Source organism: Streptomyces sp. NPDC107454 (assembly GCF_055582885.1).
This window is the reverse complement of sequence record NZ_JBVJPA010000007.1, coordinates 344,353-402,023: the sequence shown is the minus strand read 5'-3', so window position 1 is coordinate 402,023 and position 57,671 is coordinate 344,353. Positions and strand designations below refer to the sequence as shown.

The window sequence follows — 57,671 nt, the reverse complement described above, 5'->3', positions numbered from 1 at the left end:
GCGTGTGGGTGGCCGCCCAGCCGCGCAGTCCGAGACCGCGCGCGGCGTGCAGCAGTGCCGCCACCTCGGCCTGGGACGCGTGCCCGCCGGTGTGCAGGACCAGGCCGTGGCCCGCGACCGCCCGGATCAGCTCCGCGGCGGAGCGGGTGGCCGAGGCGGCGGCCTGCTCCCACCTGTCGGCGGAGCCGTCCGTCTTCGGTACGGAGTTCATGACCCGGGCCAGTCCGTCGGCGAGGCTCTCCTCGGCCAGCGCGTACCGCTCCAGGCCGATGAGGACGCGGACCGGGCGTTCCTCGGACTCCTCGGCGCCCTCCTCCCGGGCCGGGGGCGCGGTGTCGAGGGCGTCCTGGAAGACCAGCGCGTCGCCCTCCGCGAGGGCGCTCTGCACGGCCGCGTCCGGATCCGGCACCGCGCGCTGGTCGAGCGCGGCGGTGAGCGCAGGGGCGTCGAGAGCGGTGTGCCCGGCGAGGGCCGCCTGCTCGAGGAGCCATACGGTGACCGCACGCCCGCGCCGCTCGTCGTCCGGGCGGCACTCCGCGCCGAGCAGCGCGCGGGCGAACCCGTCGGCCTGCTCGGGCCGCACCCCGGCGACCCGCAGCAACTGCCAGGGGTCCTCGCGCAGCTGGTCGTCCGCGCCCTCGCCGAGTGCCGCGAGGGCCCCCGGCGCGAGGGTGTCCGGTGCGCCGCCTTCGCCCAGTACGGCGCGTACGGCGGCGACGGCTTCCGGTGCGAGGGCCGCCGAGGTCTCGGCCGGGGCGGCCACCGGCTGCGGGCGCTGCACGGGCTCCGGGGCGACCGCCCTGCGCGGCGTCGGCTCGGGCTCACGGAAGGCGGTGGCCACGGGCTTCTCGCCGCTTTCCACGGCCCGCACCGCCGCGAGCAGATCGGCGGCCGTCCCGCTGAGCTTGGTCCCGGCCGCGATCGGCCCCTGCTTCTCGGCCTTCCGCCGCTCGATCCGCTCCCGCTCCAGCCGCTGCGCCGCCAACTCGGCCTCTGCCTCGGACAGCTTCTTGGCGTCCGCCGCGCCTTCGGTCTCCGCGCCGCCCTCGACGGCGTCCGCGGCCGTCTCCGTAGCCGCGTCTGTATCCGTGTCTGTATCCGTGTCCACGTCCTGCGGGTCGGCGGTCGCTCCCGCGCCCGGCATCCCCGGCTCCACTTCCTCCGTGGTCTCGGGCTCCGTGCTCACAGCGTGCTCCAGTCGTGATCGGGATAGTGGTGCACCGGTGCCGACACATCGTCGAGCGCCCGGCAGATCTCGTCAGGAAGACTAAGGGTCTCCACTGACAACGCGGCCGTGAGCTGCTGCGCGTTGCGCGCGCCGACGATCGGGGCGGCGACACCGGGCCGGTCGCGGACCCAGGCGAGGGCGACCTGCAACGGCGTGACCGCGAGGCCGTCCGCCGCCGTCGTCACCGCGTCCACGATGCCGCTCGCCGTGTCGTCCAGGTACGGCGCGACGAACGGCGCGAGGTGCTCCGAGCCGCCCCGGGAGTCCGACGGTGTGCCGCCCCGGTACTTCCCGGTGAGCACACCCCGCCCGAGCGGGGAGGACGGCAGCAGGCCCACGCCCAGGTCGAGCGCCGCGGGCAGCACCTCCCGCTCCACACCGCGCTGGAGCAGGGAGTACTCCATCTGCGTACTCGCGATCCGCGTCCGTGTCCCGGGCGCCGCCAGCTGCCAGGTCGCCGCCTTGGCGAGCTGCCAGCCGCAGAAGTTGGACACCCCCGCGTACCGCGCGCGACCGCTGCTGACCGCGAGGTCGAGCGCCTGGAGGGTCTCGTCCAGCGGGGTGTCCGGGTCGAAGGCGTGGACGTGCCACAGATCCACGTAGTCCGTGCCGAGACGCTGAAGCGAGGCGTCGAGTGCCGACAGGAGATGCCCGCGCGAGCCGTCGAACCGCCGGTCCGGGTCGGGCACACTGCCCGCCTTCGTGGAAATGACCAGGTCGCGACGCGGCACGAGCCCTTCTATGAGTTGTCCGAGCAGGTACTCCGACTCCCCGTCCCCGTACACATCCGCGGTGTCGACGAGGTTCCCGCCCGCTTCCCAGAACACCTTCAACAGCTCCGCGGCGTCGTGCTCGTCGGTATCCCGCCCCCATGTGAGGGTGCCGAGTCCGATCCGGGACACACGCAGGCCGGTACGGCCGAGATGCCTCTGCTCCATGGACGCCGAGATTACTGGCCAAAACTGGCCTCGTGGGGGCCCTGTGGACAACCTGGATGATCAGACCTGAACCCGTTCCCGCCGCCGCGCCCACCAGCGCGCTAGGGTCTGCGGCACAAGGGACGTTACTGATCGGTAAGGGGATCGGCCATGCAGCTCGGGATCAACCTCGGCTACTGGGGCGGCGGAATGGACGCGGACAATCTCGCCGTCGCCCAGGAGGCCGACCGACTGGGATACGCGGTGTGCTGGGCCGCCGAGGCCTACGGCTCGGACGCGGCCACCGTGCTCACCTGGGTCGCCGCCAAGACCGAGCGCATCGACGTCGGCTCGGCGATCTTCCAGATCCCGGCCCGTCAGCCCGCGATGACCGCGATGACCGCCGCGACGCTCGACTCGCTCTCCGGCGGGCGCTTCCGCCTCGGCCTCGGCGTTTCCGGGCCGCAGGTCTCCGAGGGCTGGTACGGCGTCAAGTTCGACAAGCCGCTGGCCCGCACCCGCGAGTACGTCGAGATCGTACGCAAGGCGATGACCCGCGAGCGGCTGTCGTACGAGGGTGAGCACTGGACGCTGCCGCTGCCGGACGGTCCGGGCAAGCCGATCAAGCTGACGGTGCACCCGCAGCGCGAGCACATCCCGCTGTACATCGCCGCGATCGGCCCGAAGAACCTGGAGCAGACCGGCGAGATCGCCGACGGCGCCCTGCTGATCTTCCCCTCGGCCGAGCACCTCGAGGACACCGCGCTGCGCCATCTGCGCGCGGGTCGCGAGAAGGCCGGCAAGACCATGGAGGGCTTCGACGTCTGTCCGACGCTGCCGCTCGCCGTCGGCGCCGACAAGGACGTGACGGCGCTCGCCGACATGTTCCGCCCCTACACCGCGCTGTACGTCGGCGGCATGGGCAGCCGCAAGCAGAACTTCTACAACCAGCTCGCCCAGCGCATGGGATATGAGAAGGAGGCCGCCGAGATCCAGGACAAGTACCTGTCCGGCGACAAGGAGGGCGCGGCCGCCGCCGTTCCGCACGCGCTGATCGACCAGACCACCCTGCTCGGCTCCGTGGACCGCATCGCCGAGCGGATGAAGGCCTACGCGGCGGCGGGCGTCACCACGCTCACGCTGTCGCCGGCCGGCTTCACGCTGGAGGACCGGATCGCCTCGCTCCGCGCGGGTTCGGACGCGCTGGAGCGGGCCGGTCTGGCGTAACACGTCGCAACCCGTCCCCTGGAGAGACGGAAGAAGTTCTGCGGCCGTGGTGGGGGCTCGGGGGGTCTTCCCCGCCACGGCCGTCACGGGGAACAACGCGCGGGCGTGCCCTGGGTTACGCGCTCGGGCCCGCCCCGTCATCGTTCGTTCGGCGCATTTGTCCGACACATCGGTTGCCGGGCCCCCGGCATCCCATTTGACTCGTTTTCTGCGGACCCTGCAGAAAGGGTGTCATCGATGCTTTCGGCCAAGAGCCTGTTCCAGGAGATCCTCGACAACGACGAGTCGTTCCGGCTCTTCTGCTCCATCGCCGCCAGCGGGGAGTCGCAGGGTGGCTGGGAGAACGCGCGCATCGCCGCCCTCGTTCCGCCGAGCGCACGCGAACTCGCCCCGAAGATCACCCGGCACGGCGCCGACGAGGACAAGCACGGACGGATCTTCAACGCCCTGATGAACAAGCGCGGCCTCACGCCGGTCGAGGTCCCGGCCGACACCGACTACACGATGCTCCTGGAACGGCACGGGATCGGCCTCGCCCACGACAAGCTGAAGGGCCGGCAGCCACTCACCGTAGGGGACATCGTCACCTACCTCGCCCACAGCAGGGTCACCGAGCAGCGTGCCTCCGAGCAGATGGAGCTGCTGCTCAGGCACTTCGCCGACCATCCCGACATCGGTCGCGCGGTCCGGATGATCTCCGAGGACGAGGACCGGCACCTCGCCTACTGCCACGAGGAGCTGCTCCGCTTCGCGTCCGCCGGACACGGCCACGCCATCCGGCGGACGCTCCGCACGTGCGCGCTCGCCGAGATCCGCGTCTACCGGGACGTCAGTCTCGCCGTGATGGCCCACATGGGAGGCATTCTCGGCTGGTCGAGGGCCAGGGCGGCGATGCTCGCCGCGGCCATCCACACCGTCTACGCCTACGAGCGCGCCGCGGGCTGGCACCGCATGGTCTCCCTGAGGATGCCGGAACACCGCGATCCTCTGGGCGGTCCCGCGCCCCCCGCACCGGAGGTGGCGTGACCCGCGGTCGCGCACCCTCCGTACGTCGTACGCAGCCCACCCGGTCGCACGCCGGTCACAGCCAGCCTCGCCGCTTGAAGAGGTGGTACAGCAGGAATTCGAGCGCCACCATCGTCAGGATCACCACCGGGTAGGACCAGAGCCAGTGCAACTCGGGCATGTGGTCGAAGTTCATGCCGTAGATGCCGGCGATCATCGTGGGGACCGCGGCCATGGCCGCCCACGCCGAGATCTTCCGCATGTCGTCGTTCTGGCGCACGCTCATCTGCGCGAGATGCGCCGCGAGGATGTCCGAGACCAGCCGGTCCAGGCCCTCCACCGACTCGTTCACACGGGCCAGATGGTCGTTGACGTCGCGGAAGAAGGGCTGCGCCTTCTCGTTCACGAACGGCACCGGGGTGCCGGCGGTGCCCGAGCCCGAGAGGCGGGTCAGCGGAACGGTCAGGGGGACCGTGGCCCGCCGGAACTCCAGGATCTGCCGCTTGAACGTGTAGATCCTGGACGCGGTGTTCCGTGAACCGCCGCCGTTCGGCGAGAAGACCTCCGACTCCAGCTCCTCCAGGTCCGTCTGGAGCTCGGTCGCCACTTCCAGGTAGTGGTCGACCGTGGCGTCGGCGATCGAGTAGAGCACCGCCGTCGGCCCATGCCGCAGCATCTCGGGGTCCTTCTCCAGCCGGCGGCGCACCTGCGCGAGAGGCGAGCACTCGCCGTGCCGGACGGTCACCACGAAGGCGTCCCCCATGAACACCATCACCTCACCGGTGGTGACGACATCGCTCTCCGCCTCGTACGCGACCGGCTTCAGGACCACGAACAGTGAATCGTCGAACATCTCCAGCTTGGGCCGCTGATGCGCCTTGAGTGCGTCCTCGACCGCCAACGGGTGCAGCCCGAACTCCTCGGTGACGAGGTCGAACTCCTGCTCCGTCGGCTCGTAGAGCCCGATCCAGATGAACGCGTCGCCTTCGGCGCGTGCCAGATCCAGGGCGTCGGAGAGGTCCTCGGGGCCCTCCGTCCGGCGCCCGTGATGGTAAATGGCGCAGTCGACGATCACGGAGCGTATTCTCCCGTCGTCCGGCCGCCACCGCACTCCGGCCGCCGTTGTCCACAGGCCCCTCCGGGTCCCCGAGCCACCCGTTTACGCTGGGCGGCATGCCCACCCTGATTCTCGTACGGCACGGACGCTCGACCGCCAACACCGCTGGGCTGCTCGCCGGCTGGACGCCCGGCGTCGCCCTCGACGAGCGCGGTGCACAGCAGGCCGCGGCGCTGCCCGGGCGGCTCGCCGCGCTGCCGATCTCCGAAGTCGTCACCAGCCCCCTGCAGCGCTGCCAGGAGACCGTGCAGCCGCTGCTCGACGCCCGCCCCGAGCTGCGTGCGCACACCGACGAGCGGATCGGGGAGGCGCACTACGGCGACTGGTCCGGCCGCAAGCTCGCCGAGCTGAAGGACGAGCCGCTGATGGAGGTCGTACAGGCGCACCCGTCCGCGGCCGCGTTCCCCGGCGGGGAATCGATGCGGGCCATGCAGACACGGGCGGCCGAAGCGGTGCGCGAGTGGAACGCGCGCGTGGAGCGCGACCACGGCGGCGACGCCGTCTACGTCATGTGCTCGCACGGCGACATCATCAAATCCCTTGTCGCGGACGCACTCGGACTTCATCTCGACCTCTTCCAGCGGATCTCTGTAGAACCGTGTTCCATCACCGCGATCCGTTACACACGACTGCGTCCCTTCCTCGTGCGCCTCGGGGACACCGGCGACCTCGCCTCCCTGGCGCCGCGCGAGGAGCCCCCCAGCGGGGACGCCCCGGTCGGTGGCGGTGCGGGCGCACCGTGATCGTCGGCCGCAGTAGGGTGAAGCGGTCGAAGCAGCGCAGTAGTTGTCAGCAAGTTGTCAGCAGCCGATGAGGGCCGAGGCAGTCAGCCGGTCCACATGCCGATTCCAATGGAGACAGGACGTGTCCCGTCAGGTGTTCCTCTACGACCCCCCGGACCGTTTCGTGGCCGGTACGGTCGGGTTGCCCGGGCGCCGTACCTTCTTCCTGCAGGCCTCCTCAGGCCCCAGGGTGACGAGCGTCGCCCTGGAGAAGACCCAGGTCGCCGCGCTCGCCGAACGAATGGACGAGCTCCTCGACGAGGTCGTACGGCGCACCGGCGGCAGCGCACCCGTCCCGGCCATGGCCCCCGCCGAGGTGTCCGACACCGCCCCTCTCGACACCCCGGTGGAGGAGGAGTTCCGGGTCGGCACGATGGCGCTGGCCTGGGACGGTGACGAACAGCGCATGATCGTCGAGGCGCAGGCGCTCGTGGAGCTCGACGCCGACACCGACGAGGACCTCGCCGAGGCCGAGGAAAGGTTGCTCCAGGACGAGGAGAACGGCCCGCCGATGCTCCGCGTCCGGCTCACCGGCGCGCAGGCCAGGGCCTTCGCCAAGCGCGCTCTCGATGTCGTCAACGCGGGCCGGCCGCCCTGCCCGCTGTGCAGCCTCCCGCTCGACCCGGAAGGACACGTATGTCCGCGCCAGAACGGATACCGCCGCGGAGCGTGACCACGGCCGAGCTGCTCGCCCTGGGCGAGCTGAAGGTGCGCGGACGGATCCGTGAGGCCTCGAACGCGGTGCTGTACTGCTCCGTTTCGTACGAGGGCAGGGACGCGTTCTGCGTCTACAAACCGATCGCCGGGGAGCGGCCCCTGTGGGACTTTCCCGACGGGACCCTCGCCCAGCGTGAGGTGGCCGCGTACGAGGTCTCCGAGGCCACGGGCTGGGGGCTGGTCCCCACCACCGTGCTGCGTGACGGGCCCTACGGCGAGGGCATGTGCCAGCTGTGGATCGAGGCCCTGCCGGAGGCCGACGGGGACGGACTGCTGGCCCTGGTGGAGGCCGAGGAGCCCGCGGCGGGCTGGAAGGCGATCGGCTTCGCCGAGGTCGGCGAGGGAGAGACGGCGCTGCTCGTGCACGCCGACGACGTGCGGCTGCGGCGGCTCGCCGTGCTCGACGCCGTGATCAACAACGCCGACCGCAAGGGAGGGCATCTGCTGCCCGCCGGTGAGGGGCGGTTGTACGGCATCGACCACGGGGTCACCTTCAACGCCGAGAACAAGCTGCGCACGCTGCTGTGGGGGTGGGCGGGGGAGTCTCTGACGCCGGAGGCGGTCGGGGTCCTCACCTCCCTGCGGGACGGTCTGGCGCCGGGCGCGTCGCTTGCCACCCGGTTGGCCGAACTCATCACCACCAGCGAAATCGACGCCACGCGCGCGCGTGTCGAGGCGATGCTCGCCTCGGGGAAACACCCGGAGCCGAGCGGGGAGTGGCCGGCGATCCCCTGGCCACCGGTGTAAACCCCCTCGACCGTCCGGGGGCCGGGCCCGCCCACCGAGTACGCCCACGGGGTCTCACGAAATCCGACTCCCGGAACGGATTCCGCCGCCCCAGCAGCAGACGGCCCCTCCCAGGACGACCTGCTCCCGGACGGGGGGGCCACGCCCGGGCGGGCCGGCTCCCGTGCGAGGGTACTTGCGTGCGGGGCTAGCTTCCGTGCGGGCCCACTGCCGTGCGTGCCCGCTCCCGTGCGTGCCCGCTGCCGGGCGTGCCCGCTCCCGTGCGGGGCTACTTGCGTGCGGGCTAGCTTCCGTGCGGGCCGACTCCCGTGCGGGGCTACTCCCGGGCAGGCTGACTTCCGTGCGGGCCCACTGCCGTGCGGGGCTCGCTCCCGGGCGGGGCTACTCCCGTGCGCGCTGAATCCCGTGCGGGCCCGCTCCTGTGCGGGGCTACGCCCAGGCGGGCCCACTTCCGGGCGGCAGAGCCATATCCGTGCGGCGCTACATCCGGACGGGGCCACGCCCGGGCCGGCAGCCGCCCGTGGCGGTGCCTTGTCCGGCGGTGCCTTGTCCAGGGGTGCCTTGTCCGGGGGTGCCTGGCCTGGCGGTGTCGTCATCCCGCCGGTTCGGAGGTCTGCGGGGCCGAGCCCCGCGGTGTTCGTGTCGCTGGGGTGCGGTGGATGTGCGGGACGCGGGCCGCCGGGTTTGGTGGTGGGCGCCCGCGGTCGGCTCTGGCTGACGGGTGGCGTCCGGTCCGTGGCGCGTGACTTGTGACACGCACCGCCTCGCGCGTAGCCGGTCCTGGCGGGGCGCGGCCCCGGCGGCTCGCGCTCGCGCCCACGGCGCATGTGAGGGGGCGGACAGCCGTCCTCGGCGGTGCGCGCCGTGGGTTGTGCCGCCGTACGGCGGCCTCACCCCCGTAGAACCGGATGACGCACACCGCCGGGCGTTGCGCAAGAGGGCCTTCCGCGCCATCAGGGCTGGTCCGGTTCGTATACGGAAGTTCCGTCCGGTTAGGCTCATGACATGCATGCCTGGCCCGCTTCTGAGGTCCCCGCCCTGCCTGGTGAGGGCCGCGACCTCCAGATCCACGACACCGCGACCGGCGGCCTCGTCACACTCGACCCCGGTCCCGTCGCCCGTATCTACGTCTGCGGCATCACGCCGTACGACGCGACCCACATGGGTCACGCGGCGACCTACAACGCGTTCGACCTCGTTCAGCGCGTGTGGCTCGACACCAAGCGGCAGGTTCACTACGTCCAGAACGTGACCGACGTCGACGACCCGCTCCTGGAGCGGGCGGAGCGCGACGGCGTCGACTGGGTAGGACTCGCCGAGAAGGAGACCGCCCTCTTCCGTGAGGACATGACCGCCCTGCGGATGCTGCCGCCGCGGCACTACATAGGCGCCGTCGAGGCGATACCCGGCATCGTGCCGCTCGTCGAGCGGCTGCGGGACGCGGGCGCGGCGTACGAACTCGAAGGGGACGTCTACTTCTCCGTCGAGTCCGACCCCAACTTCGGCAAGGTGTCCAACCTGGACGCCGCCGCCATGCGCCTGCTCTCCGCCGAGCGGGGCGGCGACCCGGACCGTCCGGGCAAGAAGAACCCGCTCGACCCGATGCTCTGGATGGCGGCGCGGGAGGGGGAGCCCAGCTGGGACGGCGGCTCGCTCGGCCGCGGCCGGCCCGGCTGGCACATCGAGTGCGTCGCGATCGCCCTCGACCACCTCGGGATGGGCTTCGACGTCCAGGGCGGCGGCTCCGACCTCGCCTTCCCGCACCACGAGATGGGCGCCTCGCACGCCCAGGTGCTCACCGGCGAGTTCCCGATGGCCAAGGCGTACGTGCACGCCGGCATGGTCGCCCTCGACGGCGAGAAGATGTCGAAGTCCAAGGGCAACCTCGTCTTCGTGTCGAAGCTCCGGCGCGACGGCGTCGACCCGGCCGCCATCCGCCTCGCCCTCCTCGCGCACCACTACCGCGCCGACTGGGAGTGGACGGACACCGTCCTCGCGGACGCGGTCGCCCGGCTGGAGAACTGGCGGGCGGCGGTGTCGCGTCCCGACGGGCCGTCCGCCGAGGCGCTGGTCGAGGAGATCCGCGAGGCCCTCGCGAACGACCTGGACGCACCGGCCGCGCTTGCCGCGGTCGACCGCTGGGCGGCGCTCCAGCACGAGACGGGCGGTACGGACGAGGGCGCCCCCGGCGTCGTCTCGCGTGCCGTGGACGCCCTCCTGGGCGTGGCCCTGTAGTTCCTCCCGTACGTGTGGGGCGCCGGGCGGTCGTACCGCCCGGCGCCCCTTTTTCGCTCAGCTCTCTCTCAGTGCGTCACTTGTTGACGATGACGGCCTGTACGGCGTTGCTGTTGGCGTCGTAGACGCCGATGACCTGCTGCCCGTAGGCGAAGGCCTGCTGGACCTCGTCGTGGGTGACCTGGTTGGGGTTCACCAGGGGGCGCCAGGCGTTGTCGATGAACAGGTAGAGGATCGACGGCTGGCCCGGGAGCGGGGTGACCACGTCCCAGAAGTGCTGGGCGATCCCGCTCGTCAGGACCTGCGCCTGCTGCTGTTGCTGCTGCCCGCCGAGCTGCTGGAGCAGCTGCTGGAACGGCTGCTGCTGCCCCATCTGCTGGAGCTGCTGCTGGAGGTGCTGCGGAATCTGCTGCTGCGGGATCTGCGGTTGCGGGTTCTGGTGCTGCGGGTTCTGGTACTGCGGGTTCTGGAGTTGCGGGATCTGGAGTTGCGGGTTCTGCAGCGGGCCGAACGGCTGCTGCATCTGCTGTCCGAACGCCATGGGCTGCTGCTGTCCGAACTGCTGGGGCGGCGCCGTGCTCGGTCCCTGCTGCCCCAGCTGGATGCCTTGCTGGATGCCCTGCTGGTGCCCTTGCTGCTGACTCATCTGCGGGGTGGTGCTCATACGGGTGCCACCTTCCGTGAATCATCGAATCGTTGACTTGCGGCTACGCCCTCGGACACGTCAGCCCGTGACCACCAGGCCGACGATCTCGTCGTCCGAGAACCAGACACGTACGTCGGGCCGTCCGCCCGCGAAGGCGGAGTGCACCGCCTGACGGATCTCGGGGGAGGGGTTGGCGAGGTTGCGCCAGTCACCGGCCACGAACAGCCGGAGCCTGGGCGGGAGTTCGCGCGGGTACGGCAGCAGCTCGTCCCAGTACCGTTCGGCCTGGCCCGAGCCGACCGCCTCCGGCAGCAGACGGGTGACCGCCGCTTTGATGTCCGGCCGGTTGCCGATCCGCTGGGAGGCGGGCCGGCCCGGCGCGTCCTGCTGCGGGGAGCCGGTGGCCCGCAGCACCGCGCGGGCACGCTCCGGGGACATCGGTTCCTGGACCGCCGCCTTGAGCATGCCCTGCAGCGCGACCAGGGCGCCGACCACCACCGGGGAGGCGGAGGAGGTCCCGGAGAACGTGTCCGTGTACCAGCCGATCTCCTCGGCACCGCCCTGAAGGTCCCCGGGCCGGTCCCAGAAGCCGCCGGTGGTCGTGACCTCGCGCCCCCAGCCCTGCGCGTCCACCCGCGCCCCGTAGTTGGAGAAGGCCAGGCGGGAGCGGTCCGGGCCGTGGTCGCGGCCGTGCGTGCCGGGCGGCGGTGCGCCCGCGCCGACCAGCACCGCGCCCGAGGACGGGTTGGCGGGGTTGAAGGGGTTGCGCCACCACGCGGGGAACTCGGCGGGGCGCCGCTCGTACACCGCGTCGTCGAGCGACTCGGCGCCGTTGCCCGCGGCCGCCACGACGAGCACCCCCTTGGCGGTCGCGTACCGGATGGCCGCGAAGTTGTCCGGCCACCACTCGATCGCGATGTAACCCTGCTGGTCGTCGCGCTCCTCGAAGTCGAACCGCGGCCCCGGGGCGTGCAGTTCGACCAGGATGATGTCACCGGGGCCCAGCCGGTCGGCCGCCGCGTGGATCGCGGCCGCCGTGCCCATGTCCTGGAAGGACGCGGCGGCGGTCACCGCGTCCGGCGCGATGCCGGTGATCCCGCGCTCGTCGCGGTCGCCGCCGATCACCCCGATGACGGCGGTGCCGTGGTTGCGCCAGGCGAGGTCCGTCAGCGGGGTGCCGACGACCACGCCCGCGAGCTTCGCGGTCAGGTCCTCGTGGCCCAGCTGCCACGCCCCCTCCACGTCGATCACCGTCACGCCCTGGCCCGTACCGCCCGGACGCTGCCAGGCCCAGTGGGCGTCGATGCCCTCGGGCGCCGGCCGCAGATAGCCCTGGCGGCTGGTGAAGTCCGGGGTGACCGGCGCCCCTTCCTTCGTCCGCCGGCCGTCGTCCGCGCTCGCCGAGCCGTTCGTGCTCCGCCCGACCGACCCCACCGAGGCGGGGACGGCGCCGGGCTTCACGTACGCCGTGTCGATCTCCGGCAGCGCGGCGATCCGTGCACGCAGCTCCTGGGCGCGGCTCTCGACGCCGCGCACCCGGTAGAAGAGCGCGAGGTCGCTTCCGCCCCCGCCGTCCGCCACCTCGGACTGCCGCAGTCGTTCCTCGCCGCCGAACAGCGGCTCCAGGGCGAGCTGTTCGTCACTGAGGAACATGTTGAGGGCCGACACGTCCGAGCCCGCCGCCGAGCGGACGCCCTCGGCCCCGGCGCGCAGCCGGGCCTCGGGGCGTGCGACGACGATCAGCTCCTGCTCGGCTCCCCGGTAGGTGAACCCCGCTCCGTCGGGTCCCGGCCCGGCCGTTCCCGGGCCCTGCGTCGGCTGTACATGGTCGGTCATCGCGTACCGCTCCTCTCGGTTCGGTTCTGCGGGTGTTGCCATGTCCCGTCCCCGGGCCGCGTCTTCGGGGCACAACCTGGCACGCCCACGGCGACTCGTCCACCCCGGCGTCGCCAACTCGGTTTGAAAACAAGTTGAATGGGGAAACCTGTGCAATCCGTCCTGAAACAGATGTCACGCAGCAAACCGGCCAAAGGCTGCGGCGCCGGGGGTCATGTGGTGGGGTGGCAGGGACAGTTGATCGCTGGACCGGTCAACTCCCGGTCCTGCCCGGAAGGACGCACCGTGACATCCACGCACCGTTCGTTCCCAGACCGTCTCAGCCGCCGAAGACTGCTCACCGCCGGTGCCGCGGCCGTCGGCGCCGCGCTCGCCGGGTCCTCGGCCGGCCCGGCCTGGGCAGCGGGGAAGCCGTCTGAACAGTCGTTACCCACCGTCATACCTCTGCCGAACGGCATCCGCCCGGAAGGCATCACCATCGGGGGCGGCCCCTACGCCTACCTCGGATCCATCGCCGACGGTTCGGTCTACCGCGCCGATCTGCGCACCGGACAGGGCCGGACCATCGCTCCGGGGCCGGGTACGGCGGCGGCCGGGCTCAAACTCGACGGCAGGGGGCGGCTGTTCATCGCCACGGTCGGCACGGGCGCCCGCGTGGTGGACGTCCGTACCGGCGCCGAACTCGCGTCGTACGTCCTCGCCACGGAGCCCGAGACTTTCGCCAACGACGTGGTCCTGACCCCCCGCGCGGTCTGGTTCACGGACTCTTACCAGCCCACGCTCTACGCGCTGCCGCTGGGCCCCGGCGGCGCCCTGCCGGACGCGGCCGACGTGGTACGGCTCCCCCTGAGCGGCGACTGGAGCCAGGTGCCCGGCGCCACGATCAACGCCAACGGGATCACACGGACCCCGGACGGTGCCGCCCTGCTCGTCGTGCAGACCGGGGCCGGCGGCCTGCACCGGGTCGATCCGAGGACCGGAGTCACCCGGCTCGTCGACCTCGGCGACGCGGCGCCCCTCGTCAACGGCGACGGGCTGCTGCTCACCGGCCGGACGCTGTACGTGGTGCAGAACATGCAGAACGCGATCGACGTCTTCCGGCTCTCGCCCGACGGGCGCAGCGGCGTCTTCCAGCGCCGCCTCACCGACCCTGACCTCGACGTGCCGACCACTGTGGCCGCGTACGGGGACCGCCTGTACCTGCCCAACGCCCGGTTCACGACCACGCCGACGCCGGACACCCCGTACGACGTGATCGCCGTCGCGCGCTGACGCGAGGAGAGCGCGGGGCGCTCAACGCGGAGGGGCGGTGCGCCAGGTGCGCACCGCCCCTTCTGTCGGCCCGGCTTCCGCCCGGCCCGATCCGTCCGCTCAGTCCTCCGGGGAGTCCTCGTCCTCGGTGCCGGTCTCCGGCCGCGGGGACTTCGGAGGCTTCGGACGACCGCCGGGGTTGTCCCGCAGATAAGAGGAGCTGTCGCTGCCGTCGGCCGTGGCGTGTCCGCCGGGGGCCGGGCCCGCCGGACCGCCGCCGTCCCGCCGCCGCAGATAGCGCTCGAACTCGCGTGCGATCGCCTCGCCCGACGCCTCCGGCAGCTCCGCGGTGTCCCGGGCCTCCTCCAGCGTCTGCACGTACTCGGCGACCTCGCTGTCCTCGGCGGCCAGCTGGTCCACGCCCAGCTGCCAGGCACGCGCGTCCTCGGGCAGCTCGCCCAGCGGGATCCGCAGGTCGATCAGGTCCTCCAGGCGGTTGAGGAGGGCCAGCGTCGCCTTCGGGTTCGGCGGCTGCGACACATAGTGCGGTACGGCCGCCCACAGTGACACCGCCGGTACGCCCGCGTGCGTGCACGCCTCCTGGAGGATGCCGACGATGCCCGTGGGGCCCTCGTACTTGGTCTCCTCCAGGTCCATCGTGCGGGCCAGATCCGGGTCGGAGGTGACCCCGCTCACCGGCACCGGACGTGTGTGCGGGGTGTCACCGAGCAGCGCGCCCAGGATCACCACCAGCTCCACACCCAGCTCGTGCGCGAAGCCGAGCAGCTCGTTGCAGAACGAGCGCCACCGCATCGACGGCTCGATCCCCCGGACCAGCACCAGGTCGCGCGGCTTGTCGCCGCCGACCCGGACCACCGACAGGCGCGTGGTCGGCCAGGTGATCTTGCGGACCCCGCCGTCCAGCCACACCGTGGGACGGTTCACCTGGAAGTCGTAGTAGTCCTCGGCGTCCAGCGCCGCGAACACCTCGCCCTTCCACTCCTTGTCGAGATGCGCGACCGCGGTGGAGGCGGCGTCGCCGGCGTCGTTCCAGCCCTCGAACGCGGCCACCATGACCGGGTCGATCAGCTCGGGAACCCCCTCGAGCTCGATCACCCAGCGCCTCCTTCCGACGTGCCCCTTACGTACGCCTCAACCTTACGGCGTGCCGAGGGGGCCTCCGCAGCCCCCTTGCACGGGGGAGTGAACGGATCACTGCCCCACTGAAGGGCCGGAAACACGCGTGATCGCCACCATGAACCACCCCCCGAGTCATCCGAGCTGTTTCTACAGGGTGCTGCGCAGCCACTGCTCCACGCTCGCGATGTGCACCGTCGCCCACGAGCGGGCCGCCTCCGCGTCGCCGTCCCGCAGGGCGGACAGGATCGCCCGGTGCTCGTGCAGGGTGCGGCTGACCGCGTCCTCCTGGGTGAGACCGCGCCAGATCCGGGCCCGGGTGGTGGGCCCCGAGAGGCCGTCCAGCAACGAGCACAGGACCGAGTTCCCGGAGCTCTGCACGATGCCCCGGTGGAACTCCAGGTCGCAGGCGACGAGTTCCTCCACCGAGGGGGCGCCGCCCAGCGCGTCCAGCTGGGAGGTCAGGACGTGCAGTTGCTGCTCGCTGATCCTCGAGGCGGCCATCGCCGTCGCGGCGGGCTCCAGGATCCGGCGCACGGCGAGGAACTCGAGCACCGTGTCGTCCCGGTGGAAGTCGACGACGAAGCTCAGCGCCTCCAGGAGGAGCTGGGGGTCCAGGCTGGTGACGTACGTGCCGTCGCCCTGCCGTACGTCCAGGATGCGGATCAGCGAGAGCGCGCGCACCGCCTCCCGCAGGGAGTTGCGGGACAGGCCGAGGTCGGCGGCGAGCTCGCTCTCCTTGGGAAGCCGGTCGCCGGGGCGCAGCGTGCCGGAGACGATCATGCCCTTGATCTTCTCGATCGCCTCATCGGTGACTGCCATGGCCGACCTCCCTGTCACTCCGGATGGCGCTGAGTCATCCGATGTCTTGGGCCATTATGTGGGGTCACCAGGCCGAACGGACAGAAACGTCGGCGTTTCTCGCGCTCATGTACGGTGTCGCGGACGTTCGGAACATCAGGAGTGCTCGCCATGCCCCAGGAACTGCGCGCCGTCGACTGGACCGGAAGCAGCCTCGCGCTCATCGACCAGACGGTCCTGCCGCATCGCACCGAGATCCGCGAGATCCGTGACGTGGACGCGCTGGTGGACGCCATCCAGCGGCTCGTCGTGCGCGGCGCGCCGGCGATCGGGGCGGCGGGGGCGTACGGGGTGGCGCTCGCGCTGTTGCAGGGCGAGGGCGAGGGCTGGTCCGCCGAGGAGACGCGGGCGGCCGTGGCCCGCGTCCGTGCGGCGCGCCCGACCGCGGTGAACCTCATGGTGTGCGTCGACCGGGTGATGGCCCGCTTCGACGAGGGGCTGGACGCGGTGCTCGCGGAGGCCGCGGCCGTCCAGCGCGAGGACGTCGAGGCGAACCGGGCGATGGGGGCGTACGGCGCGGACTGGCTGCTCAAGAAGGTCGGGGTGGACCGGCCGCTGCGGGTGCTCACGCACTGCAACACCGGTGCGCTCGCCACCGCCGGCTGGGGCACGGCGCTCGGCGTCATCCGTGAACTGCACGCGCGCGGCCTGGTCGAGGTCGTGTACGCCGACGAGACGCGTCCCCTCCTCCAGGGCTCCCGCCTCACCGCCTGGGAACTCGTCCAGGAGGGCATACCGCACTACGTCCAGGCGGACGGTGCCGCCGCGGGAACGATTCTGAGGGGCGAGGTCGACGCGGCGATCGTCGGCGCGGACCGCATCGCCGCCAACGGCGACACGGCCAACAAGGTGGGCACGGTCGGGGTCGCCCTCGCCTGCGCGGACGCCGGAATCCCCTTCCTGGTGGCCGCTCCCACCACGACGGTCGACCTGACCACGGCCAGGGGCGCCGACATCCACATCGAACTCCGTGGCGAGGACGAGGTACTGGAGTGGTCGGGCATGCGAACGGCGCCGGCGGAGTCCCGAGGCCACAACCCGGCCTTCGACGTCACCCCGGGCCGCCTGGTGACGGGCCTGGTGACCGAACGCGGGGTGCTGGAGATATCGGCGGGCGAACTCCCCGCCCACCATCTGCGCTAGCCGCCTGGGGTGGACTCACACGGTGCTTTCCTCCCGGGTGAGTCCACCCGCCGCGGTGACTCAGCGGCCCGTCAGTTCCAACTCCAGCAGCCACTCCACCACTTCGGTGTGATGGCGGGCCCGGCGTGGGTCCGCACCCCACACGTACAGCCCGTGGCCTGCCACGACGACCGCCGGCATGCGGGGGTCGCGGGCCGCTTCCAGGCGCTCGCCCAGGACCTTCATGTCCTGGCTGTTGGCGATGACGGGGAGGGTGACCTCGACGTCGTGGGCGGGCAGGCCGACGCCCTTGAGCATCTCCAGGTCCCGGAACACGATGCCCCCGGGCTCCCGGCGCCCCATGGCCACGGACGCGACCGTGTGGACGTGGACGACGGCCCCCGCACCCGTGAGCGCGGCCACGCGCGCGTGCAGCTCGGCCTCCGCCGACGGCTTCCCGCCCGCGACCGCCGCACCCGAACCGTCCACCAGCACCACGTCGTCGGGCGTGAGTTCGCCCTTGTCGTGCCCGCTCGCGGTGACGGCGAGCCGCAGCGGGTCCCGGCTCAGGACGACGGACAGGTTGCCGGACGTGCCGCGCATCCAGCCGAAGGAGGCGAAGCGGGCCGACTCGGCGGCCAGGACCGCGCCCGCCTCCTTGAGGTCGAGGGCCGGCGTCTCGGCGGTCATGTGGTGCTCCTCGCGATGGTGATCTCGTCGAACGTCCCCGCCTGCGGGTGATCGCCGACGCCCTGCTCGTAGTACGGCTCCCCGGGGCGGCGCACCCCCACGGTCCGCCATCCGGCCGCCCGCGCCGCGTCCAGCTCGCCCGGCCGGTCGGAGAGGAAGAGCAGCCGGTCGGGCGCGGTGCCCAGTGTCGCCGCGATCGTCTCGTAGGACGCCGGTTCCTGCTTGGGCCCCGCGTTCTCCGTGTCGTACAACCCGTCGACGAGCGGCAGCAGATCGCCCTCGGGGCTGGAGCGGAACCACGCCCGCTGCGCCGCCACGGACCCCGACGAGTACACGTGCAGCCGTACGCCCGCCGCGTGCCAGGCGCGCAGCGCCGGGACGACGTCCTCGTAGAAGTGCGAGACGAGGTCGCCGCGCGCGAAGCCCTCGGACCAGATGATGCCCTGGAGGGTCTTGAGCGGGGTGGCCTTGCGATCCTCGTCGAGCCAGCCGTTCAAGGCCTGCTCGACGCGGTCGGCGTCCGCGTCGGGCTCCGCGATCAGCTCCCGCACCTGCGCGGTCGCCCGCGCCACCGCCGGATCACCGCTCCGCTCCGAGAGCAGTGCTCCGAATCGAGAGCGGGAGTACGGGTACAGCACGTCCACGACGAATCCCGTGGCGCTCGTGGTGCCCTCGATGTCGAGCACCACGGCGTCCACGTCGAACCGGAGCGTCACGCCGTGGCCCGGTCGTGCTGGTACCCCGCGTCGATCGTGTCGAAGTCCGGGAAGCGGTCCGCGATCCGGTCACCGGTGAAGTTCCCGACCCAGCCGTCCTCCTCGTGGAAGAACCGGATCGCGGTGAACGAGGGCGACGTCCCCATGTCGAACCAGTGCGTCGTACCGCGCGGCACGCCCAGCAGGTCGCCCTTCTCGCACAGCACGGCGTGCACCTCGCCGCCGACGTGGAGGTAGAAGATCCCGGAGCCCGAGACGAAGAAGCGCACCTCGTCATCGTCGTCGTGCGTGTGCTCCTGGAGGAACTTCGCTCGCGCGGCCTTCGCCTTGGCGGGGTACTCGGGGTCGTCGCTCGGGTGCAGCCCGAGGACGTCGACCGTCGTGAAGCCCTCCTCCGCGTTCAGCTTCTCGATCTCGGCACCGTACGCGGCGAACACCGTGTCGCTGTCCGCGTCCGCAGGCACGTCCGCGCGGACCGGCCACTGCTCGTAGCGCACACCGATCGGCGCGAGCGCGGCGGCGATCTCGGCCGGGTCGGAGGTCCGGCGCACCAGCGTCTCGGGTCCGGACTCGGGCCACGTCGTCAGCAGGGTCATGGGAGAAACTCCAAGGGGTGGATGGGATGTCCGGATACCGAGACTGTCATCGATGCCCGGCCCGGAGAAAGCCTCACTGTCCAACGTCGTCCGGCGATCGTAACTCCCGCCCGTTGATCGGCCGAGTGCGAGAAAGCGGTTGTTCCACATACTGAGAAACGACGTCCAATACTTTGACGGCCGGCTGGAATCGTTCACATGATCTGCCTATGAAGACGCTGCTGCTCGTGCGGCGGCTGTACGTGGACTTGCTCCGGTCGACCACAGCCCGCTGTCGCTGACCTTCCCCCCGGAGCGCTCAACCACGCCCCGCCTTCGGTGCGTTCCCCGTGAACCCGAGGCACCCGCCCGTGTACGAGACGTATGCCGTCCTGGCATGTCTCCTCCCCGGCGCTCCGGACCGGCACTCCCTCTTCGCCCCGCTCATTTCTGCATTCCCAGCCCTGGAGCCTCCATGTCCCGTGCCGCCCGCACCCGCGTCCCCCTCGCCGCGCTGTCGCTCGCTTCCGTCTCCGCGCTCTTCCTCGCGGGCTGCTCCCAGTCCTCCAACGCCTCGCAGAACACCGGCGACCGGGCCGCCTCGGCCGCCGCCGCGACGGGCAAGAAGCCCGCGCCGTTCAGCAAGGGCGACGTGAAGGTGGCCCTGGTCCGGCAGAGCGGCGCCGGCGACTACTTCGAGCAGTGGGGCAACGGTGCCAAGGCGCAGGCCAAGGCCCTCGGCATCGACCTGACCGTGTACGACGCCCAGGCGGACAACGCCAAGCAGGCCACCGACCTGTCCTCGGCCATCAACTCCGGCGCGCAGGCCATCGTCGTCGACCACGGCTTCCCGGCCACGATCCAGCCCGAGATCGACCAGGCGGTGAAGAAGGGCGTCAAGGTCGTCGTCTACGACGTCGAGACCACCAACAAGAGCGTGGTGAGCACCAAGCAGGACGACGCGAGCCTGGCGCAGGCCGTGCTCGACGTCATGGCGAAGGCCCTCGGCAAGAACGCCAAGGTCGGTTACGTCAACGTCGCCGGGTACGCCGCCCTCGACAAGCGCGACAGCGTCTGGAAGAAGACCGCCGACGCCCATGGCTGGAAGCAGGCGTTCAAGGTCGGCAAGGTCACCGACTCCACCGCCACCGACAACGTTCCCCTGGTGTCCGCAGCGCTCACCCAGAACTCCGACGTGACCGGCGTCTTCGCCCCCTACGACGAACTCGCCAAGGGAACCGTCCTCGCCGTCCAGAACAAGAAGCTCCAGGGCAAGGTGAAGGTCTTCGGCGCGGACGTCTCCAACGCCGACATCCAGAACATGACCGCCGAGGACAGCCCGTGGGTCGCCACGGCGGGCACCGACCCGTCCGCGGTCGGCGCCGCTGTGGTCCGTACGGCCGCCCTGGAACTGGCCGGTCAGCTGAACACCACCTCGGTCGAGTTCCCGGCCGTCGCCATCACCCAGGACTTCCTGAAGCAGAACAAGATCGAGAACATGGACCAGCTGCGCACGGCGCTGCCCGCGCTGAACCTCTCCAAGGTCAGCACCGCGGACTGGATTGCCAATGTCGCCCACTGACGCTCCGGCCAAGAGCGCGGCGGTCGCCCTCCGCGACGTCAGCATGGCCTTCGGGGGCAAGACGGTGCTCGCCTCCGTCACCCTCGACATCGCGCCGGGCAGCGTCGTCGCGCTGCTCGGCGCGAACGGCGCGGGCAAGTCCACCCTCATCAAGATCCTCTCCGGCGTGCACACGGAGCACGGCGGCCAGGTGAGCGTGAACGGGGTGCCGGCCGCGCTCCACTCCCCGCTCGCCGCACGCCAGTTGGGCATCCAGACGGTGCACCAGCGCATCGGCGAGGGCATCGTTCCCGGCCTCTCGGTCGCCGAGAACCTGGTCTTCGAGGAGCTGGCCCAGACGCGCGGCAACCCGTTCCTGAGCGGACGCCGGACGCTGGCCCGGGCCCGTGAGCTCCAGTCGGCCCTGGACCTCGGCTGGAGCGACGCCGTACTGAGGCGGGACGTCACCGAACTCGGCATCTCCGACCGCCAGTTGCTCATCCTGGCCCGGGCCCTGGCGACCCGGCCCCGCCTCCTCGTCCTCGACGAGCCGACCTCCGCACTCTCCGCCGCCGAGGCGGAGCGCCTGTTCGCGCTCGTCGAGCGGATGCGGTCGGAGGGCATCGCGGTGCTCTACGTCTCCCACCGCCTCGGCGAGATCGACGCGCTCGCCGACCGCCTGGTCGTCCTGCGGGACGGCCGTCTCACCGAGGACCAGGTCAAGCCCTTCGACTGGGACAGCGCCCTGCGCGCCATGCTCGCCCAGGCCCAGGAGACGACCACCGCCCGGCCGCGGCACACCGGCGAACACGGCGAGGTCGTCCTCTCCCTGCGCGGCGTTCCGTTCCTGGCCGGCCACCCGCCCCAGGACCTCGACCTGCGCACCGGCGAAGTCACCGGCGTCGTAGGGCTGCTGGGCGCGGGCAAGACCGAACTGGCCCGCGGCCTCTTCGGCGCCGAACCCTTCACCGGGGGAGCCGTCGAGCTGGACGGGAAGCCCTACGCGCCGCGCCGCCCGGCCGACGCCATCCGCGGCGGCATCCACCTGGTCCCGGAGGACCGGCACACGGACGCGCTGGTCCCCGGCTGGTCGGTGGCCCAGAACATCTCCCTGCCGTTCCTCAGGTCGCTCTCCACGGTGGGACTCGTGAGCCGCTCCAAGGAGGACGCGCTCGGCCGCGCCACCATCGAGCAGCTCGGTGTCATCGCCCGGGACGAACACAGCACCGTCGAGGAGCTGTCGGGCGGCAACCAGCAGAAGGTCGTCGTCGGCCGCTGGCTTGCCGAGAACCCCCGCGTCCTCATCCTGGACGAGCCGTTCCGAGGAGTGGACATCGGCGCACGCCGCGACATCGGCCGCCGCGCCCGCGCGCTGGCCGCCGAAGGGGCGGCCGTCCTCGTGCTGTCCGCCGACGTCGACGAGATCCTCGAGATCGCCGACCGGGTCGTCGTGCTGGCCGCGGGCGAGATGCGTCTCGACGCGTACGGGGAAGACGCGGAGCGCGACCGCGTGATCCAGACCATCTCGGCGTCCGTCTGATGCCCGGCACACCAGGAAGTACGCCATGACCACCACGCAGAGCACCTCCGCGGCGACGGCGGCCCCGTCCGCACCCGCCGTCGCCCACCGGATCCAGAACGCCGTCATCAAGTACGGCTTCATCTTCGTCACCGTCACGCTCTTCGCGTACTTCGCGATCAGCGAGCCGTCCTTCCGCGACTCGGCGACGCTCCTCGACACCCTCCGGTACGTCTCCGTCGCCGCCATCCTCGGCCTCGGCGTCACGCTCACCATGGCCGTCGGCGGAATGGACATGTCGGTCGGCGCCGTCGCCGGCCTCGGCGTCACGGTCGCCGCGAAGACGATGGTCACCTACAACCAGGTCGGCACGGTCGCGATCCTCGCGGTCGTCGCGGCGGGCGCCCTGGCCGGGTTGCTGAACGCCCTGCTGATCGTCGTCCTCAAGATCCCCGACATGCTCGCCACGCTCGGCACCATGTTCGTGATCCAGGGCACCAAACTCATCCTGGTCGACGGCCAGTCCATCACCCCCGGCATGACCCGGTCCGACGGGACCACCGCGCCCGGCAGGTTCACCGAGGGCTTCCTGCGCATCGACCGCGGCACCTTCCTCGGCGTACCCGTCTCGGTGCTGATCTTCGGCGCCCTGACCGTCGTCGCCTGGGTGTTCCTGGCCCGCACCCGCTGGGGGCGCGTGCTGTACGCGATCGGCGCCAACCCCGAGGCCTCGCGGCTGGCCGGCATCCGCGTCGGCGCGTACCGGGCGCTCGCCTACGTCCTCTCCGGCGTCCTCGCCTCCATCGGCGGCCTGATCCTGGCCTCCCGCATCGGCCAGGGCGATGTCTCCGCCGGTACCTCCCAGCTGCTCGAAGCCGTCGCCGTCGCCCTCGTCGGCACCTCCGTCCTCGGCCGGGGCCGCCCCAACGTCTGGGGCACGGCCCTCGGCGCCGTCCTGATCGGGATCATCACCACGGGTCTGACCATCGAGGGACTGCCGTACTACACACAGGACGTCGTCGAGGGCGCGGTCCTCATCCTCGCCCTGGTCTTCAGCTTCACCCTGTCCAAGCGCCGCACCGCATAAGGGAGTTACGAGTCGATGGGCTACCGCATCCTGGAGAGCGAGGACGTCGCCGGCTATCTGCGCGAGCGCGGCCACTGGGGCACCGGCGAGCCGGAGGTCCGCGAGGTCTCCGACGGCAACATGAACCGCGTCTTCCTCGTCACCGCCACCGCCACCGACGGCACCCGGGGCCTCGCCGTCAAGCAGGCCCTGCCCTGGGTGCGGGTCGCGGGCCCCTCCTGGCCGATGAGCCCCGAACGCGCCGACGCCGAGGCCCGCGCCTACGAGCAGGTCGCCAAGGTCGCCCCGGACAAGATCCCGGCGATCCACGGCTACGACTCCGACAACTACGCCCTCGTGATGGAGGACATGTCCGACCTGGAGGTGCTGCGTACGATCCTCAACGAGGGCGGCACCTACGGCCCGGACACCTCTCGCCGTATCGGCGAGTTCGTCGCCCAGCTCTCCTTCGCCACCAGCGACTTCGGTATGCCCTCCGCCGAGCGCAAGGCACTGATCGCGGCCTCGGTCAGCCCCGAGCTGTGCAAGATCACCGAGGACGTCGTGCTCAGCGAGCCGTACCTCGAGCACGAGCACAACCACTGGCACCCCGGCCTCGACGACCTCGCCGCCGCCTTCCGCTCCGACCCGCGGCTGCGCACCGAGGTCGCCGAACTGCGCCACCTCTTCATGACCGGCGCGCAGGCCCTGCTCCACGGCGATCTGCACACCGGCAGCATCATGGTCGGCGCGCGCGGGGGCGCCCCGGTGGTGCGGGTCTTCGACCCCGAGTTCTCCTTCGTCGGCCCGATCGGCTTCGACCTCGGCCTATACTGGGCGAACACGCTCGTCTCCGCGGCCCGCGCGGACGCGCTCGGCGTCGAGGGCGACCACGGTGACCAACTCCGGCTGTCCTGGGACGCGTTCAGGACGGAGTTCCGCCGCCTGTGGCCGACCCGTGTCGACACCTTCTTCGACGATGCCTTCCTCGACCGCTTCCTGGACCGCGTCTGGACGGAGTCCCTGGGCTTCGCCGGTGCGGAGATCGTCCGCCGCGTCATCGGCTTCGCCCACCTCACCGACCTCACCACCCTGCCCGACCCGGTACCCGCCTCCCGGCGCGCGCTCCTCCTCGGACGCGAACTGATCGTGCGTCGCACGGAGCTGACGTCACCCGAGGACGTCGAGGCACTCCTGCGCTGACGGGCCGTCGGCCGACCGTTCGACCCCGACGAGCCGTCGTTGCGGCCGCCGGTGGCGGAACTCGTAGTACGCGCCCGACCGCCGCAGCACACCCCGCCGGCGGCCTCGTCGAGGAAGGAGCCTGCGCAGTCGCGCCTCGGCCGCCCACTGCTCCCGCACCGCCTCGGCGAGCGCGTCGGCGGCCCGGCGGCGTACCTCGACGGCCGGCCGCGGCGCGTCCGCGTTGTCGCGCAGCACGTCCCCGAGGAAGGCGGCCACCGGCACGACGGCGGCGATCACGGCGACGAGCACACCCGCGGTGTTCTCGTCGCGCACCACGGCCGCGAACACGGTACGGAGGCAGGGGGCGCGAGGCATTCGGGGGGCTGACGGGTGCTCGGTCATGGCGGCGCATGCAGAAGGGCGGCTCCCCCCGTGGGAGCCGCCCCTCAAGCCGACCGGATCCTCCGCTCAGGATCCGGTCACTTCCTGGTCACTTCTTGTCGAGCAGGTCCTGCACCTTGCCGCGGACCTCGTCCGTGGCAAGCCCGCGGATCGTCAGCGTCGTACGGCGGCGCAGCACGTCGTCCGTCGTCTCGGCCCACTCGTGGTCGCGGGCCCACACGACCTGCGCCCAGATCTCCGGGGCGTCCGGGTGGACGCGCTCGCCGAGCTCCGGGTTCTCGTTCGCCAGGCGCGCGATGTCGAAGGCCAGCGAACCGTAGTGCGTCGCCAGGTGCTTGGCGGTGTCGGCACCCATACGGGGGCCGGGCGCCGGGCCGTCGACGAGCAGCCGGTGGGCGACCGCGCGCGGGTTGGCGACACCGGGCAGCGGCAGCTTCTTGGGCAGCTCGGAGATCGGCTCGAAGTCCTCGCCCAGCGGGCGGCCCGGCAGCGACTCCAGCTTCTTCATGACCGTACGGCCGATGTGCCGGAAGGTGGTCCACTTGCCGCCCGCGACGGACAGCATCCCGCCACGGCCCTCCGTGACGACCGTCTCGCGCTTGGCCTTCGAGGTGTCGCCGGGGCCGCCGGGCAGCACCCGCAGACCGGCGAAGGAGTACGTGATCAGATCGCGGGAGAGCTGCTGGTCGCGTATGGAGAACGCGGCCTCGTCCAGGATCTGGGCTATGTCCTTCTCGTTGACCGCGACGTCCGCCGGGTCGCCCTCGTACTCCTCGTCGGTCGTACCGAGCAGCAGCATGTCCTCCCAGGGGAGGGCGAAGGTGATGCGGTACTTGTCGATCGGGGTGGCGAGCGCGGCCTTCCAGGGGGAGGTGCGCTTGAGCACCAGGTGCGCGCCCTTGGACAGGCGGATGGACGGCGCCGCGTTCGGGTCCTCCATCCTGCGCAGGTGGTCGACCCAGGGACCGGTGGCGTTGAGGACGAGGTGTGCGTTGACGCCGAACTCCGCGCCGTTCGTACCGTCCTTGAGGTCCGCGCCGGTGACCCGGCCCTTGGTGAAGCGCAGGCCGGTCACCTCCGCGTGGTTGAGCACGACCGCGCCCGCCTCGACGGCCGCGCGGACCGTCATCAGCGCCATGCGCGCGTCGTTCATCTGGTCGTCGCCGTACACGGCCACGGCCTTGAGGTTCTCGGTGCGCAGCTCCGGCACGTCCTGCTGCGCCTTGGCCGGCGAGAGCAGGTGGCCGACGCCGTCCCCGAACGCCGACAGCGCGGAGTAGGCGAAGACGCCCGCCCCGAGCTTCGCCGCGCCGTGCGGCCCGCCCTTGTACACGGGGAGGTAGAACGTGAGCGGGTTCGCCAGGTGGGGGGCCACCTGACGGGAGACCGCACGGCGCTCGAAGTGGTTCTCCGCCACCAGCTTCACCGCGCCGGTCTGCAGGTAGCGCAGACCACCGTGGAGCAGCTTGGAGGAGGCGGAGGAGGTGGCGCCGGCGAAGTCGCCGGCGTCGACCAGAGCCACCCGCAGACCGGACTGCGCGGCGTGCCAGGCGGTGGAGATGCCCAGGATGCCGCCGCCGATCACGAGAAGGTCGTACGTCGCCTTGGAGAGCTGCTCCCGGGTCTCGGCGCGGCTCGGGTTGGAGCCGGAGGCCGGGTGCGTACCGAGGGCAGGCACGGTCTGCAGGGTGGACTGACTGGTCATTGCGGGTTCTTACTCCTCGTCAGTTCTCGTCTTCGATCCAGCCCATGGTCCGCTCCACGGCCTTGAGCCAGCTCTTGTACTCACGGTCGCGGATCTCCGCGTCCATGTTGGGGGTCCATTCCGCGGCCCGGCGCCAGTTGGCGCGCAGGTCCTCGGTGTTGGTCCAGAAGCCGACGGCGAGACCGGCGGCGTAGGCGGCGCCGAGGCAGGTGGTCTCGGCGACCATCGGGCGCACCACGGGGGCGTCCAGGACGTCGGCCAGGGTCTGCATCAGCAGGTTGTTGGAGGTCATGCCGCCGTCGACCTTGAGGGCAGTGAGCTCGACGCCGGAGTCCTTCGTCATGGCGTCGGTGATCTCACGGGTCTGCCAGGCGGTGGCCTCCAGGACGGCGCGCGCGATGTGCGCCTTGGTGACGTACCGGGTCAGACCGGCGATCACACCGCGGGCGTCGGAGCGCCAGTACGGGGCGAACAGACCGGAGAAGGCCGGTACGAAGTAGGCGCCGCCGTTGTCCTCGACCGACGACGCGAGCGTCTCGATCTCGGCGGCGGACTTGATCAGGCCCATCTGGTCGCGCATCCACTGCACCAGCGAACCGGTGACGGCGATGGAGCCCTCGAGGGCGTAGACCGGGGCCTGGTCCCCGATGCGGTAGCCGACCGTGGTCAGCAGGCCCGAGTACGAGTTGATGATCTTGTCCCCGGTGTTCATCAGCATGAACGTGCCGGTGCCGTACGTGGACTTGGCCTCGCCCTCGGAGAAGCAGGTCTGGCCGAACAGGGCCGCCTGCTGGTCGCCGAGCGCGGAGGCGACCGGGATGCCGCCGAGCAGCTCGCCGAGCCGGCCGCCGGTCACCTCGCCGTACACCTCGGCGGAGGAGCGGATCTCCGGCAGCATGGCCAGCGGGACGCCGATGGACTCGGCGATCTTGTCGTCCCACGCCAGGGTGTGCAGGTTCATCAGCATGGTGCGGGAGGCGTTGGTGACGTCGGTGACGTGGTGACCGCCGTTCGCACCGCCCGTCAGGTTCCAGATGACCCAGGTGTCCATGGTGCCGAAGAGGATGTCCCCGGCCTCGGCGCGCTCGCGCAGGCCCTCGACGTTGTCGAGCAGCCAGCGGGCCTTGGGACCGGCGAAGTAGGACGCGAGCGGCAGGCCGGTCTCGCGGCGGAAGCGGTCCTGGCCCACGTTGCGGCCGAGCTCCTTGCAGAGCGCGTCGGTGCGGGTGTCCTGCCAGACGATGGCGTTGTGGACGGGCTCACCGGTGTTCTTGTCCCACAGCACGGTGGTCTCGCGCTGGTTGGTGATGCCGATGGCCTTGATGTCGTCGCGGGTGATGCCCGCCTTCTCGATGGCCCCGGCCACCACTTCCTGGACGTTGGTCCAGATCTCGGCGGCGTTGTGCTCGACCCAGCCCGGCTTCGGGAAGATCTGCTCGTGCTCCTTCTGGTCGACGGAGACGATGCGTCCGTCGCGGTCGAAGACGATGCAGCGGCTGGACGTGGTGCCCTGGTCGATCGCGGCGATGAAGGGGCCGGCGGTGTGTGCGTCGGTCACGGTGTGCTCCTGAAGGTTCCGTATGAAAGGGGCTGGCTCACGGATTACTGCTCACGGCCTGACGGCGTATTGCTTACGGCTCGGAAAACCTTGCGGTTCAAGGAGGGCCCGAGGCCCGAAGGCCTCGGATCTTTAAGCAAAGGCGACGTTGTAAAGGCCTGCAGCGATCGCACCGCCGATCAGCGGACCGACGACCGGAACCCAGGCGTAGCTCCAGTCGGAGCCGCCCTTGTTCGGCAGGGGGAGCAGTGCGTGCACGATGCGCGGGCCGAGGTCACGGGCCGGGTTGATCGCGTAGCCGGTGGGTCCACCGAGGGAGAGGCCGATGGAGACAACCACCAGCGCGGTGATCAGGGCGCCCAGGGGGCCGAGGCCGTTGCCCTTGTCGTTGAGACCTTGCGTGAGCACCGCGAGCACCAGCACGACGGTGGCGATGATCTCCGTGGCGAGGTTCTGCACCGCGTTGCGGATCTCGGGACCGGTGGAGAAGATACCGAGTACGGGACCCGCGCCCTTCTCCTCCGCCTCGACGGCCTTGGAACCAGCGGCCTGCGCGTCCGCCCCCACGATGTCGGGGTCGGTCAGGTGCGCGTGGAACTGTCCGTAGTACACGACCCAGACCAGCGTGGCGCCGATCATCGCGCCGAGCAGCTGGCCGCCCCAGTACACCGGCAGGTTGTTCCAGCCGCCGTCCTTGATGGTCAGCGCCAGCGTCACGGCCGGGTTCAGGTGTGCGCCGGACAGCGGCGCGGAGGTGTAGACCGCCGTGAGGACCGCGAAGCCCCACCCGAAGGCGATGGCGAGCCAGCCGGCGTTTCTGGCCTTGGAGGCCTTCAGCGTGACGGCGGCACAGACGCCACCGCCGAGCAGGATGAGTATGGCGGTACCTATGGTCTCGCCGATGAAGATGTCGGAGCTGGACACCCGCGACTCCTTTGTCCTTCGTCCAGGGGAAGGCGAACCCCGGGTCCCTCCGGCGGTTCGCGCCCTCGGGGGTGAGGGCGATGCCGGCCCATGGCGTTGTCACACTCTAACGCGTATTGCCGGTAGGTGTTCGACAATGCCGACCGATGGACGGGAGTCTTGCCCTGGGGTTACCAGCTCGTCAAGAGTTCCGTTATCGAAAACACGATCGTTATTGATCGCCGCGAGTTATCGATCTTGAGGAGCTCGGTCAGCTCACGCGCGCACGCCGAAGGGGCCGGTACGTCGGACACGTACCGGCCTGTTGTCGTACGGGGGTCAGATCGTCCTTCGGGAGGTCAGAACCGCCCGGCTCCCAGGTCCCGGGAGACCGCGCGGGCACAGTCCCGCACCGCCGCGATCAGCTCGGGGCGCAGCTCGCCGTCCCGGCAGATCCGCTCCACGGCTCCCGTGATGCCCACCGCGCCCACCGGCATGCGCCGCCGGTTGTGGATGGGTGCCGCGACCGAGGCGACGCCCGTCCATGTCTCCTCGACGTCGTCGGCGTACCCGCGCGCGCGGGTCAGGTCGAGGACTCCCTCGAACTGCTCCGGTTCGACCGTCGTGCGGGCCGTGAACGTCTTCCGCTCGGCCTCCAGGACCTCGCTGTGCGCCACCGGGTCGTAGGCCGACAGCACCTTGCCCAGGGCCGTGGAGTGCAGCGGCTGCATGGCCCCGACCTCCAGCACCTGACGGCTGTCGTCGGGCCGGAACACGTGGTGCACGATCAGTACGCCATGTTGGTGCAGCACACCGAGGTAGACGCTCTCGCCGCTGGAGCGGGCCAGGTCGTCGGTCCACACCAGCGCCCGCGCGCGCAGCTCGTGCACGTCGAGATAGGTGGTGCCGAGCCGCAGCAGCTCGGCGCCCAGCTGGTAGCGCCCCGAGACGCTGTCCTGTTCGACGAAGCCCTCCTGCTGGAGGGTGCGCAGTATGCCGTGGGCCGTGCCCTTGGCCAGGCCCAGCGAGGAGGCGATGTCGGACAGGCCGAGCTGCCGCTCGCCGCCCGCGAGGAGCCGCAGCATCGCCGCCGCCCGTTCGAGCGACTGGATGTTCCGTGCCATCGCCGTGCTGCCTCCGTCCCCTTCGACCGACCGCGTGCTCCTCCGCTACCGCCGTTCGGCAATGTCGAACACTACCGTTCGTTGCCGAGCTCCCGCTAATGGGTCGTCGCAACATGTTCGGTCTGTCTTAACACCCCGGACGCTCCCGCCGCGCCCGTCCGCCCCGTGGACGGCCCTGACCCCGCGACGGTGCTCGGGCTACCCTGACGGCGTGCGCCTTCCATGGGAAGCGCAAAGCCGACAGCCGTCGCACTTCAGGGAGCACCTTCATGGCTTCGTTGCCGAACCCGTCCCTTTCGTCCGAGCTTGCCGAGAACCGGACCCGCATCGCCGCCCTCCGGGAGGCGCTCGCCGAGCGTGTCGTGGTGGCCGACGGCGCGATGGGCACGATGTTGCAGGCGCAGGATCCGACGCTGGAGGACTTCGAGAACCTCGAGGGCTGCAACGAGATTCTGAACATCACCCGCCCCGACATCGTCCGTTCCGTCCACGAGGCCTACTTCGAGGTGGGCGTGGACTGCGTGGAGACGAACACCTTCGGCGCCAACCACTCGGCGCTCGGTGAGTACGACATTCCCGAGCGTGTGTACGAGCTGTCCGAGGCCGGTGCGCGCATCGCCCGCGAGGTGGCGGACGAGTTCACGGCGGCCACCGGACAGCGGCGCTGGGTGCTCGGCTCCATGGGCCCCGGCACCAAGCTGCCGACTCTGGGCCACGCCCCGTACACCACCCTCCGCGACGCCTACCAGCAGAACGCCGAGGGCATGATCGCCGGTGGTGCCGACGCGCTGATCGTGGAGACCACTCAGGACCTGCTTCAGACGAAGGCCGCGGTCCTCGGCGCCCGCCGCGCGATGGACGCCACCGGCCTGGTCCTGCCGCTCGTCGTCTCGGTGACTGTCGAGACCACGGGCACCATGCTGCTCGGCACCGAGATCGGAGCGGCACTGACCGCGCTGGAACCGCTCGGCATCGACATGATCGGCCTCAACTGCGCCACCGGCCCCGCCGAGATGAGCGAGCACCTGCGCTATCTGGCCCGTCACTCCCGTGTCCCGTTGTCCTGCATGCCCAACGCCGGTCTTCCGGTGCTCGGCAGGGACGGCGCGCATTACCCGCTGACAGCGCCTGAGCTGGCCAGTGCCCAGGAGACCTTCGTACGCGAATACGGCCTCTCCTTGATCGGCGGCTGCTGCGGTACGACCCCGGAGCACCTGCGCCAGGTCGTCGAGCGCGTCCGCGGTCTGTCCCCGACCGCCCGTGACCCGCGCCCCGAACCCGGTGCCGCCTCCCTCTACCAGACCGTCCCGTTCCGCCAGGACACCGCGTACATGGCGATCGGCGAGCGCACCAACGCCAACGGGTCGAAGAAGTTCCGCGAGGCCATGCTGGAGGCCCGCTGGGACGACTGTGTGGAGATGGCCCGCGACCAGATCCGCGAGGGCGCCCACATGCTCGACCTGTGCGTCGACTACGTCGGCCGGGACGGCGTCGCGGACATGCGAGAGCTCGCCGGACGCTTCGCCACCGCCTCCACGCTGCCCATCGTGCTGGACTCCACCGAGGTCGACGTCCTGCGCGCAGGCCTCGAGAAGCTCGGCGGCCGGGCCGTCATCAACTCCGTCAACTACGAGGACGGCGACGGCCCCGAGTCCCGCTTCGCCAAGGTCACCCGGCTGGCGCAGGAGCACGGCGCGGCGCTGATCGCGCTGACCATCGACGAGGAGGGCCAGGCCCGTACCGTCGAGACCAAGGTCGCCATCGCCGAACGGCTCATCGAGGACCTGACGACGAACTGGGGCATCCACGAGTCGGACATCCTCATCGACGCCCTGACCTTCACCATCTGCACCGGCCAGGAGGAGTCCCGCAAGGACGGCATCGCCACCATCGAGGCGATCCGCGAGCTCAAGCGCCGCCGCCCCGATGTGCAGACCACGCTGGGCCTGTCGAACATCTCCTTCGGTCTCAACCCGGCGGCCCGCATCCTGCTCAACTCGGTGTTCCTCGACGAGTGCGTCAAGGCGGGCCTGGACTCGGCGATCGTGCACGCGTCGAAGATCCTCCCCATCGCGCGCTTCGACGAGGAGCAGGTCACCACCGCCCTCGACCTGATCTACGACCGGCGCGTCGCCCAGCAGGGCGACGAGCCGGCCTACGACCCCCTCCAGAAGCTGATGGCACTGTTCGAGGGCGCCACCACCAAGTCGCTGAAGGCGGGCAAGGCCGAGGAACTGGCCGCGCTGCCCCTGGACGAGCGACTCAAGCGGCGCATCATCGACGGCGAGAAGAACGGCCTCGAGGCCGACCTCGCCGAGGCCCTCCAGACCCGCCCCGCCCTTGACATCGTCAACGAGACGCTGCTCGACGGCATGAAGGTGGTCGGCGAGCTGTTCGGTTCCGGCCAGATGCAGCTGCCGTTCGTGCTCCAGTCCGCCGAGGTCATGAAGTCCGCGGTCGCCTACCTCGAACCGCACATGGAGAAGTCGGACGCCGAGGGCAAGGGCACCATCGTGCTGGCGACCGTGCGCGGCGACGTGCACGACATCGGCAAGAACCTGGTCGACATCATCCTGTCGAACAACGGCTACAACGTCGTCAACCTCGGCATCAAGCAGCCGGTCTCCGCGATCCTGGACGCGGCCGAGGAACACCGGGCCGACGTCATCGGCATGTCGGGCCTGCTGGTCAAGTCCACGGTGATCATGAAGGAGAACCTGGAGGAGCTCAACCAGCGCGGTCTGTCCGCCGATTACCCGGTCATCCTCGGCGGCGCCGCCCTGACGCGGGCGTACGTCGAGCAGGACCTGTACGAGATCTACGAGGGCGAAGTCCGCTACGCCCGGGACGCGTTCGAGGGCCTGCGCCTGATGGACGCGCTCATCGGGGTCAAGCGGGGCGTGCCGGGGGCCGTACTGCCGGAGCTCAAGCAGCGCCGGGTGCGGGCCACCGCCCCGACGGTCGTCGAGGAGCGCCCGGAGGAGGGCCACGTCCGCTCGGACGTCGCGGTCGACAACCCGGTGCCCACCCCGCCCTTCTGGGGCACCCGTGTCATCAAGGGCATCCAGCTCAAGGAGTACGCCTCCTGGCTGGACGAGGGCGCGCTGTTCAAGGGCCAGTGGGGCCTGAAGCAGGCCCGTGCGGGCGACGGACCGACGTACGAGGAACTCGTCGAGACCGAGGGCCGGCCCCGGCTGCGCGGACTGCTGGACAAGCTCCAGACCGACAACCTGCTCGAAGCGGCCGTCGTCTACGGCTACTTCCCCTGTGTGTCCAAGGACGACGACCTGATCATCCTGGACGAACAGGGCAACGAGCGCACCCGCTTCACCTTCCCGCGCCAGCGCCGCGGACGGCGGCTGTGCCTGGCCGACTTCTTCCGGCCCGAGGAGTCCGGCGAGCGGGACGTCGTCGGCCTCCAGGTCGTCACGGTCGGCTCCCGCATCGGTGAGGAGACGGCCAAGCTCTTCGAGGCGAACTCCTACCGCGACTACCTCGAACTGCACGGCCTGTCCGTGCAGCTGGCCGAGGCCCTCGCCGAGTACTGGCACGCCCGCGTCCGCTCCGAGCTCGGCTTCGCCGGTGAGGACCCCTTGGCCATCGAGGACATGTTCGACCTCAAGTACCGCGGTGCCCGTTTCTCCCTCGGCTACGGCGCCTGCCCCGACCTGGAGGACCGCGCCAAGATCGCCCGGCTCCTGGAGCCCGAGCGCATCGGCGTTCACCTCTCGGAGGAGTTCCAGCTGCACCCCGAGCAGTCCACGGACGCGATCGTGATCCATCACCCGGAGGCGAAGTACTTCAACGCGAGGTGACCCGGCGCGAGGCGCGTCAGCGGGCCCCCTCATAACCAACAGGCGCTTCACCTGACGCCGTCGTACACTGGACGGTCCACAGCAGGCCGGTTCCCCCTGAGGGAACCGGCCTTCTCGTCCCTCAAGGAGGTGCGCCAGGATGACCACTACGGTTCCCGCGCTCGGTACCCGTACGGCCGAAGGCTCAGCGCTGCAGGCCGTGCTCCTGGACATGGACGGCACCCTGGTGGACACCGAGGGGTTCTGGTGGGACGTCGAGGTCGAGATCTTCCGGACGCTCGGGCACACCCTCGACGACTCCTGGCGTCATGTGGTGGTCGGCGGACCCATGACCCGCAGCGCGGGTTTCCTGATCGAGGCCACGGGGGCCGACATCACGCTCGGCGAGCTCACGGTGCTGCTCAACGACGGTTTCGAGGACCGTATCGACCGGGCGCTGCCGCTGATGCCGGGGGCGGCCAGACTCCTCGCGGAGCTCGCCGCGCACGAGATCCCCACCGCCCTGGTCTCCGCCTCGCACCGGCGCATCATCGACCGTGTTCTGGCCTCCCTGGGCCCCCAGTACTTCGCGTTGACCGTCGCGGGCGACGAGGTGGAGCGGACCAAGCCCTTCCCCGACCCGTATCTGCTGGCGGCGTCCGGACTCGGCGCCGAACCGGCCCGGTGCGCCGTCGTCGAGGACACCGCCACGGGCGTCGCCGCCGCGGAGGCCGCGGGCTGCCATGTGGTCGCCGTCCCCTCCGTCGCACCGATCGCCCCCGCCGCCCGGCGCACGGTCGTGACCTCCCTGGAAGAGGTCGACCTGCCCTTTCTCCGTGGGCTGATGACGGAAATGCGCTAGGCGTTCACCCAGCGTGCGTAACTGAATGTGCCGATAACCCCTGCGTATCCGCAGGTAAGGGCCCCGGACCTGCCGCGGGAAATTGATTCCGGGGCCGGATGGCCGAATTCCGGTACTCTCCCATCGAGTTGACGGTGTGAGGTTCGTCACCTTACGGGGGGTCGACATTCGGCCTGTCCTGTGCCGTAACCCCCCTTTCGGGGGTGGTCGGCGTGCCCTTGTGTCCCGATTGGTGGAACGCTGCACGAATCCTTCCGCTGTCGGGTTATCGGTGCGTCCGCGCCCGGTTTCGCAGCGTGATGGGAACTCAACTCCGGTCTCTGCGGGCCGTCCTGGTGGTGCGGACTAATGTCATCGCGAGAACCTCGCCATAACCCCGGTGACTCGCCCGCACCACCCCTGCATGGCGGGTACACGGACACGACAGCTCTGGAGAAACTCGAGCATGAACCGCAAGACTTTGGTGCTGCCGGCCGTTGTCGGCTTGCTCGCCCCGGTGCTCGCCGCGTGTGGCGGTTCCGACAGCGGGGGAAGCGGCGGCGACGCGATCGTCGTGGGCACCACGGACCGGTTCACCGCATCGAAGGATGCCCCGGCTCCTCTCGACCCGGCGTACGCGTACGACGTCGGCACCTGGAACATCCTGCGCCAGACCGTGCAGACGTTGATGGTCCAGCCCCGCGGTGACGGCGACCCCCAGCCCGAGGCTGCCGAGAGCTGCGGTTTCACCGACTCCGGCAACGAGCGCTACGCCTGCACGCTGCGCGACGGACTGAAGTTCGCGAACGGTGACCCGATCACCGCCAAGGACGTGAAGTTCTCGATCGACCGCGCGATGTCGCTCAAGGCCGACAGCGGTGTGTTCGCGCTGCTGTCCACCGTCGACACCGTGGAGACGCAGGGCGACCGCCAGGTGATCTTCCACCTGAAGACCGCGGACGCCACCTTCCCGTTCAAGCTGTCGACCCCGGTCGCCGGCATCGTGAACCCGAAGGACTACGAGAAGGGCAAGCTGCGCGACGGCTTCTCCGTCGACGGCTCCGGCCCGTACACCCTCCAGGCCGACGTCAAGAACGACGAGGCCGTCAAGATCACCTTCACCAAGAACCCGAACTACAAGGGTCTGTTGAAGCCGAAGAACGACAAGGCCGAGATCCGCTCCTTCGAGAGCGCCGACGCCATGAGCGCCGCGCTCGACAAGGGCGACATCGACCTCATGACCCGCGCGATGACGCCGGAGCAGATCAACAAGCTCGGCGCCGCCGGTGCGACCGGCAAGGTCAACCTGGTCGAGATGCCCGGCCTCGAGATCCGCTACCTCGGCTTCAACACCGACGACCCGTCGGTGAAGAACAAGGCCGTCCGCCAGGCCATGGCCGAGGTGATCAACCGCGGCGAGCTCGTCTCCAAGGTGTACGGCTCCCAGGCCGAGCCGCTGTTCTCGATGGTCCCGGCCACCATCACGGGTCACTCCAACTCGTTCTTCAACAAGTACGGCGACCCGAGCGTCTCCAAGGCCACCACGACGCTGAACAAGGCCGGCATCACCACTCCGGTGAAGCTCACGCTGCACTACACGACCGACCACTACGGCTCGGCCACCGGCAAGGAGTTCGAGGTGCTGAAGCAGCAGCTCAACTCCAGCGGCCTGTTCAGTGTGGAGATCAAGGGCGAGCCCTGGACGACGTTCCGCCCGGCCGAGAAGAAGAACGAGTACCAGGTCTACGGCATGGGATGGTTCCCCGACTTCCCGGACGCCGACAACTACCTGGCGCCGTTCCTCGACAAGGACAACACCCTCGGCTCCCCGTACGTGAACTCCACGATCCGCGGCACGCTGATCCCGGAGTCGCGCCGCGAGGCCGACCGTCTCACCGCGTCGAAGAGCCTCACGGACATCCAGGACAAGGTGGCCGACGACGTACCGCTCCTGCCGCTGTGGCAGGGCAAGCAGTACATCGCCGCGCGGGACGACATCACGGGCACCGAGTGGGCGCTCAACTCGTCCTCCACGCTTCAGCTGTGGGAGCTCGGCCGCGGTGTGGGCGGCTGACCGGTCCTTCTCAGGGCGCCGGGCCCATGGGCCCGGCGCCCGACCGCACGACCCGGCGCCCGCTCCATGCGGCGTTCCAGAGAAAAAATGACAAGGCACCTCCTCGTGAACATGCGTAACCAGTGGCCAGTCCTGTCCGTCGCGACGGGGCTGGCCGCCGGTCTGCTCGCCGGCTGCGGCTCGCAGACGAGCGACACCGGCAGCACCGGCTCCGCCCTGGTGATGGGGATGTCCGACGACGTCCTGGCCACCGACCCGGCTTCCGGCTATGACCCGGGATCCTGGCTGTTGTTCAACAACGTCTTCCAGTCGTTGCTGAGCTTCCCCAACGGCGGTACGGAGCCGGAGCCCGAGGCGGCCAGGGAGTGCGCGTTCTCGGATGCCACGACCAAGGTCTACAAGTGCACGCTCCAGGACGGCCTGAAGTTCAGCAACGGTGACGCCCTCACCTCCGAGGACGTCAAGTTCTCCTTCGACCGCATTCTGAAGATCGACGACGCCTCCGGCCCGGCCGTCATGTTCCCCATGCTCGACACGGTCCAGACCCCGGACGCGAAGACCGTCGTCTTCAGGCTGAAGTACGCCGACGCCACCTTCCCCAGCAAGATCGCCTCCGGCGCCGGCTCGATCGTGGACCACCGGCAGTACGCGGACAACGGGCTGCGCAGGGACAACCAGGCAGTCGGCTCGGGCCCGTACAAGCTGGACTCCTTCGGCAAGGACCAGGCCGTCTTCTCGGTCAACGACAGCTACAAGGGCACCGCCAAGGTGAAGAACTCCGGCATCACGCTGAAGTTCTTCCACGGCGACCAGACCGCCCTGAAGAAGGCGCTTCTGAACCACCAGGTCGACATCGCCTATCGAGGTCTCGCCGCCGACGACATCGCGGACATCAGCAACGACACCTCCACCGGCAGGGGCGTCAACGTCGTCGAGGGCACCAGTGCCGAGGTCCAGCACATGGTCTTCAACATGGACGACCCGGTCGCAGGCAAGCTCGGTGTGCGCAAGGCCATCGCCTATCTGCTCGACCGCGAGGCCCTGGTCAACAAGGTCTACGAGGACACCGCGACGCCGCTGTACTCGATCGTCCCGGCCGGTGTCACCGGCCACACCACGGCCTTCTTCGACCGCTACGGCGCCCGCCCCTCGAGGACGAAGGCCGCCGCCGCGCTCCGGGCCGAGGGCATCACCGGCAAGGTCAGGCTCACGCTCTGGTCGACCCCCTCGCGCTACGGCCCCGCCACCGACCAGGAGTTCAGGGCGATCGCCCAGCAGCTCAACGCCAGCGGGCTGTTCGACGCGACCGTGAAGTCCGTCGCGTACGACCAGTACGAGAAGGACATCGCCAAGGGCAAGTACGGCGTGTACGTGAAGGGCTGGGTGCCCGACTACCCGGACCCCGACAACTTCACGGCCCCCTTCTTCGGCAAGGGCAACGTGCTGAACAACCACTACACGAACAGCACGATCACCGGGCGGCTCATCCCGAAGACGGCCGCCCAGAGCGACCGCTCCTCGACGGAGACCGAGTACGGCAAGATCCAGGGCCTCGTGGCCGAGGACCTCCCGGTCCTCCCGATCTGGCAGGCCAAGCAGTACGCGATCGTGCGGGACAACGTCTACGGCCTCGAGAACTGCCTCGACGCCTCGACGGTGTTCCGCTTCTGGGAGATCAGCAAGGACTGACTCCACCACCGCCGGTACCGACACCGAGGGCGCCCTCTTCGTGGAAGGGGGCGCCCTCGGTCGTGCTCCTGGGGGAGTGGACGGCGTCCGGGGATTACTGCTGTGCGCCCGGGCGCACCAACCCGCTCTCGTACGCGTACACCGCGGCCTGCACCCGGTCGCGCAGCCCCAACTTGGTGAGCACGTGGCCCACATGCGTCTTGACGGTGGTCTCGCTGACGAACAGGTCGGCGGCGATCTCCGCGTTCGACAGGCCGCGCGCCACCAGCTTCAGCACCTCGACCTCCCGCTCGGTCAGGGTGTGCAGCGTGTCGGGCACCGGCTCGTCGCCCGACGGCAGATGACCCGCGTACTTGTCGAGAAGGCGACGGGTGATGCTCGGCGCGAGCATCGCCTCGCCCGCGGCGACCACGCGGATCGCCTGCACCAGCTCGTTGGCCGGCGCGTCCTTGAGGAGGAAGCCGCTGGCCCCGGCGCGCAGCGCCTCCACCACATATTCGTCGAGGTCGAAGGTCGTCAGGACGAGCACCTTGGCCGGCCCGTCCCGCCCCGGCCCGGTGATCTGCCGGGTCGCCTCCACCCCGTCCATCCTCGGCATTCGGATGTCCATCAGAACCACATCGGGCTGCAGCGCACGTACCTGATCCAGTGCCTGCAGACCGTCACCGGCCTCGCCGACGACCGCGATGTCCTGCTCCGCCTCCAGAATCATCCGGAAGCCGGTACGCAGCAGCGGCTGGTCGTCGACCAGTAGGACGCGGATGGCCACGCAAGTCTCCTTGGGTCTGTCCGGCGGACCAGGCCGGAGGTGAGCAACAACGCCGGACGGGCCCTAGGACCTGTCGTTTGGATCAGGCCCCGTCGCCAGAAACGACCTGATCCAAACGACAGGCCCTAGTCCCGCCCCATTCTGCCCTGCTCGGTGACGCCGGAATCCGGCGCCCTGACCGGCAGCGGATAGGGCGGGGGAGTACCGCCGAATTCCGGACAAACCGCTTGGTGGTCGCACCATCCGCAGAGCTTGGTGGGCCTCGGTCGCCAGTCGCCCGTCTCGGTGGCCTGCTGGATCGCCTCCCACAAGGCGAGCAGTTTGCGCTCGACCCGCTCCAGGTCCTCGACCATCGGGTCGTACGTCACCACGTCGCCGCTGCCGAGGTAGACGAGCTGGAGCCGGCGCGGGACCACCTGCTTCAGCCGCCACACCACCAGGGCGTAGAACTTCATCTGGAACAGCGCACCCTCGGCGTACTCCGGCCGCGGCGCCTTGCCCGTCTTGTAGTCGACGATCCGGACCTCGCCCGTCGGGGCCACGTCGACGCGGTCGATGATGCCGCGCAGCTTCAGCCCGGAGTCGAGTCGGGCCTCGACGGACAGCTCACGCTCGGCGGGCTCCAGCCGCGTCGGGTCCTCGAGACTGAACCAGCGCTCCACCAACTGCTCGGCCTCGCCGAGCCAGCGCGTCAACCGCTCGCCCTCGGGATCGTCGGCGAACAGCTCCACGACCTCCGGCCGGGTCTCGCGCAGCCGGTCCCACTGCCCCGGAATGAGTGACTTGGCGCGCGGAGCCGTGCGCTCCGCCGCCGGGGCGTCGAAAAGACGCTCCAGCACCGCGTGGACCAGCGTGCCGCGGGTGGCCGCCTCGCTCGGCTTCTCGGGGAGTCTGTCGATCACCCGGAACCGGTAGAGCAACGGGCACTGCATGAAGTCGCCCGCCCGTGAGGGCGACAGCGAGCTCGGAGGCAGGGCCGGGCGGGCCGCGGGAACCGCCGACGCGTCCGTCGCTTCGGCCACGGCGGCTTCGGCCGTGACGGCTTCGGTCGGCTCGGGCGGCACGGCGCCCCCGGTGCTGGTTTCCATGTCCACAGACCTTACGGCCCGCCACTGACAGTGAGTACACAGTCGGGGCTCGTGCGTGCTTGTGCGACGGAGCGGAAAACAGAGGGGGTGCCGGGGCGAAACGCGTCGCGACGGACGCATACCATCGACCCAGACCCTCCTGCTTCGCATGATCGGGAGCGGGAGACGCTTCGAACGAGGGGACATCGTGGACGAGAGCGGCGGGAGCGGGCAGCCGCGGTCCGGCACCGACGAAGCGACCGAGCGCCACGGGGAGCAACGGGCGTCCTCGGCCCCGGCCGCGGATGCCACGCGCCCCGGACCGGAGCGCCCCGAGCACCCCACCGGGCCGACACCGCCCACAGCCCCGGACAGCTCCGAGGCCGCCCCGTCCCCCGGCCGACCCGACGACCTCACCGACTCCGCCCACGCGGCCGCGACGCACAGCGACCCTTCGAGCGGGGCCGAGGACGGGGCCGAGGTGCCCGACGCCTCCTCGGACCAGGTCGAGGCACCCGCCGGTTCCGGTTCCTCGGATACGGCCGGGTCGTCCGCCCAGGACGCGCCCCACGGCTCGTCCGCCGGAGCCCACCCGCACCCCGAGCCCGAACACCCCCGAACCCTCGCCCACTCCGGAACCGGCACTGGCACCGGCACCGGCAAGCCGCAGCCCCCGCGACGCGGCCGGGAGCCCGGCGGCGGGCTCCTGATGGGGCGGCCGTTCGGCGTGCCCGTGTACGTGGCGCCCAGCTGGTTCCTCGTGGCCGCGCTGATCACCTGGGTGTTCGGCGGCCAGCTCGACCGCGTGCTGCCCGAACTCGGCGCCCTGCGCTACCTCGTGTCCCTCTTCTTCGCGGTCGCCTTCTACGCCTCCGTCCTCGTCCACGAGCTGGCCCACACGGTCGCCGCCCTGCGCTTCAAACTGCCGGTGCGCCGGATCCAGCTGCAGTTCTTCGGCGGCGTCTCGGAGATCGAGAAGGAGGCCGAGACCCCGGGCCGTGAGTTCGTGCTGTCCTTCGTCGGCCCCCTGCTCTCCCTCGTCCTGTCGGGCCTCTTCTACCTCGCCATGCTGGCCGTCGAGCCCGGCACGGTCCCCGGCGTGCTGCTGGCCGGCCTGATGATCTCCAACCTCATCGTGGCCGCCTTCAACCTGCTCCCCGGCCTGCCCCTGGACGGCGGCCGCATGCTCCGTGCCGTCGTCTGGAAGATCACCGGCAAGCCGATGAGCGGCACGATCGCCGCCGCCTGGGTCGGCCGCGCCCTCGCCGTCTCCGTACTGATCGGGCTGCCCCTGCTCACCCAGTCCGGAGCGCTCGGCGCCACCCAGGACAACATCGGCGGCATGGACACGGTCACCGACGCCCTGCTCGCCGCGATCCTCGCCGCGATCATCTGGACCGGCGCCGGCAACAGCCTCCGCATGGCCCGGCTGCGCGAACACCTGCCCGAGCTGCGCGCCCGCTCACTCACCCGGCGCGCGGTCCCGGTCGAGACCAGCACCCCGCTCTCGGAGGCGCTGCGCCGTGCCAACGAAGCCGGCGCCCGCGCCCTGGTCGTCGTCGACGCCGACGGCGAACCGCTCTCCCTCGTCCGCGAGGCCGCCATCGTCGGCGTACCGGAGCACCGCCGCCCCTGGGTCGCCGTCAGCGGCCTCGCCCAGGACCTCACCGACGGCATGCGCGTCTCCGCGGAGCTCGCCGGCGAGGCCCTCCTGGACACCCTCCGTGCCACCCCGGCGACCGAATACCTGGTGGTGGAGGATTCGGGCGAGATCTACGGAGTCCTCTCGGCGGCAGACGTCGAGCGAGCCTTCGTCAAGGCCATGGCCCGCCCGTCCTGAGCGCGGCCGAACGTGGTCGGCGCCCCGCGCGGGGACCGGTAGGCTGGTCACATGTCCGAACCGACCGGTGCCGCCCGCAGGCGCGGGCCCTTCAAGGTCGGGGACCAGGTTCAGCTGACCGACCCCAAGGGCCGCCACTACACGTTCACGCTCGAGGCCGGGAAGAACTTCCACACCCACAAGGGTTCCTTCCCCCACGACGAGCTGATCGGCGCTCCCGAGGGCAGCGTTGTCCGCACCACGGGGAACGTCGCCTATCTCGCGCTGCGCCCCCTGCTCCCCGACTACGTCCTGTCCATGCCCCGCGGCGCCGCCGTGGTCTACCCCAAGGACGCGGGGCAGATCCTGGCCTTCGCCGACATCTTCCCCGGCGCGCGCGTCGTGGAAGCGGGCGTGGGCTCCGGCTCGCTCAGCAGCTTCCTGCTGCGCGCCATCGGCGACCAGGGCATGCTCCACTCCTACGAGCGCCGCGAGGACTTCGCGGAGATCGCCCAGCAGAACGTGGAGCGCTACTTCGGCGGCCCGCACCCCGCCTGGCAGCTCACCGTGGGCGACCTCCAGGACAACCTGTCCGACACCGACGTAGACCGCGTCATCCTCGACATGCTCGCCCCCTGGGAGTGCCTGGAGGCCGTCTCCAAGGCGCTGGTCCCCGGCGGCATCCTGTGCTGCTACGTGGCCACCACCACCCAGCTCGCGCGGACCGTCGAGTCCATCCGCGAGATCGGTTCCTTCAACGAGCCGACCGCGTGGGAGTCGATGATCCGCAACTGGCACGTGGAGGGCCTGGCGGTCCGTCCGGACCACCGGATGATCGGCCACACCGGCTTCCTGCTCACCGCCCGCCGCCTCGCGGACGGCGTCGAGCCGCCCATGCGCCGCCGCCGCCCCGCCAAGGGTGCCTACGGCGAGGACTACTCCGGCCCGAACGCCGACGGCGGCTCAGGCCGCTGACCCGACCGGCGCCCACGCCGTCGACGTACTCAACGCACCACACCTGTGGCCGAGTTCCCGGAAGCACTCCGGAGCTCGGCCTCGGTGCGTTCCCGCGCGGGGGCCGCGGAAGCGGTGGGCAACTCCGCCGCAAGCCCTTTCCGTTGACGTGCCGCGTTGACACGCCGCCAGAAGTCCGGACCCTGCCGTTCCACCCCACTGTGACGTGTGGCACCATGCTGGCCACCCCACCCCCACCGTCACGGCCCTCCCAGGAGACGCTCCTAGTGCAGCAATCCGTCGTCCCGGAACTGGCACACACCCACACCCGGCCCATCCACTGGCTCGCCACGGCCACCGCCCTGGCGGGAGTCGTCGCCCTTTCCTCGGTCCTGCAGCCCGGCTCCGCCACGGCGGCCCAGCCCCGGCCCGGGGCCAAGTCCGCCCCGGCCGCGACAGCGCCCCCGGACCCCGCGGGCGTCACGTTCCCGGTCGAGTGCGGGCCCGTCAAAGTCCTCGTGCAGAAGAAGGCGTCCGGAGACCTCGACGGCGACGGCAGTCCGGAGACGGTGGCCGTGGTCCGCTGCGACGCGGGCATCGGCACCCCGCCCAACGGCGTCTACGTCATCACCCAGGGCGGGTCGGGAGCCAAGAAGCCCCGCGTCGTGGCCACCCTGGTCGACCCGAAGGACCGCCTCAACGTCACCGACTTCGCGGTGCGTGACGGCGCCGTCACGGCGACCCTGCTCGGCTACTCCTCTGCCGACGTGCCGAGTTGCTGCCCTGACGTGAAGGAGCAGGCCAAGTGGCAGTGGAAGAACGGCACGTTCATCCGCTCGACACCCTCCGGGGCGCAGAGCGCATGAGAAGAATGTGAGAAAAGAGACATATCGTGACGCGGAGTGGTCTTCAGGTCACTCCGCGTCGGGGCCGTAGACCTCGACCCTGTCCGAAACTCGACGTACGTGGATGCAGTCGCCCGGGCACTCCTTCGCGGAGTCGGCGACATCCCGCAGAAGCGTCAGCGGTACGGGCGTTGTGGCGCCCGGGGCCTGCAGGAGCTCGTCCTCGGCGCTCTTCACATAGGCCAGGCCGTCGATGTCCAGCTCGAAGACCTCCGGCGCGTACTGGGCGCAGATGCCGTCTCCGGTACAGAGATCCTGGTCGATCCAGACCTCGAGAGCCTCGCTGTCGCCTGCGGCCTCCTGCTGCACGGTCATTTCTCCTGCCGTTTCCTGCGTCGAGCGATCCGCAGACTGGGGAATCGGGCCAGCTCTGACGGGTGTTGAACACGTCGACCCTACCTCCGCCCGCTTCCCGACCGTGTTCGGTGGGTATTCCCCTGGCGTGAGGGAGAGCGCAAGGGTGAAGATCGGACACACCTCGACAGTCTTTGTGATCTAGGGGTTTCAATCGACACCCACCCAGGTAGGGTCTGGAAGCGTCCAGCTCCCCTTGGAGGAGGTGAGGACCGTGGCAGCCCACGACGACGACATGAACCGCGGCATCCGCCCGGGACGAGGGTCCGATGACCCTGCCGGGCAGGTTGCCTACCTTGAGCAGGAGATCGCCGTCCTGCGACGCAAGCTCGCCGACTCTCCGCGGCACACGAGGATTCTCGAAGAGCGGATCGTCGAGCTGCAGACCAACCTGGCCGGCGTGTCCGCACAGAACGAGCGGCTCGCCAACACGCTCCGTGAGGCCCGCGACCAGATCGTGGCCCTCAAGGAAGAGGTCGACCGGCTGGCGCAGCCGCCGGCAGGCTTCGGTGTCTTCCTCGTGGCGAACGAGGACGGCACGGCGGACATCTTCACCGGGGGCCGCAAGCTCCGGGTGAACGTCAGCCCCAGCGTGGAGCTCGAAGAGCTCAGGCGCGGCCAGGAAGTGATGCTCAACGAAGCTCTCAACGTGGTCGAGGCCATGGAGTACGAGAGCGTCGGCGACATCGTCACCCTCAAGGAGATCCTCGAGGACGGCGAACGCGCCCTCGTGGTGGGGCACACCGACGAGGAACGGGTGGTACGGCTCGCCGAGCCGCTGCTGGACGTCACCATCCGTCCCGGAGACGCCCTGCTTCTCGAACCCCGTTCCGGCTATGTCTACGAAGTTGTCCCCAAGAGCGAGGTCGAGGAGCTCGTCCTCGAAGAGGTCCCGGACATCGGCTACGAGCAGATCGGCGGCCTGGGAAACCAGATCGAACTGATCCGCGACGCGGTCGAGCTCCCCTACCTCTACCCCGACCTCTTCAAGGAGCACGAACTGCGGCCGCCCAAGGGTGTGCTGCTGTACGGGCCTCCCGGATGCGGTAAGACGCTCATCGCCAAGGCGGTCGCCAACTCGCTGGCCAAAAAGGTCGCCGAGGTCACCGGTCAGGCCACCGGAAAGAGCTTCTTCCTCAACATCAAGGGCCCCGAGCTCCTGAACAAGTACGTCGGCGAGACCGAGCGGCAGATCCGCCTCGTCTTCCAGCGTGCTCGTGAGAAGGCCAGCGAGGGCACCCCCGTCATCGTCTTCTTCGACGAGATGGAATCCCTCTTCCGCACCCGTGGATCGGGCGTCAGCTCGGACGTGGAGAACACCATCGTCCCCCAGCTGCTCGCCGAGATCGACGGCGTGGAAGGCCTGGAGAACGTGGTCGTGATCGGCGCCTCGAACCGCGAGGACATGATCGACCCCGCGATCCTGCGCCCCGGACGACTCGACGTGAAGATCAAGATCGAGCGCCCGGACGCCGAGGCCGCCAAGGACATCTTCGCCAAGTACCTCACACAACGCCTCCCGCTGCACTCCGACGACCTCGGAGAGCACGGCGGGGACCGGGCGGCCACCGTCCACGGCATGATCCAGACCGCTGTGGAACAGATGTACGCCGAGTCCGAGGAAAACCGCTTCCTCGAGGTCACCTACGCCAACGGCGACAAGGAAGTCCTGTACTTCAAGGACTTCAACTCGGGCGCCATGATCGAGAACATCGTCGGCCGCGCCAAGAAGGCAGCCATCAAGGCCTTCCTCGAGCAGAACCAGAAGGGCCTTCGGGTCTCCCACCTCCTCCAGGCGTGCGTGGACGAGTTCAAGGAGAACGAGGACCTGCCGAACACCACCAACCCGGACGACTGGGCCCGAATCTCCGGAAAGAAGGGCGAACGGATCGTTTACATCCGTACGCTCGTCACCGGAAAGCAGGGCGCGGACACCGGACGCTCCATCGACACGGTGGCGAACACCGGGCAGTACCTGTAAAAGACAGGGCGGCTGCGGGTGCCCTCCACGGGTACCCGCAGCCGACTGCTTTCCGGGGCACGGCTGGAGCAGAGCAATGACGCAAATGATCTCCCCACCAGCGCAGAGGCGTTCTAGGCTCTTTCGTACCGCCGAGTCGCGCGTTGCGGGGACGGGCACCGCACACGCACCGGAGCACCAGCGGTACTTGAGCAGCGCCCCCGACCGAGGGCGCTGCCGGGCAAGGAGGGCCGCATGACCGTACGGCGAGTAATGGGCATCGAGACGGAGTACGGGATCTCCGTCCCCGGCCACCCCAACGCCAATGCCATGCTCACCTCGTCCCAGATCGTCAACGCGTACGCGGCGGCGATGCACCGGGCGCGCCGCGCCCGCTGGGATTTCGAGGAGGAGAACCCGCTGCGGGACGCGCGAGGCTTCGACCTCGCCCGCGAGGCCGCCGACTCCAGCCAGCTCACCGACGAGGACATCGGCCTGGCCAATGTCATCCTCACCAATGGCGCACGGCTGTACGTGGACCACGCGCACCCGGAGTACAGCGCTCCCGAGGTCACCAACCCGTGGGACGCCGTCCTGTGGGACAAGGCCGGCGAGCGCATCATGGCGGAGGCCGCGGAGCGCGCGGCCCAGCTCCCCGGCGCCCAGCCGATCCACCTCTACAAGAACAACACCGACAACAAGGGCGCCTCGTACGGCACGCACGAGAACTATCTGATGAAGCGGGAGACCCCCTTCTCGGACATCGTGCGCCACCTCACGCCGTTCTTCGTCTCACGCCAGGTCGTCACCGGAGCGGGCCGCGTCGGTATCGGCCAGGACGGGCACGAGCACGGCTTCCAGCTCAGTCAGCGCGCGGACTACTTCGAGGTCGAGGTGGGCCTCGAGACCACGCTCAAGCGCCCCATCATCAACACCCGCGACGAGCCGCACGCGGACGCCGAGAAGTACCGCAGGCTGCACGTGATCATCGGTGACGCGAACCTGTCGGAGATCTCGACCTATCTCAAGCTGGGCACGACCGCCCTGGTCCTGTCCATGATCGAGGACGGCTTCATCGCCGTCGACCTGGCCGTCGACCAGCCCGTGCGCACGCTGCACCAGGTCTCGCACGACCCCACGCTGAAGCGGCTCGTCACGCTGCGCAGCGGACGCACGCTGACCGCGGTGCAGCTCCAGATGGAGTACTTCGAGCTGTCGCGCAAATACGTGGAGGAACGCTTCGGGGCGGACGCCGACGACCAGACCAAGGACGTCCTGGCCCGCTGGGAGGACACTCTCAACCGCCTGGAGAACGACCCGATGAGTCTCTCAGGGGAGCTCGACTGGGTCGCCAAGCGTGAGCTCATGGAGGGCTACCGGCGCCGTGACGGCCTCGACTGGGACGCGGCACGGCTGCACCTGGTCGACCTCCAGTACGCCGACGTACGGGCCGAGAAGGGCCTGTACAACCGTCTGGCGGCGCGCGGCAAGATGAAGCGGCTCCTGGACGAGCGGGACGTCGAGCGGGCCCGTACGAAGCCGCCCGAGGACACCCGTGCGTACTTCCGCGGGCGCTGTCTGGAGCAGTACGCGGACGATGTGGCGGCGGCCTCCTGGGACTCGGTGATCTTCGATCTGCCGGGCCGGGACTCGCTCCAGCGCGTCCCAACCCTGGAGCCGCTTCGCGGAACGCGTAATCACGTCAAGGAGCTCCTCGACCGCTGCCGTACGGCGGAAGACCTGGTCAGGGTCCTGTCGGGCGGCTGACCCGGCCGCCAGGGGCGTCGGAGCCCGGGCGGCACAACGGGGTGGAAAGACACGACGTCCGGGAATCATCGAGGTGGCTCCCGGACGTTGTAGCAACTGCGGGGCCGATGTCGGACCCTGCTTGTAGGGTCTGATCAAGAACGTCGAACCGAGCGGGGTGAGGGTTATGGCGACCAAGGACACCGGCGGCGGACAGCAGAAGGCGACGCGTTCCACCGAGGAGGTCGAGGAGCAGGCGCAGGACGCGCAGGTATCGGACGACCTCAAGGAACGCCAGGAGAAGCTGAGCGACGACGTCGACTCGGTTCTGGACGAGATCGACGACGTCCTGGAGGAGAACGCCGAGGACTTCGTGCGCTCCTTCGTCCAGAAGGGTGGCCAGTAGGCCGCTTTTCCCTTCGATTCGAAGGCCTTACTCGGAGGCGACTGAGCGCCGGAAGAGCTGGGCGTGAAGTGCTGCTCGCGGTGACGGGAATCCGTGCCGCGGGCAGCCTTCGTCGGCGATGCCCGGCGCTCGAAAGGGTGTCGTCTCTTCCCTGGGGCGGCGTGTGTCCAAAGGGCTCTGTGAGAGCAAAGGGCCCCGTGAGATCACGGCGGCTCCGCGTCATCAATGGGGCTCTGCGGGATCGGTCTGAAAGGTCCCGCAGTTCATGTGGATCACTGCCACGAGACGGGTAGGGTCCGTGGCGTACTGTGCTTCAACTGCAATTCGGCCATCGGCAAGTTGGGAGATGATCCCGACGCTGTTCGTCGGGCTGCCGCCTACTTGGAAGGATCCCCGTGGAAGCCAACACTCGTAGCACCGGGCGTCTACCGGCTGCCTTCCTGACGCCCGGTTCGTCGTCCTTCATGGACTTCCTGTCCGAGCACCAGCCGGAGATGCTGCCGGGCAAGCGGCAGCTGCCGCCCGTCCAGGGCGTGATCGAGGCCCCGCACGGCACGACCATCGTCGCCGTCACGTTCCCCGGCGGGGTCGTCCTCGCCGGCGACCGCCGGGCCACCATGGGCAACATGATCGCTCAGCGCGACATCGAGAAGGTCTTCCCGGCCGACGAGTACTCGGCGGTGGGCATCGCCGGTACGGCCGGTCTGGCCGTCGAGATGGTCAAGCTGTTCCAGCTGGAGCTGGAGCACTTCGAGAAGGTGGAGGGCACCACGCTCTCCCTGGAGGGCAAGGCGAACCGGCTCTCCACCATGATCCGTTCCAACCTCGGCATGGCCATGCAGGGCCTCGCCGTGGTCCCCCTCTTCGCGGGTTACGACGTGGACCGCGACAAGGGCCGCATCTTCTCCTACGACGTCACCGGCGGCCGCTCCGAGGAGCAAGGCTACGCCTCCACCGGCTCCGGCTCGATCTTCGCGCGCGGTGCCATGAAGAAGCTCTACCGGGACGACCTGACCGAAGAGCAGGCCACGACCCTCGTCATCCAGGCGCTGTACGACGCGGCCGACGACGACTCGGCGACCGGTGGTCCCGACGTCGCCCGCCGGATCTACCCGATCGTCACCGTGATCACCGAGGACGGTTTCCGCAGGCTCACCGACGACGAGTCCTCCGACATCGCCCGCGCGATTCTGGAGCGGCGTCTGGAGCAGCCGGACGGTCCGCGGGCCGCGCTGCTCTGAGCCCGGCTCCTTTTGCCAAGGTGACCCAGTGACTTCGACAGAAAGGGACGGATAACCGGTGTCGACGCCGTTCTATGTCTCACCCCAGCAGGCCATGGCCGACCGGGCGGAGTACGCCCGTAAGGGCATCGCCCGCGGTCGCAGCCTCGTTGTGCTGCAGTACGCCGACGGCATTGTGTTCGTCGGCGAGAACCCGTCCCGTGCGCTGCACAAGTTCAGCGAGATCTACGACCGGATCGGCTTCGCGGCCGCCGGCAAGTACAACGAATACGAGAATCTGCGGATCGGCGGCGTGCGCTATGCCGATCTGCGGGGTTACACCTATGACCGTGATGATGTGACCGCCCGTGGTCTGGCGAATGTGTACGCGCAGACGCTGGGTACGATCTTCTCCTCGGCCGCCGAGAAGCCGTACGAGGTGGAGCTCGTCGTCGCCGAGGTGGGGGAGACCCCCGAGGGCGACCAGATCTATCGGCTGCCGCACGACGGATCCATCGTGGACGAGCACGGGTCCGTCGCGGTGGGCGGCAATGCCGAGCAGATCAGCAGTTATCTGGACCAGCGCCACCAGGACGGGATGTCGCTGGCGGAGGCGCTGAAGCTGGCCGTGCAGTCGCTGTCCAGGGAGCCGAACGGGGGCGAGCGGGAGATCCCCGCGGAGCGCCTGGAGGTCGCGGTCCTGGACCGTACGCGTCCGCAGCAGCGCAAGTTCAGGCGGATCGTCGGGCGTCAGCTGGACCGGCTGCTGGAGGAGGGCGGCGCGGAGACCGCCACGGAGGCCGAGGACGCCGAAGACGAGGAGTGACCGTTGGTCTTCGCCCTGCCCGCCGGGTGCCGGTGGGTGGGGCGGGCAGGGCCGGTACATCAGCCCGTCGCCGCCGGATCGGACGTTGCCCTGTGGGGAGCCGTTTCCAGATCCGGACGTAAGCGACGGGCTTTGATGCACCGGCCCTGCCCCTTTCGTGCGTCGGCGGCTGCGGGTGCGTGGGGAGTGCGGTCTACGGGGAGCCTGGTGGGGCCGTGGAGCCCCGTACGACCAGCTGCACCGGGATGTCGCCCGCGGGGGGTGTTCGGCCGTCCAGGACGGCCAGGAGGGCTTCCATGCCGCGTTCGCCGAAGCGTTCCGCGTCCAGGCGGACGGTGGTGAGCTCCGGGTCGATGGCCTGGGCCAGGGCCAGGTCGTCCAGGCCCGTGACGGAGAGGTCCTCGGGGATGCGCAGGCCCAGGCGGCGGGCCGCCTTGTAGGCGCCCGCCGCCAGTTTGTCGTCGTCGCAGACCAGGGCGGTGGGGCGGGGGCCGGGGGCGGCCAGGGCCGAGCCCGCGGCGGCCACCGCGTCCTCGATGGAGATCGGCGCCCGGGTCGTGCGCAGGTCGGTGCCGGGGACCTCGGACAGGCGCTCGGCCAGTTCCCGGGCGCGTACCTCGAAGGTCCAGGACGGGATGTCCGCCGCCAGATGGAGGAAACGGCGGTGGCCCAGGGACAGGAGATGCTCGGCCACCTGTCGTACGCCGTCCGCGATGTCGAGGTTGACGGTGGCCGCGCCCAGGCTGCCCTCGGGGTCGCTGTCGAGCATCACCAGGGGGAGCTGGTCGCCCCGGATGGCGGTCAGGGCGTCCGCGGCCATGGAGGAGGCGATGACGCCGTCCAGGGCGGCCGCCGCGGAGCCGAACGGGTCACGGGCGGGGCCGATGCCCTCGGGGGAGGGGTACAGGACCACACCGAAGCCGTGTTCCGCCGCGACGCGGGCCGCGCCGGTGTAGACCCCGGCGAAGAACTCGGTGGTCAGTGCCGGGACGACCAGGAGGACCGTACGGGTGCGCCCCAGGCGGAGGTTGCGGGCGGCCAGGTTCGGGCGGTAGCCGAGCTCCTGGGCGGCCTCGCGGACGCGTTCCGCGGTCGTCTCGGCGACCCGGCCGCGCCACTTGTCGCCCAGCACCAGGGAGACCGCGGCCTGGGACACCCCGGCGGCCTGGGCGACGTCACGGCTCGTCGGGCGGGTGTTACCTCGTGCCACCGGCGACCTGCTCCTTCGTCTGGACTCGCGGACTGGGCTCATGGTACGTATGACCTAGGGCGTTATACGTAAAACCTCGTGTGCATGACCATCGGGCGTCACGCGTGACCGGAAGGGCATGACATGGCCGCGGGATACCTGGAGATCCTCAGGGCGAGGCACGCCGCACGGCTGCTCGCCGGCACGCTCACCGGGCGACTGCCGAACGCCACCGCCGCCATCGCCGTCGTGCTCTTCGTCCGGGCGGAGGGCGGGACGTACGGCCTGGCCGGTGCGCTCGCGGCCGTGTACGGGGTGGGCAACGCGGTGGGGCAGCCGCTGCTCGGGCGTCTCGTGGATCTGTACGGGCAGCCGCGTGTCCAGTTGCCGGCCGCGCTCGTCTCGGCCCTCGGGATGGGTGTCTTCGCCTTCTCGGGCACCGATCCGCTGCCGGTGGCGTATCTGGCGATGGTCGTCGCCGGGCTCTTCACGCCGCCCCTGGAGGGCGGTCTGCGGGCGTTGTGGCCCTCCGTGCTGCGCCGGCAGGAGCAGGTGCACACCGCGTACGCGATGGACGCCGTGGCGCAGGAAGTCATGTTCACCGTCGGACCGTTGCTGCTGACCCTGTGTGCCTCGCTCTGGTCCGCCCGGGCGGCGCTGCTGATCCTCAACGTCGTCGGGGTGCTGGGCGCCCTCTCCGTGGTCCTCTCGCCACCCTCGCGCGCGTGGCGTTCGGCACCGCGCGAGGCGCACTGGCTCGGCGCGCTGCGCTCACCCGGGCTGCTGGCGCTGCTCGGCGCGTTCCTGTGCGTGGGGATCGCGCTCGGCTCGATCACGGTCGCCGCGGTGTCGTACGCCGACGACCACGGCGGCGACGCGGTGTACGGCTGGCTGATGGCGGCCGTGGGGCTCGGGGCCCTCGTCGGTGGGACGGCGTACGGGGCGCGGCGGTGGAGCGGCGCGCCCGAGCGGCGACTGCGGGTGCTGGTCGCCCTTCTGGCGGTGTGTTATCTGCCACTCGTGCTGATGCCGGGCGTGGTCGCCATGACGGCCCTCGCGGCACTTGCAGGGGTCTTCCTGGCGCCCTGTATCGCCTGCGCCTTCATCATCGTCGACCGGCACGCGCCCAGGGGCACCGTCACCGAGGCGTTCTCCTGGCTTGTGACGACGTTCACCGTGGGCGCGTCGGTCGGAACGGGCCTCGCGGGCCCGGTCGTCGAGTGGGGCGGGGCGGTGTGGGGCTTCGCCCTGCCGGGTGCCGCGGGTGCCGCCGCGCTGGTGGTTCTGCTGGCCACGGGGCGGGTCCTCGCAGCTACCGGGGACGGTGCGGTCGTTGCGGTCTCATCGGAAAATGATCCAAACCGTGCCGTCGAACCCCGTTTCAGCTCGGGGGATCGGGCGTAATGTTCAGTCATGGACCGCCGCATTTTCGGGCTGGAGAACGAGTACGGCGTCACGTGTACGTTCAGGGGACAGCGTCGCCTGTCTCCCGACGAGGTGGCGCGGTACCTCTTCCGCCGTGTCGTGTCATGGGGCCGCAGCAGCAATGTCTTTCTGCGGAACGGTGCCCGCCTCTATCTCGACGTGGGATCACATCCGGAATACGCGACACCCGAATGTGACAACGTGACGGAACTCGTCACCCACGACAAGGCCGGCGAGCGCATTCTCGAAGGACTCCTGGTCGACGCCGAACGACGCCTGCACGAGGAAGGAATCGCGGGCGACGTCTATCTGTTCAAGAACAACACCGACTCGGCGGGCAACTCCTACGGGTGCCACGAGAACTATCTGGTGGCCCGGCACGGGGAGTTCTCCCGGCTCGCGGACATTCTCATTCCCTTCCTGGTCACCCGGCAGCTGCTGTGCGGTGCCGGCAAGGTGCTGCAGACTCCGCGCGGCGCCGTGTACTGCGTGAGCCAGCGCGCCGAGCACATCTGGGAGGGCGTCAGCTCGGCGACGACCCGCTCCCGGCCGATCATCAACACCCGCGACGAACCGCACGCCGACGCCGAGCGCTACCGGCGGCTGCACGTCATCGTCGGTGACTCGAACATGTCCGAGACGACGATGCTCCTCAAGGTCGGCGCCACCGACCTGGTACTGCGCATGATCGAGGCCGGTACGGTCATGCGCGACCTCACCCTGGAGAACCCCATTCGGGCGATCCGCGAGGTCAGTCACGACATCACGGGCCGGCGCAAGGTGCGTCTGGCCAGCGGCCGGGAGGCCTCCGCGCTGGAAGTGCAGCGGGAGTACTTCGAGAAGGCCGTGGACTTCTGCGAGCGCCGCGGCATCCGCACCGGCACGGTCGAGCAGGTGCTCGAACTGTGGGGCCGCACGCTCGACGCGATCGAGGCCGAGGACCTCGACCGTATCGGTACCGAAATCGACTGGGTGATGAAGTACAAGCTCATCGAGCGGTACCGGGCCAAGCACAACATGACGATGTCGCATCCCCGGGTCGCGCAGATAGACCTCGCATATCACGACATCCACCGGCGTCGTGGTCTGTACTACCTGCTGGAGAGGAAGGGACAAGCCACCCGGATCTGCAACGATTTGAAGATCTTCGAAGGCAAGTCCGTGCCGCCGCAGACCACTCGGGCCCGGCTGCGCGGCGACTTCATCCGGCGCGCTCAGGAGCAGCGCCGCGATTTCACCGTCGACTGGGTCCACCTCAAGCTCAACGACCAGGCACAACGGACGGTGTTGTGCAAGGACCCGTTCCGTTCGGTCGACGACCGGGTGGAGAAGCTGATCGCGGGAATGTGAGCGCTGAGTTCCGGGTGTGATGGCGGAACGCAACGCGGGGCGCCGTACGTTTTCCGTACGGCGCCCTTCTCACGTCGTAGAGTTGCGCGCACGCCATCAACCAAGATCGATCGATACGAGGCCCTCACCGTGCGCCGACGCTCCCTCATGATTGCCGTACCCGCCGGACTGGTCACGCTCGCCGGATGCGGTGACGACAAGTCGGACAAGGCCAAGTCCAGCACCAGTAGCCCGTCCCCGTCGACCGCCGCGTCCGCCTCGGCGGCGCCGCCGCCGAAGATCGTCGACGGTCCGCTGCCGGCGATCACGGCCGGGACGAAGTTCGGTGAGAAGCCGACCGTGGCCAAGGGCAGCGGCTCCCCGTCGAAGGACCTGGCGGTCAAGACGGTCATCGCGGGCGGCGGCAAGACGGTCGTGGAGAACGACTACATCCAGGCCAACTACCTCGGTCAGATCTGGGACACCGCCAAGGTCTTCGACAACTCCTACGACCGTAAGACGCCGCTGGTCATCCAGCTCGCGCAGGGCGGCATCATCGACGGCTGGCGCTATGCCCTGGTGGGCAAGAAGGTCGGCAGCCGCGTCCAGATGTCCGTGCCGCCCACCTGGGGCTACGGCTCGCAGGGCAACACGCAGGCGGGTATCAAGGGCACCGACACGCTGGTGTTCGTCGTCGACATCGAGAACACCTTCAACGCGAAGAGCTCCGCCCAGGGCAAGGAGGTCGCGCAGAGCGACGCCGCCCTCCCGAAGGTCGGTACCAACACCGACGGCAAGGCCCCCTCCATCGACGTGCCGAAGGCGGCGGCCCCGACGAAGCTCGTGGCGAACTACGTCCTCGAGGGCGACGGCGACGAGGTCAAGGCGGACAGCAGCGTCCTGGTGCAGTACAAGGGCGTGCTCTGGGACACCGGCAAGGAGTTCGACTCGACGTACAGCAGCGGCCGGCTGGCGTCGTTCTCGCTGCAGCAGGTCGTCAAGGGCTGGGCGCAGGGCCTGACCGGCAAGAAGGTGGGCAGCCGCGTCCTCATCGCCATTCCCCCGGCGCTGGGCTACGGCAACAACCCGCCGAGTGGCAGTGGCATCAAGAAGGACTCCACCCTGGTGTTCTCGGTGGACATCCTGGCCAAGATGTAACGCGTTGCGGGATGTGAGACTGTCGGTGTTGCTTTAAGGCCTTTTCGCGAACAAGCAGGAGCTAGAGACGTGAGCATCGAGAAGCCCGAGATCGACTTCCCGGGCGGCGAGCCCCCGGCGGACCTCGAGATCAAGGACATCTGGGAGGGCGAAGGCCAGGTCGCCAAGGCCGGCGACTTCGTCAAGGTCCACTACGTGGGCGTGGCCTTCTCCACCGGCGAGGAGTTCGACGCCTCCTGGAACCGCGGCGCCCCGCTGGAGTTCCAGCTCGGTGTCGGTCAGGTCATCAGCGGCTGGGACCAGGGTGTGCAGGGCATGAAGGTCGGCGGCCGTCGCCAGCTGGTCATCCCGGCGCACCTCGCCTACGGCGACCGTGGCGCCGGCGGCCGAATCGGCCCCGGCGAGACGCTGATCTTCGTCTGCGACCTGGTCGCGGTCTGATCCACGGCCGGATCGGGTCGTGATCCGATCAGCATGAGGGTCGGGTTCCCGCCCGATCTTCGTACGCTCTGTGATCGGGATTCGTCCGAAGCCGATCACCTGGGGCCCATGCCTGCCCGGGCATGGGCCCTCGGCTTTTGCCGGGGCACTCCGGAGCGGTACGGTCATCGGTCGGAAGCACCATAGGAAGGGCGTCGATGGCCATTGCCAAGGCCGAGCGGCTGATGAACCTCGCGCTGTGTCTGCTCGGGACGCGGCGGCCGCTCAGCAAGCGCGAACTCCGCGAGTCCATCGAGGCCTATCTGGAAGCCGGGTCGGACGACTCCTTCAACCGGATGTTCGAGCGCGACAAGGACGATCTGCGCGAGCTGGGCCTGGTCATCGAGACGGTGGAGAACCTCGACGGCGAGGTCGGCTATCTCGCCCGCCGTGACAGCAACCGCCTGCCGCCCATCACCCTCGACGCCGAGGAGGCCGCCGCCCTCGGCCTCGCCGCCAAGGTCTGGCAGCAGGCCCGGCTGGCCGGCGCGGCGAGCGGTGCGTTGCAGAAGCTGCGCGCCGCCGGGCTGCCCGAGGACTTCGACCCCTACGAGGCGCATGGCGCCCTCGAACCGCACATCCCCGTGCACGAGGCAGCCTTCGAGCCGCTGATGCTGGCCTGCCGCGACCGCCGCCCGGTCGTCTTCGACTACCGCAAGGCCACCGCCGCCCACCCCGAGACCCGGCAGGTCGAGCCGTGGGCGCTGGAGTGCTGGCGCGGTCACTGGTACCTGGCGGGCTGGGACCGCGACCGCGGCGCCGAGCGCGTCTTCAGGCTCTCGCGGATCACCGGCAGGGTCCGCTCCCGCGCGGGGCGCTACACCGCCGAGGTGCCCGACGTCGTCACGGTGCGGGAGACCGTGGCGAGCTGGGCGGGCGAGATCGCCGACCGCTCCGCGCTGATCCGGCTGCGCACCGGCTCCGGCTACCCGCTGCGGGCCAAAGCGGTCTCCGTACGGGAACTCGGCGACGGCTGGGACGAGTTGGAGATTCCGTACGGGCACGGCCTGGACGCCTGGCTCGTCGAGTTCGGGCCCGACGTGGTGGTCCTGGAGCCCGCCGAGCTGCGGGCCGATGTAGTGGACCGGCTGCGCGCCGTGGCCAAGGGCTGAGGGGGAACGTAGAGAACGTGGCAGGAAAACCGGCCAGGCCCACGAACGCGATCGACCAGACCCGGCGGATGCTCTCCCTGGTGACCTATCTGCGCGAGCGCCCCGGCGCGCACGTCGGGGATGTCGCCCGGGCCTTCGGGATCACCGAGGACGAGCTGATCTCCGACCTCGACGTGCTGCCGCTGTGCGGGACCAGCTTCCGTGGCGGTGACCTCCTCGACATCGACACCGACGGCGACCGCATCTGGTGGCACAACCCCGACGACGTCGCCGAACCCCTGCGTATCGCCGCGGACGAGGCGACCGCGCTGCTGGTGGCCGCCCGCGCGGTGTCCACGCTGCCCGGGCTGCGCGAGGGCGACCGGCAGGCGCTGCTGCGCGCCACCGCCAAGGTGGAGGCCGCCTCGGGCGAGGCGGCGGGCGCCAGCTCCCGCCTCTCGGTGACCTTCGAGTCCGAGGGCGGGGTCTTCGCGGACGTCGACCGGGCGATCTCCGAGCGGCGCCGGCTGTGGATCCGCTACTACTCGCCCTCGCGTGACGAGCTCACCGAGCGCGAGATCGACCCGATCCGCCTGGTCAGCGTCGGGCACACGTACGTGGAGGCCTGGTGCCGCCGCTCCGAGGCGCGCCGCACCTTCCGGCTCGACCGGGTCGCCGAGATCCGCATCCTCGACGAGCCGTCCGCGCCGCCCGAGATCGAGCTGCGGGACCTCTCCGAGGGC

The 57,671-nt window shown here is 70.1% G+C and carries 49 protein-coding genes and 1 pseudogene (2 of these 50 only partly in view); 31 read left to right on the top strand and 19 right to left on the bottom strand.

Annotated elements, in window-relative coordinates:
• On the bottom strand, nt 1–1,186 hold the 5' portion of the coding sequence (locus tag ACZ69M_RS20065) for a helix-hairpin-helix domain-containing protein (protein ID WP_470051462.1). 1,043 nt of this gene lie to the left of the window's left edge; only the first 1,186 of its 2,229 coding nucleotides appear in the window; its start codon is at nt 1,184–1,186; its stop codon lies beyond the left edge, outside the window.
• Nucleotides 1,183–2,166: an aldo/keto reductase gene (locus tag ACZ69M_RS20060; RefSeq protein ID WP_095855547.1), complete on the bottom strand. Its 984-nt coding sequence runs from the start codon at nt 2,164–2,166 to the stop codon at nt 1,183–1,185. Before ACZ69M_RS20060 ends, ACZ69M_RS20065 begins: the two co-directional genes overlap by 4 nt.
• Before the next feature lie 150 nt (nt 2,167–2,316).
• Between ACZ69M_RS20060 and ACZ69M_RS20055 the strand changes: the two genes are divergently transcribed.
• Nucleotides 2,317–3,372 carry an LLM class F420-dependent oxidoreductase gene (locus ACZ69M_RS20055; protein WP_099923531.1) on the top strand — a complete coding sequence of 352 codons (1,056 nt, stop codon included), beginning with the start codon at nt 2,317–2,319 and terminating at the stop codon, nt 3,370–3,372.
• 237 nt (nt 3,373–3,609) lie between these two features.
• Nucleotides 3,610–4,398 carry a ferritin-like domain-containing protein gene (locus tag ACZ69M_RS20050; protein WP_470051459.1) on the top strand — a complete coding sequence of 263 codons (789 nt, stop codon included), beginning with the start codon at nt 3,610–3,612 and terminating at the stop codon, nt 4,396–4,398.
• 55 nt (nt 4,399–4,453) lie between these two features.
• Here ACZ69M_RS20050 and corA read toward each other — a convergent pair whose 3' ends face one another.
• On the bottom strand, nt 4,454–5,452 hold the full coding sequence (gene corA / locus ACZ69M_RS20045) for a magnesium/cobalt transporter CorA (protein WP_470051457.1): 999 nt from the start codon (nt 5,450–5,452) through the stop codon (nt 4,454–4,456).
• A gap of 98 nt (nt 5,453–5,550) precedes the next feature.
• On the opposite strand from corA, the gene ACZ69M_RS20040 reads away from it, so the two are divergent.
• The 4 genes from ACZ69M_RS20040 to mshC all read left to right on the top strand — a co-directional run bounded on the left by ACZ69M_RS20040 (nt 5,551) and on the right by mshC (nt 9,975).
• A complete protein-coding gene (locus tag ACZ69M_RS20040; protein ID WP_470051455.1) occupies nt 5,551–6,237 on the top strand; it encodes a histidine phosphatase family protein in 687 nt (228 codons plus the stop codon).
• A gap of 121 nt (nt 6,238–6,358) precedes the next feature.
• The gene (locus tag ACZ69M_RS20035) at nt 6,359–6,949 is read left to right on the top strand and encodes a DUF3090 domain-containing protein (RefSeq protein ID WP_054231134.1); all 591 of its coding nucleotides are present in this window, start codon (nt 6,359–6,361) and stop codon (nt 6,947–6,949) included.
• Complete coding sequence (locus tag ACZ69M_RS20030) at nt 6,913–7,740, top strand: SCO1664 family protein (RefSeq protein WP_470051453.1); 828 nt, start codon at nt 6,913–6,915, stop codon at nt 7,738–7,740. The genes ACZ69M_RS20035 and ACZ69M_RS20030 overlap by 37 nt, the downstream gene beginning before the upstream one ends.
• Nucleotides 7,741–8,745: 1,005 nt before the next feature.
• On the top strand, nt 8,746–9,975 hold the full coding sequence (mshC, locus tag ACZ69M_RS20025) for a cysteine--1-D-myo-inosityl 2-amino-2-deoxy-alpha-D-glucopyranoside ligase (protein WP_470051451.1): 1,230 nt from the start codon (nt 8,746–8,748) through the stop codon (nt 9,973–9,975).
• A gap of 76 nt (nt 9,976–10,051) precedes the next feature.
• Here the strand turns inward: mshC and ACZ69M_RS20020 are convergent, their stop codons facing one another.
• Both ACZ69M_RS20020 and ACZ69M_RS20015 read right to left on the bottom strand, forming a co-directional pair.
• Nucleotides 10,052–10,639: a hypothetical protein gene (locus ACZ69M_RS20020; protein WP_470051449.1), complete on the bottom strand. Its 588-nt coding sequence runs from the start codon at nt 10,637–10,639 to the stop codon at nt 10,052–10,054.
• A gap of 60 nt (nt 10,640–10,699) precedes the next feature.
• Nucleotides 10,700–12,457, bottom strand: a complete 1,758-nt coding sequence (locus ACZ69M_RS20015) for a S8 family peptidase (RefSeq protein ID WP_470051447.1) — start codon at nt 12,455–12,457, stop codon at nt 10,700–10,702.
• Nucleotides 12,458–12,742: 285 nt separating this feature from the next.
• Between ACZ69M_RS20015 and ACZ69M_RS20010 the strand changes: the two genes are divergently transcribed.
• A complete protein-coding gene (locus ACZ69M_RS20010) occupies nt 12,743–13,729 on the top strand; it encodes an SMP-30/gluconolactonase/LRE family protein (RefSeq protein ID WP_470051445.1) in 987 nt (328 codons plus the stop codon).
• A gap of 99 nt (nt 13,730–13,828) precedes the next feature.
• Here ACZ69M_RS20010 and ACZ69M_RS20005 read toward each other — a convergent pair whose 3' ends face one another.
• A complete protein-coding gene (locus ACZ69M_RS20005; RefSeq protein ID WP_352052366.1) occupies nt 13,829–14,824 on the bottom strand; it encodes a PAC2 family protein in 996 nt (331 codons plus the stop codon).
• A gap of 171 nt (nt 14,825–14,995) precedes the next feature.
• On the bottom strand, nt 14,996–15,667 hold the full coding sequence (locus ACZ69M_RS20000) for a FadR/GntR family transcriptional regulator (protein WP_470051443.1): 672 nt from the start codon (nt 15,665–15,667) through the stop codon (nt 14,996–14,998).
• A 150-nt stretch (nt 15,668–15,817) separates the two neighbouring features.
• Between ACZ69M_RS20000 and mtnA the strand changes: the two genes are divergently transcribed.
• A complete protein-coding gene (gene mtnA, locus ACZ69M_RS19995; RefSeq protein ID WP_470051442.1) occupies nt 15,818–16,849 on the top strand; it encodes an S-methyl-5-thioribose-1-phosphate isomerase in 1,032 nt (343 codons plus the stop codon).
• Between the two features lie 60 nt (nt 16,850–16,909).
• Here the strand turns inward: mtnA and mtnB are convergent, their stop codons facing one another.
• Genes mtnB through ACZ69M_RS19980 form a run of 3 tightly spaced genes read right to left on the bottom strand, consistent with a single transcriptional unit; the run spans nt 16,910 to nt 18,830 of the window.
• The gene (mtnB, locus tag ACZ69M_RS19990) at nt 16,910–17,518 is read right to left on the bottom strand and encodes a methylthioribulose 1-phosphate dehydratase (protein ID WP_470051440.1); all 609 of its coding nucleotides are present in this window, start codon (nt 17,516–17,518) and stop codon (nt 16,910–16,912) included.
• A complete protein-coding gene (mtnC, locus tag ACZ69M_RS19985) occupies nt 17,515–18,234 on the bottom strand; it encodes an acireductone synthase (protein ID WP_470051438.1) in 720 nt (239 codons plus the stop codon). The genes mtnB and mtnC overlap by 4 nt, the downstream gene beginning before the upstream one ends.
• Nucleotides 18,231–18,830 carry a 1,2-dihydroxy-3-keto-5-methylthiopentene dioxygenase gene (locus ACZ69M_RS19980; RefSeq protein ID WP_470051436.1) on the bottom strand — a complete coding sequence of 200 codons (600 nt, stop codon included), beginning with the start codon at nt 18,828–18,830 and terminating at the stop codon, nt 18,231–18,233. The genes mtnC and ACZ69M_RS19980 overlap by 4 nt, the downstream gene beginning before the upstream one ends.
• A gap of 454 nt (nt 18,831–19,284) precedes the next feature.
• Between ACZ69M_RS19980 and ACZ69M_RS19975 the strand changes: the two genes are divergently transcribed.
• The 4 genes from ACZ69M_RS19975 to mtnK are packed head-to-tail and all read left to right on the top strand — an operon-like array spanning nt 19,285 to nt 24,158.
• Entirely contained in the window at nt 19,285–20,391 is a 1,107-nt protein-coding gene (locus tag ACZ69M_RS19975; RefSeq protein ID WP_470051434.1) for a substrate-binding domain-containing protein, read from the top strand.
• Nucleotides 20,378–21,910 (top strand): sugar ABC transporter ATP-binding protein, encoded by a 1,533-nt coding sequence (locus ACZ69M_RS19970; RefSeq protein ID WP_470051432.1) that lies wholly within the window; start codon nt 20,378–20,380, stop codon nt 21,908–21,910. Before ACZ69M_RS19975 ends, ACZ69M_RS19970 begins: the two co-directional genes overlap by 14 nt.
• A gap of 25 nt (nt 21,911–21,935) precedes the next feature.
• Complete coding sequence (locus ACZ69M_RS19965; RefSeq protein ID WP_470051430.1) at nt 21,936–22,976, top strand: ABC transporter permease; 1,041 nt, start codon at nt 21,936–21,938, stop codon at nt 22,974–22,976.
• Nucleotides 22,977–22,991: 15 nt separating this feature from the next.
• Complete coding sequence (gene mtnK / locus ACZ69M_RS19960) at nt 22,992–24,158, top strand: S-methyl-5-thioribose kinase (RefSeq protein WP_470051428.1); 1,167 nt, start codon at nt 22,992–22,994, stop codon at nt 24,156–24,158.
• Here mtnK and ACZ69M_RS19955 read toward each other — a convergent pair.
• The 5 genes from ACZ69M_RS19955 to ACZ69M_RS19935 all read right to left on the bottom strand — a co-directional run bounded on the left by ACZ69M_RS19955 (nt 24,126) and on the right by ACZ69M_RS19935 (nt 29,832).
• A complete protein-coding gene (locus ACZ69M_RS19955) occupies nt 24,126–24,488 on the bottom strand; it encodes a hypothetical protein (protein WP_470051427.1) in 363 nt (120 codons plus the stop codon). The two genes, mtnK and ACZ69M_RS19955, sit on opposite strands and share 33 nt — an antisense overlap.
• A 142-nt stretch (nt 24,489–24,630) precedes the next feature.
• On the bottom strand, nt 24,631–26,247 hold the full coding sequence (locus ACZ69M_RS19950) for a glycerol-3-phosphate dehydrogenase/oxidase (RefSeq protein WP_403694531.1): 1,617 nt from the start codon (nt 26,245–26,247) through the stop codon (nt 24,631–24,633).
• 19 nt (nt 26,248–26,266) lie between these two features.
• Nucleotides 26,267–27,805, bottom strand: a complete 1,539-nt coding sequence (gene glpK, locus ACZ69M_RS19945) for a glycerol kinase GlpK (protein ID WP_095855569.1) — start codon at nt 27,803–27,805, stop codon at nt 26,267–26,269.
• 132 nt (nt 27,806–27,937) lie between these two features.
• A complete protein-coding gene (locus ACZ69M_RS19940) occupies nt 27,938–28,729 on the bottom strand; it encodes an MIP/aquaporin family protein (RefSeq protein WP_352052356.1) in 792 nt (263 codons plus the stop codon).
• Nucleotides 28,730–29,067: 338 nt separating this feature from the next.
• A complete protein-coding gene (locus tag ACZ69M_RS19935) occupies nt 29,068–29,832 on the bottom strand; it encodes an IclR family transcriptional regulator (RefSeq protein WP_067365314.1) in 765 nt (254 codons plus the stop codon).
• A 269-nt stretch (nt 29,833–30,101) separates the two neighbouring features.
• Here ACZ69M_RS19935 and metH point away from each other — a divergent pair, with 269 nt between their 5' ends.
• The 4 genes from metH to ACZ69M_RS19915 all read left to right on the top strand — a co-directional run bounded on the left by metH (nt 30,102) and on the right by ACZ69M_RS19915 (nt 38,230).
• A complete protein-coding gene (gene metH / locus ACZ69M_RS19930; protein ID WP_470051423.1) occupies nt 30,102–33,647 on the top strand; it encodes a methionine synthase in 3,546 nt (1,181 codons plus the stop codon).
• 139 nt (nt 33,648–33,786) lie between these two features.
• Entirely contained in the window at nt 33,787–34,488 is a 702-nt protein-coding gene (locus ACZ69M_RS19925) for an HAD family hydrolase (RefSeq protein WP_470051422.1), read from the top strand.
• 445 nt (nt 34,489–34,933) lie between these two features.
• On the top strand, nt 34,934–36,541 hold the full coding sequence (locus ACZ69M_RS19920; protein ID WP_470051420.1) for an ABC transporter substrate-binding protein: 1,608 nt from the start codon (nt 34,934–34,936) through the stop codon (nt 36,539–36,541).
• A gap of 105 nt (nt 36,542–36,646) precedes the next feature.
• A complete protein-coding gene (locus tag ACZ69M_RS19915) occupies nt 36,647–38,230 on the top strand; it encodes an ABC transporter substrate-binding protein (RefSeq protein WP_470051418.1) in 1,584 nt (527 codons plus the stop codon).
• 94 nt (nt 38,231–38,324) lie between these two features.
• Here the strand turns inward: ACZ69M_RS19915 and ACZ69M_RS19910 are convergent, their stop codons facing one another.
• Nucleotides 38,325–38,999 (bottom strand): response regulator, encoded by a 675-nt coding sequence (locus tag ACZ69M_RS19910; RefSeq protein ID WP_075027695.1) that lies wholly within the window; start codon nt 38,997–38,999, stop codon nt 38,325–38,327.
• A 125-nt stretch (nt 39,000–39,124) separates the two neighbouring features.
• On the bottom strand, nt 39,125–40,087 hold the full coding sequence (locus ACZ69M_RS19905) for a RecB family exonuclease (protein WP_470051416.1): 963 nt from the start codon (nt 40,085–40,087) through the stop codon (nt 39,125–39,127).
• A 187-nt stretch (nt 40,088–40,274) separates the two neighbouring features.
• Here ACZ69M_RS19905 and ACZ69M_RS19900 point away from each other — a divergent pair, with 187 nt between their 5' ends.
• The 3 genes from ACZ69M_RS19900 (at nt 40,275) to ACZ69M_RS19890 (ending at nt 43,705) form a co-directional block, all read left to right on the top strand.
• Nucleotides 40,275–41,906: a site-2 protease family protein gene (locus ACZ69M_RS19900; RefSeq protein WP_470051414.1), complete on the top strand. Its 1,632-nt coding sequence runs from the start codon at nt 40,275–40,277 to the stop codon at nt 41,904–41,906.
• Nucleotides 41,907–41,957: 51 nt separating this feature from the next.
• A complete protein-coding gene (locus ACZ69M_RS19895; protein WP_054231160.1) occupies nt 41,958–42,860 on the top strand; it encodes a tRNA (adenine-N1)-methyltransferase in 903 nt (300 codons plus the stop codon).
• Between the two features lie 266 nt (nt 42,861–43,126).
• Nucleotides 43,127–43,705 carry a hypothetical protein gene (locus ACZ69M_RS19890; protein ID WP_470051412.1) on the top strand — a complete coding sequence of 193 codons (579 nt, stop codon included), beginning with the start codon at nt 43,127–43,129 and terminating at the stop codon, nt 43,703–43,705.
• A 48-nt stretch (nt 43,706–43,753) separates the two neighbouring features.
• Here ACZ69M_RS19890 and ACZ69M_RS19885 read toward each other — a convergent pair whose 3' ends face one another.
• Entirely contained in the window at nt 43,754–44,059 is a 306-nt protein-coding gene (locus ACZ69M_RS19885) for a ferredoxin (protein ID WP_470051410.1), read from the bottom strand.
• A 253-nt stretch (nt 44,060–44,312) separates the two neighbouring features.
• On the opposite strand from ACZ69M_RS19885, the gene arc reads away from it, so the two are divergent.
• From arc to prcA, 6 genes and pseudogenes are all read left to right on the top strand, one after another.
• Nucleotides 44,313–46,079 (top strand): proteasome ATPase, encoded by a 1,767-nt coding sequence (gene arc, locus ACZ69M_RS19880; protein ID WP_099923559.1) that lies wholly within the window; start codon nt 44,313–44,315, stop codon nt 46,077–46,079.
• Between the two features lie 234 nt (nt 46,080–46,313).
• Nucleotides 46,314–47,825 carry a depupylase/deamidase Dop gene (gene dop, locus ACZ69M_RS19875; protein ID WP_343323942.1) on the top strand — a complete coding sequence of 504 codons (1,512 nt, stop codon included), beginning with the start codon at nt 46,314–46,316 and terminating at the stop codon, nt 47,823–47,825.
• 166 nt (nt 47,826–47,991) lie between these two features.
• On the top strand, nt 47,992–48,210 hold the full coding sequence (locus tag ACZ69M_RS19870; RefSeq protein WP_060902297.1) for a ubiquitin-like protein Pup: 219 nt from the start codon (nt 47,992–47,994) through the stop codon (nt 48,208–48,210).
• 216 nt (nt 48,211–48,426) lie between these two features.
• A pseudogene (locus ACZ69M_RS19865) lies at nt 48,427–48,654 on the top strand (endonuclease VII domain-containing protein); the annotation flags it as partial.
• Nucleotides 48,606–49,451, top strand: coding sequence for a proteasome subunit beta (prcB, locus tag ACZ69M_RS19860; protein WP_352052348.1), 846 nt, complete (start codon nt 48,606–48,608; stop codon nt 49,449–49,451). The pseudogene ACZ69M_RS19865 and the gene prcB, both read left to right, overlap by 49 nt.
• A 58-nt stretch (nt 49,452–49,509) precedes the next feature.
• Nucleotides 49,510–50,256 (top strand): proteasome subunit alpha, encoded by a 747-nt coding sequence (gene prcA / locus ACZ69M_RS19855; protein WP_067365348.1) that lies wholly within the window; start codon nt 49,510–49,512, stop codon nt 50,254–50,256.
• Between the two features lie 193 nt (nt 50,257–50,449).
• Here the strand turns inward: prcA and ACZ69M_RS19850 are convergent, their stop codons facing one another.
• Complete coding sequence (locus ACZ69M_RS19850) at nt 50,450–51,466, bottom strand: LacI family DNA-binding transcriptional regulator (RefSeq protein WP_470051406.1); 1,017 nt, start codon at nt 51,464–51,466, stop codon at nt 50,450–50,452.
• A 123-nt stretch (nt 51,467–51,589) separates the two neighbouring features.
• On the opposite strand from ACZ69M_RS19850, the gene ACZ69M_RS19845 reads away from it, so the two are divergent.
• From ACZ69M_RS19845 to ACZ69M_RS19820, 6 genes are all read left to right on the top strand, one after another.
• Entirely contained in the window at nt 51,590–52,849 is a 1,260-nt protein-coding gene (locus ACZ69M_RS19845; RefSeq protein WP_470051404.1) for an MFS transporter, read from the top strand.
• A gap of 9 nt (nt 52,850–52,858) precedes the next feature.
• Entirely contained in the window at nt 52,859–54,220 is a 1,362-nt protein-coding gene (gene pafA, locus ACZ69M_RS19840; protein WP_054231169.1) for a Pup--protein ligase, read from the top strand.
• Nucleotides 54,221–54,349: 129 nt separating this feature from the next.
• Entirely contained in the window at nt 54,350–55,357 is a 1,008-nt protein-coding gene (locus ACZ69M_RS19835) for an FKBP-type peptidyl-prolyl cis-trans isomerase (RefSeq protein WP_470051402.1), read from the top strand.
• Between the two features lie 69 nt (nt 55,358–55,426).
• The gene (locus tag ACZ69M_RS19830; protein ID WP_054231171.1) at nt 55,427–55,798 is read left to right on the top strand and encodes an FKBP-type peptidyl-prolyl cis-trans isomerase; all 372 of its coding nucleotides are present in this window, start codon (nt 55,427–55,429) and stop codon (nt 55,796–55,798) included.
• Nucleotides 55,799–55,995: 197 nt separating this feature from the next.
• Complete coding sequence (locus ACZ69M_RS19825; RefSeq protein ID WP_054231172.1) at nt 55,996–56,949, top strand: helix-turn-helix transcriptional regulator; 954 nt, start codon at nt 55,996–55,998, stop codon at nt 56,947–56,949.
• Between the two features lie 17 nt (nt 56,950–56,966).
• Nucleotides 56,967–57,671: the 5' portion of a helix-turn-helix transcriptional regulator gene (locus ACZ69M_RS19820; protein ID WP_351303875.1), read on the top strand. 312 nt of this gene lie beyond the right edge of the window; only the first 705 of its 1,017 coding nucleotides appear in the window; it begins with the start codon at nt 56,967–56,969; the stop codon falls past the right edge of the window.

What these genes read in the sequence shown, in the direction of transcription:
- ACZ69M_RS20015 (WP_470051447.1), bottom strand. Translation starts at nt 12,457, where the DNA reads ATGACCGACCATGTACAGCCGACGCAGGGCCCGGGAACGGCCGGGCCG.
- ACZ69M_RS19845 (WP_470051404.1), top strand. Translation starts at nt 51,590, where the DNA reads ATGGCCGCGGGATACCTGGAGATCCTCAGGGCGAGGCACGCCGCACGG.
- ACZ69M_RS19975 (WP_470051434.1), top strand. Translation starts at nt 19,285, where the DNA reads ATGTCCCGTGCCGCCCGCACCCGCGTCCCCCTCGCCGCGCTGTCGCTC.
- ACZ69M_RS19950 (WP_403694531.1), bottom strand. Translation starts at nt 26,247, where the DNA reads ATGACCAGTCAGTCCACCCTGCAGACCGTGCCTGCCCTCGGTACGCAC.
- ACZ69M_RS19980 (WP_470051436.1), bottom strand. Translation starts at nt 18,830, where the DNA reads ATGACCCTGCTGACGACGTGGCCCGAGTCCGGACCCGAGACGCTGGTG.
- ACZ69M_RS20055 (WP_099923531.1), top strand. Translation starts at nt 2,317, where the DNA reads ATGCAGCTCGGGATCAACCTCGGCTACTGGGGCGGCGGAATGGACGCG.
- ACZ69M_RS19905 (WP_470051416.1), bottom strand. Translation starts at nt 40,087, where the DNA reads ATGGAAACCAGCACCGGGGGCGCCGTGCCGCCCGAGCCGACCGAAGCC.
- ACZ69M_RS19965 (WP_470051430.1), top strand. Translation starts at nt 21,936, where the DNA reads ATGACCACCACGCAGAGCACCTCCGCGGCGACGGCGGCCCCGTCCGCA.
- metH (WP_470051423.1), top strand. Translation starts at nt 30,102, where the DNA reads ATGGCTTCGTTGCCGAACCCGTCCCTTTCGTCCGAGCTTGCCGAGAAC.
- ACZ69M_RS19895 (WP_054231160.1), top strand. Translation starts at nt 41,958, where the DNA reads ATGTCCGAACCGACCGGTGCCGCCCGCAGGCGCGGGCCCTTCAAGGTC.
- ACZ69M_RS20060 (WP_095855547.1), bottom strand. Translation starts at nt 2,166, where the DNA reads ATGGAGCAGAGGCATCTCGGCCGTACCGGCCTGCGTGTGTCCCGGATC.
- mtnA (WP_470051442.1), top strand. Translation starts at nt 15,818, where the DNA reads ATGCCCCAGGAACTGCGCGCCGTCGACTGGACCGGAAGCAGCCTCGCG.
- pafA (WP_054231169.1), top strand. Translation starts at nt 52,859, where the DNA reads ATGGACCGCCGCATTTTCGGGCTGGAGAACGAGTACGGCGTCACGTGT.
- mtnK (WP_470051428.1), top strand. Translation starts at nt 22,992, where the DNA reads ATGGGCTACCGCATCCTGGAGAGCGAGGACGTCGCCGGCTATCTGCGC.
- ACZ69M_RS20030 (WP_470051453.1), top strand. Translation starts at nt 6,913, where the DNA reads ATGTCCGCGCCAGAACGGATACCGCCGCGGAGCGTGACCACGGCCGAG.
- ACZ69M_RS20020 (WP_470051449.1), bottom strand. Translation starts at nt 10,639, where the DNA reads ATGAGCACCACCCCGCAGATGAGTCAGCAGCAAGGGCACCAGCAGGGC.
- ACZ69M_RS19925 (WP_470051422.1), top strand. Translation starts at nt 33,787, where the DNA reads ATGACCACTACGGTTCCCGCGCTCGGTACCCGTACGGCCGAAGGCTCA.
- ACZ69M_RS19920 (WP_470051420.1), top strand. Translation starts at nt 34,934, where the DNA reads ATGAACCGCAAGACTTTGGTGCTGCCGGCCGTTGTCGGCTTGCTCGCC.
- mtnB (WP_470051440.1), bottom strand. Translation starts at nt 17,518, where the DNA reads ATGACCGCCGAGACGCCGGCCCTCGACCTCAAGGAGGCGGGCGCGGTC.
- ACZ69M_RS20040 (WP_470051455.1), top strand. Translation starts at nt 5,551, where the DNA reads ATGCCCACCCTGATTCTCGTACGGCACGGACGCTCGACCGCCAACACC.
- ACZ69M_RS19825 (WP_054231172.1), top strand. Translation starts at nt 55,996, where the DNA reads ATGGCCATTGCCAAGGCCGAGCGGCTGATGAACCTCGCGCTGTGTCTG.
- ACZ69M_RS20000 (WP_470051443.1), bottom strand. Translation starts at nt 15,667, where the DNA reads ATGGCAGTCACCGATGAGGCGATCGAGAAGATCAAGGGCATGATCGTC.
- ACZ69M_RS19970 (WP_470051432.1), top strand. Translation starts at nt 20,378, where the DNA reads ATGTCGCCCACTGACGCTCCGGCCAAGAGCGCGGCGGTCGCCCTCCGC.
- ACZ69M_RS19935 (WP_067365314.1), bottom strand. Translation starts at nt 29,832, where the DNA reads ATGGCACGGAACATCCAGTCGCTCGAACGGGCGGCGGCGATGCTGCGG.
- mshC (WP_470051451.1), top strand. Translation starts at nt 8,746, where the DNA reads ATGCATGCCTGGCCCGCTTCTGAGGTCCCCGCCCTGCCTGGTGAGGGC.
- ACZ69M_RS20050 (WP_470051459.1), top strand. Translation starts at nt 3,610, where the DNA reads ATGCTTTCGGCCAAGAGCCTGTTCCAGGAGATCCTCGACAACGACGAG.
- ACZ69M_RS19870 (WP_060902297.1), top strand. Translation starts at nt 47,992, where the DNA reads ATGGCGACCAAGGACACCGGCGGCGGACAGCAGAAGGCGACGCGTTCC.
- ACZ69M_RS19885 (WP_470051410.1), bottom strand. Translation starts at nt 44,059, where the DNA reads ATGACCGTGCAGCAGGAGGCCGCAGGCGACAGCGAGGCTCTCGAGGTC.
- dop (WP_343323942.1), top strand. Translation starts at nt 46,314, where the DNA reads ATGACCGTACGGCGAGTAATGGGCATCGAGACGGAGTACGGGATCTCC.